This window comes from Mycobacterium kyorinense (assembly GCF_002101735.1).
Lineage (GTDB): Bacteria > Actinomycetota > Actinomycetes > Mycobacteriales > Mycobacteriaceae > Mycobacterium > Mycobacterium kyorinense.
The window spans coordinates 1-57,507 of record NZ_LQPE01000007.1; the positions used below are offsets into that span (position 1 = coordinate 1).

51 protein-coding genes, 1 pseudogene and 2 riboswitches (1 of these 54 only partly in view) are annotated in these 57,507 nt (G+C 67.9%); of the genes and pseudogenes, 35 read left to right on the forward strand and 17 right to left on the reverse strand.

Annotated features, from left to right (window positions below; translation table 11 throughout):
• A pseudogene (locus AWC14_RS29340) lies at positions 1–126 on the forward strand (thioredoxin family protein); the annotation flags it as partial.
• A gap of 26 nt (positions 127–152) precedes the next feature.
• Here AWC14_RS29340 and AWC14_RS01175 read toward each other — a convergent pair.
• Positions 153–1,556, reverse strand: a complete 1,404-nt coding sequence (locus tag AWC14_RS01175; protein ID WP_045383187.1) for a nitrate/nitrite transporter — start codon at positions 1,554–1,556, stop codon at positions 153–155.
• Between the two features lie 363 nt (positions 1,557–1,919).
• Complete coding sequence (locus AWC14_RS01180) at positions 1,920–2,750, reverse strand: class I SAM-dependent methyltransferase (protein ID WP_045383184.1); 831 nt, start codon at positions 2,748–2,750, stop codon at positions 1,920–1,922.
• 219 nt (positions 2,751–2,969) lie between these two features.
• Between AWC14_RS01180 and AWC14_RS01185 the strand changes: the two genes are divergently transcribed.
• The 8 genes from AWC14_RS01185 (at position 2,970) to AWC14_RS01220 (ending at position 9,638) form a co-directional block, all read left to right on the forward strand.
• Positions 2,970–3,452, forward strand: a complete 483-nt coding sequence (locus AWC14_RS01185; protein ID WP_045383182.1) for a MarR family transcriptional regulator — start codon at positions 2,970–2,972, stop codon at positions 3,450–3,452.
• A 221-nt stretch (positions 3,453–3,673) separates the two neighbouring features.
• The gene (locus AWC14_RS01190) at positions 3,674–4,402 is read left to right on the forward strand and encodes an MgtC/SapB family protein (protein ID WP_045383180.1); all 729 of its coding nucleotides are present in this window, start codon (positions 3,674–3,676) and stop codon (positions 4,400–4,402) included.
• Between the two features lie 64 nt (positions 4,403–4,466).
• Positions 4,467–5,315, forward strand: coding sequence for a sterol desaturase family protein (locus AWC14_RS01195; RefSeq protein WP_142281504.1), 849 nt, complete (start codon positions 4,467–4,469; stop codon positions 5,313–5,315).
• Positions 5,316–5,459: 144 nt separating this feature from the next.
• The gene (locus AWC14_RS01200; RefSeq protein ID WP_045383176.1) at positions 5,460–6,053 is read left to right on the forward strand and encodes a LysM peptidoglycan-binding domain-containing protein; all 594 of its coding nucleotides are present in this window, start codon (positions 5,460–5,462) and stop codon (positions 6,051–6,053) included.
• A 139-nt stretch (positions 6,054–6,192) separates the two neighbouring features.
• A complete protein-coding gene (locus AWC14_RS01205) occupies positions 6,193–6,849 on the forward strand; it encodes an Rv1815 family serine proteinase (RefSeq protein WP_045383174.1) in 657 nt (218 codons plus the stop codon).
• 64 nt (positions 6,850–6,913) lie between these two features.
• The gene (locus tag AWC14_RS01210; RefSeq protein WP_045383172.1) at positions 6,914–7,579 is read left to right on the forward strand and encodes a TetR/AcrR family transcriptional regulator; all 666 of its coding nucleotides are present in this window, start codon (positions 6,914–6,916) and stop codon (positions 7,577–7,579) included.
• 107 nt (positions 7,580–7,686) lie between these two features.
• On the forward strand, positions 7,687–8,187 hold the full coding sequence (locus AWC14_RS01215) for a VOC family protein (RefSeq protein ID WP_045383192.1): 501 nt from the start codon (positions 7,687–7,689) through the stop codon (positions 8,185–8,187).
• Positions 8,184–9,638, forward strand: coding sequence for an FAD-binding protein (locus tag AWC14_RS01220; RefSeq protein ID WP_142281500.1), 1,455 nt, complete (start codon positions 8,184–8,186; stop codon positions 9,636–9,638). Before AWC14_RS01215 ends, AWC14_RS01220 begins: the two co-directional genes overlap by 4 nt.
• A gap of 80 nt (positions 9,639–9,718) precedes the next feature.
• Here AWC14_RS01220 and AWC14_RS01225 read toward each other — a convergent pair whose 3' ends face one another.
• Complete coding sequence (locus AWC14_RS01225; protein ID WP_045383170.1) at positions 9,719–11,632, reverse strand: ABC transporter ATP-binding protein/permease; 1,914 nt, start codon at positions 11,630–11,632, stop codon at positions 9,719–9,721.
• Between the two features lie 154 nt (positions 11,633–11,786).
• Between AWC14_RS01225 and AWC14_RS01230 the strand changes: the two genes are divergently transcribed.
• The 13 genes from AWC14_RS01230 to AWC14_RS01290 all read left to right on the forward strand — a co-directional run bounded on the left by AWC14_RS01230 (position 11,787) and on the right by AWC14_RS01290 (position 25,430).
• Positions 11,787–13,427 carry an acetolactate synthase gene (locus AWC14_RS01230; RefSeq protein WP_045383169.1) on the forward strand — a complete coding sequence of 547 codons (1,641 nt, stop codon included), beginning with the start codon at positions 11,787–11,789 and terminating at the stop codon, positions 13,425–13,427.
• Positions 13,428–13,536: 109 nt separating this feature from the next.
• Positions 13,537–15,861, forward strand: a complete 2,325-nt coding sequence (secA2, locus tag AWC14_RS01235) for an accessory Sec system translocase SecA2 (protein WP_045383166.1) — start codon at positions 13,537–13,539, stop codon at positions 15,859–15,861.
• 66 nt (positions 15,862–15,927) lie between these two features.
• The gene (locus AWC14_RS01240) at positions 15,928–16,521 is read left to right on the forward strand and encodes a CDP-alcohol phosphatidyltransferase family protein (RefSeq protein ID WP_045383164.1); all 594 of its coding nucleotides are present in this window, start codon (positions 15,928–15,930) and stop codon (positions 16,519–16,521) included.
• The gene (locus tag AWC14_RS01245; protein WP_045383162.1) at positions 16,514–17,425 is read left to right on the forward strand and encodes a DUF881 domain-containing protein; all 912 of its coding nucleotides are present in this window, start codon (positions 16,514–16,516) and stop codon (positions 17,423–17,425) included. Before AWC14_RS01240 ends, AWC14_RS01245 begins: the two co-directional genes overlap by 8 nt.
• 31 nt (positions 17,426–17,456) lie before the next feature.
• The gene (locus tag AWC14_RS01250) at positions 17,457–17,789 is read left to right on the forward strand and encodes a small basic family protein (RefSeq protein WP_045383160.1); all 333 of its coding nucleotides are present in this window, start codon (positions 17,457–17,459) and stop codon (positions 17,787–17,789) included.
• 12 nt (positions 17,790–17,801) lie between these two features.
• Positions 17,802–18,635: a DUF881 domain-containing protein gene (locus AWC14_RS01255; RefSeq protein WP_045383156.1), complete on the forward strand. Its 834-nt coding sequence runs from the start codon at positions 17,802–17,804 to the stop codon at positions 18,633–18,635.
• Between the two features lie 25 nt (positions 18,636–18,660).
• On the forward strand, positions 18,661–19,056 hold the full coding sequence (gene gcvH / locus AWC14_RS01260; RefSeq protein WP_045383153.1) for a glycine cleavage system protein GcvH: 396 nt from the start codon (positions 18,661–18,663) through the stop codon (positions 19,054–19,056).
• 213 nt (positions 19,057–19,269) lie between these two features.
• On the forward strand, positions 19,270–19,740 hold the full coding sequence (garA, locus tag AWC14_RS01265; protein WP_045383152.1) for a glycogen accumulation regulator GarA: 471 nt from the start codon (positions 19,270–19,272) through the stop codon (positions 19,738–19,740).
• The gene (ftsR, locus tag AWC14_RS01270) at positions 19,740–20,483 is read left to right on the forward strand and encodes a transcriptional regulator FtsR (RefSeq protein ID WP_045383149.1); all 744 of its coding nucleotides are present in this window, start codon (positions 19,740–19,742) and stop codon (positions 20,481–20,483) included. Before garA ends, ftsR begins: the two co-directional genes overlap by 1 nt.
• Positions 20,484–20,602: 119 nt before the next feature.
• Positions 20,603–21,097 (forward strand): bifunctional nuclease family protein, encoded by a 495-nt coding sequence (locus AWC14_RS01275; protein ID WP_045383147.1) that lies wholly within the window; start codon positions 20,603–20,605, stop codon positions 21,095–21,097.
• A gap of 212 nt (positions 21,098–21,309) precedes the next feature.
• A complete protein-coding gene (locus tag AWC14_RS01280) occupies positions 21,310–21,933 on the forward strand; it encodes a MerR family transcriptional regulator (RefSeq protein ID WP_045383145.1) in 624 nt (207 codons plus the stop codon).
• 31 nt (positions 21,934–21,964) lie between these two features.
• Positions 21,965–22,062: riboswitch (glycine riboswitch) on the forward strand.
• Positions 22,063–22,064: 2 nt separating this feature from the next.
• Positions 22,065–22,178: riboswitch (glycine riboswitch) on the forward strand.
• A gap of 32 nt (positions 22,179–22,210) precedes the next feature.
• Entirely contained in the window at positions 22,211–25,048 is a 2,838-nt protein-coding gene (gene gcvP / locus AWC14_RS01285) for an aminomethyl-transferring glycine dehydrogenase (protein WP_045383143.1), read from the forward strand.
• Positions 25,049–25,058: 10 nt separating this feature from the next.
• Positions 25,059–25,430 (forward strand): VOC family protein, encoded by a 372-nt coding sequence (locus AWC14_RS01290; RefSeq protein ID WP_057003349.1) that lies wholly within the window; start codon positions 25,059–25,061, stop codon positions 25,428–25,430.
• Positions 25,431–25,433: 3 nt separating this feature from the next.
• On the opposite strand, the gene AWC14_RS01295 is transcribed toward AWC14_RS01290, so the two are convergent.
• From AWC14_RS01295 to AWC14_RS01335, 9 genes are all read right to left on the reverse strand, one after another.
• Entirely contained in the window at positions 25,434–27,494 is a 2,061-nt protein-coding gene (locus AWC14_RS01295; RefSeq protein WP_057003350.1) for a vWA domain-containing protein, read from the reverse strand.
• Positions 27,494–29,683, reverse strand: a complete 2,190-nt coding sequence (locus tag AWC14_RS01300; protein ID WP_045381177.1) for a malate synthase G — start codon at positions 29,681–29,683, stop codon at positions 27,494–27,496. The genes AWC14_RS01295 and AWC14_RS01300 overlap by 1 nt, the downstream gene beginning before the upstream one ends.
• A gap of 62 nt (positions 29,684–29,745) precedes the next feature.
• On the reverse strand, positions 29,746–30,609 hold the full coding sequence (locus tag AWC14_RS01305) for a 3-methyladenine DNA glycosylase (protein WP_428838927.1): 864 nt from the start codon (positions 30,607–30,609) through the stop codon (positions 29,746–29,748).
• Positions 30,602–31,669, reverse strand: a complete 1,068-nt coding sequence (locus AWC14_RS01310; protein ID WP_428838928.1) for a hemolysin family protein — start codon at positions 31,667–31,669, stop codon at positions 30,602–30,604. Before AWC14_RS01310 ends, AWC14_RS01305 begins: the two co-directional genes overlap by 8 nt.
• Positions 31,669–33,006, reverse strand: coding sequence for a hemolysin family protein (locus AWC14_RS01315; protein WP_045381174.1), 1,338 nt, complete (start codon positions 33,004–33,006; stop codon positions 31,669–31,671). Before AWC14_RS01315 ends, AWC14_RS01310 begins: the two co-directional genes overlap by 1 nt.
• 173 nt (positions 33,007–33,179) lie before the next feature.
• The gene (locus AWC14_RS01320) at positions 33,180–34,616 is read right to left on the reverse strand and encodes a GuaB1 family IMP dehydrogenase-related protein (RefSeq protein WP_045381171.1); all 1,437 of its coding nucleotides are present in this window, start codon (positions 34,614–34,616) and stop codon (positions 33,180–33,182) included.
• A gap of 62 nt (positions 34,617–34,678) precedes the next feature.
• Positions 34,679–36,127: an NADP-dependent phosphogluconate dehydrogenase gene (gene gndA, locus AWC14_RS01325; protein ID WP_045381168.1), complete on the reverse strand. Its 1,449-nt coding sequence runs from the start codon at positions 36,125–36,127 to the stop codon at positions 34,679–34,681.
• Between the two features lie 72 nt (positions 36,128–36,199).
• Positions 36,200–37,150, reverse strand: a complete 951-nt coding sequence (locus AWC14_RS01330; protein ID WP_045381165.1) for a M56 family metallopeptidase — start codon at positions 37,148–37,150, stop codon at positions 36,200–36,202.
• A 14-nt stretch (positions 37,151–37,164) separates the two neighbouring features.
• A complete protein-coding gene (locus AWC14_RS01335) occupies positions 37,165–37,581 on the reverse strand; it encodes a BlaI/MecI/CopY family transcriptional regulator (protein ID WP_045381162.1) in 417 nt (138 codons plus the stop codon).
• A 236-nt stretch (positions 37,582–37,817) separates the two neighbouring features.
• On the opposite strand from AWC14_RS01335, the gene AWC14_RS01340 reads away from it, so the two are divergent.
• Together AWC14_RS01340 and AWC14_RS01345 are read left to right on the forward strand one after the other, a co-directional pair.
• Entirely contained in the window at positions 37,818–38,588 is a 771-nt protein-coding gene (locus AWC14_RS01340; RefSeq protein ID WP_142281502.1) for an iron reductase, read from the forward strand.
• 10 nt (positions 38,589–38,598) lie between these two features.
• A complete protein-coding gene (locus AWC14_RS01345) occupies positions 38,599–39,021 on the forward strand; it encodes a PaaI family thioesterase (RefSeq protein WP_045381157.1) in 423 nt (140 codons plus the stop codon).
• Here AWC14_RS01345 and AWC14_RS01350 read toward each other — a convergent pair.
• Positions 39,018–40,406 (reverse strand): NAD(P)/FAD-dependent oxidoreductase, encoded by a 1,389-nt coding sequence (locus AWC14_RS01350; RefSeq protein ID WP_045381154.1) that lies wholly within the window; start codon positions 40,404–40,406, stop codon positions 39,018–39,020. The genes AWC14_RS01345 and AWC14_RS01350 overlap by 4 nt on opposite strands.
• A gap of 166 nt (positions 40,407–40,572) precedes the next feature.
• Between AWC14_RS01350 and AWC14_RS01355 the strand changes: the two genes are divergently transcribed.
• Positions 40,573–40,806, forward strand: a complete 234-nt coding sequence (locus AWC14_RS01355; protein ID WP_045381189.1) for a DUF7218 family protein — start codon at positions 40,573–40,575, stop codon at positions 40,804–40,806.
• Here the strand turns inward: AWC14_RS01355 and AWC14_RS01360 are convergent.
• Together AWC14_RS01360 and AWC14_RS01365 are read right to left on the reverse strand one after the other, a co-directional pair.
• Positions 40,803–41,717 (reverse strand): LLM class F420-dependent oxidoreductase, encoded by a 915-nt coding sequence (locus AWC14_RS01360; RefSeq protein ID WP_045381151.1) that lies wholly within the window; start codon positions 41,715–41,717, stop codon positions 40,803–40,805. The genes AWC14_RS01355 and AWC14_RS01360 overlap by 4 nt on opposite strands.
• A 26-nt stretch (positions 41,718–41,743) precedes the next feature.
• Positions 41,744–42,421 (reverse strand): SDR family oxidoreductase, encoded by a 678-nt coding sequence (locus AWC14_RS01365; RefSeq protein WP_045381148.1) that lies wholly within the window; start codon positions 42,419–42,421, stop codon positions 41,744–41,746.
• A 179-nt stretch (positions 42,422–42,600) separates the two neighbouring features.
• Between AWC14_RS01365 and modA the strand changes: the two genes are divergently transcribed.
• The 7 genes from modA to AWC14_RS01400 all read left to right on the forward strand — a co-directional run bounded on the left by modA (position 42,601) and on the right by AWC14_RS01400 (position 48,359).
• Positions 42,601–43,395: a molybdate ABC transporter substrate-binding protein gene (gene modA / locus AWC14_RS01370; protein WP_045381146.1), complete on the forward strand. Its 795-nt coding sequence runs from the start codon at positions 42,601–42,603 to the stop codon at positions 43,393–43,395.
• A gap of 63 nt (positions 43,396–43,458) precedes the next feature.
• Entirely contained in the window at positions 43,459–44,199 is a 741-nt protein-coding gene (locus AWC14_RS01375) for an ABC transporter permease (protein ID WP_428838929.1), read from the forward strand.
• On the forward strand, positions 44,196–45,311 hold the full coding sequence (locus tag AWC14_RS01380) for a sulfate/molybdate ABC transporter ATP-binding protein (protein WP_045381140.1): 1,116 nt from the start codon (positions 44,196–44,198) through the stop codon (positions 45,309–45,311). Before AWC14_RS01375 ends, AWC14_RS01380 begins: the two co-directional genes overlap by 4 nt.
• 72 nt (positions 45,312–45,383) lie before the next feature.
• Positions 45,384–46,433: an alanine and proline-rich secreted protein Apa gene (locus AWC14_RS01385; RefSeq protein ID WP_045381137.1), complete on the forward strand. Its 1,050-nt coding sequence runs from the start codon at positions 45,384–45,386 to the stop codon at positions 46,431–46,433.
• 121 nt (positions 46,434–46,554) lie between these two features.
• On the forward strand, positions 46,555–46,833 hold the full coding sequence (locus AWC14_RS01390) for a GlsB/YeaQ/YmgE family stress response membrane protein (RefSeq protein ID WP_045381134.1): 279 nt from the start codon (positions 46,555–46,557) through the stop codon (positions 46,831–46,833).
• A gap of 128 nt (positions 46,834–46,961) precedes the next feature.
• Entirely contained in the window at positions 46,962–47,267 is a 306-nt protein-coding gene (locus AWC14_RS01395) for a GlsB/YeaQ/YmgE family stress response membrane protein (protein ID WP_045381131.1), read from the forward strand.
• A gap of 63 nt (positions 47,268–47,330) precedes the next feature.
• The gene (locus AWC14_RS01400) at positions 47,331–48,359 is read left to right on the forward strand and encodes a zinc-binding alcohol dehydrogenase family protein (protein ID WP_045381128.1); all 1,029 of its coding nucleotides are present in this window, start codon (positions 47,331–47,333) and stop codon (positions 48,357–48,359) included.
• Positions 48,360–48,399: 40 nt separating this feature from the next.
• Here the strand turns inward: AWC14_RS01400 and AWC14_RS01405 are convergent, their stop codons facing one another.
• Both AWC14_RS01405 and AWC14_RS01410 read right to left on the reverse strand, forming a co-directional pair.
• A complete protein-coding gene (locus AWC14_RS01405; RefSeq protein ID WP_045381125.1) occupies positions 48,400–49,146 on the reverse strand; it encodes a CPBP family intramembrane glutamic endopeptidase in 747 nt (248 codons plus the stop codon).
• Between the two features lie 4 nt (positions 49,147–49,150).
• Positions 49,151–51,520 (reverse strand): phosphoketolase family protein, encoded by a 2,370-nt coding sequence (locus AWC14_RS01410; protein ID WP_045381122.1) that lies wholly within the window; start codon positions 51,518–51,520, stop codon positions 49,151–49,153.
• A gap of 50 nt (positions 51,521–51,570) precedes the next feature.
• Between AWC14_RS01410 and AWC14_RS01415 the strand changes: the two genes are divergently transcribed.
• The 3 genes from AWC14_RS01415 to AWC14_RS01425 all read left to right on the forward strand — a co-directional run.
• Positions 51,571–53,877: a CaiB/BaiF CoA transferase family protein gene (locus AWC14_RS01415; RefSeq protein WP_057003352.1), complete on the forward strand. Its 2,307-nt coding sequence runs from the start codon at positions 51,571–51,573 to the stop codon at positions 53,875–53,877.
• A gap of 90 nt (positions 53,878–53,967) precedes the next feature.
• On the forward strand, positions 53,968–55,443 hold the full coding sequence (locus AWC14_RS01420; RefSeq protein WP_045381119.1) for an acetyl-CoA acetyltransferase: 1,476 nt from the start codon (positions 53,968–53,970) through the stop codon (positions 55,441–55,443).
• Positions 55,444–55,534: 91 nt separating this feature from the next.
• Positions 55,535–57,507 carry the 5' portion of an NAD-dependent epimerase/dehydratase family protein gene (locus AWC14_RS01425; RefSeq protein WP_045381116.1) on the forward strand. It continues 145 nt past the right edge of the window, so the window shows 1,973 of its 2,118 coding nt (coding positions 1–1,973); it begins with the start codon at positions 55,535–55,537; its stop codon lies beyond the right edge, outside the window.

Here is a 57,507-nt window from a genome sequence, read left to right on the forward strand (position 1 = left end):
GTGGAAGTCTCTGACGCGACTTTCGCAACCGAGGTGTTGTCCAGCAATACGCCTGTGCTGGTTGACTTTTGGGCCACATGGTGCGGACCGTGCCGGATGGTGACGCCGCTGTGTCTAGCCGCCGAAGATAGGTGTTCGATTATGGGGTCGGCTCACGGTCGCGACACCGCTTTCTGTGCAGCCGCATTCTGCTGTTCGGAACGAGTTGAGGCCGGCCGGCGCACGTATCTCGCCCAGGTCAGGAAGGCTGCCGCGACGTAGAAGGCGAGGAAAATCCAGTACGCGGGCGTGTCTGTGCCCGTGGTGAGGTACGACTGGCGCAGTGCCATGTTGATTGCCACGCCGCCAAGTGCGCCGAACGCCGCGACGAATCCGATCACCGCTCCCGAAGTGGCTTCCGACCAGTGGCGGCGTTCGGCTTCACTGGCGGTAAGCAGGTGGCTGCGTGCCTCGAAGACCGAGGGGATCATCTTGTACACCGCCCCATTGCCGAACCCGGACAGCACGAACAAGGCCATGAAGCCGCCGATATAGCCGACCATTGTGGGCGCAGTCGTCGGACCGGGGTTGTGATCATCGATGGTGCTGATGGCGACTAGGAGGCTGGTGGCCAGCCCCATGGCGACGAAGACCGCGAGGGCAACGCGGCTCCCGCCAATACGGTCGGCGAGTCTGCCGCCATAGATTCGGGCCAGCGACCCCAGTGCCGGCCCGATGAAAGCAAACTCGGCGGCATGCAGCGCCGCCTGGGCGTGGGTTTGCCCACCAGCGGCAAAGTTCACCTGTAACACTAGACCGAAGGCAAACGAGAACCCGATCCATGAGCCGAAGGTGCCTAGGTAAAGCAGCGCGAGAAGCCACGTGTCCCGCTCGGAGAGGATCGAGCGTAAGTGGCTCACCTCGGTGGGGTGCTCCAGGTTGTCCATGAAATGCGCCGCCCCGAACGCGACAACCGTCAGCAGCACGAGGTAGAGCCCGCATACCCAATATGGTTGGCGGTGGCCGGCGATCGCAATCACTATCAGGCCCACGAGTTGGATCACCGGCACGCCGAGATTGCCTGCTCCGGCGTTGAATCCGAGTGCGGAGCCCTTGAGCCGGTGCGGGTAAAAGGAATTCGTGTTCGTCATCGATGCGGCATAGTTGGCGCCGCCGCACCCGGTCAGTGCCGCGCACAGAAGGTATGGCCACAGTGGCAGCCCCGGGTGAGCCAATAACACTATCGTGCCGACAGTGGGAATCAGCAGTATCACAATCGAAAAGACGGTCCAGTTACGACCACCGAAGTGCGCGATACCCAACGAATATGGGATGCGCAGACAGGCCGCGACCAGTGTCGCGGTGGCACCGAGAAGGAACTTGTCGGCCGCTGAAAACTCGTACACTTTCTGCGGCATGAACAACACCATGACCGGCCATAAGGTCCAGACCCCGAACGCGATGTGGTCGCATGCGACGATCCAGAGCAGGTTTCGGCGGGCGATCGCTTTATTGCCGGCCTCCCAGGTCACCGAGTCTTCAGAATCCCAGTATGGGATGCGATGCGAGCGGACCATTTACTCTTCGCCCTTCCTGCGTGGTGTTCTTAACGAGTAGGTGCTGCCGACGATGAGACGCACCTCCATATCCGGATAGCAGGCAGTGTGATCGGCAGTCAGTTGCACACTGCATCGCGAACAACAGCAATGCGGTCACGGATCGGAATACCTTCGCGCCGTGCTGGTTTCAGTTGCTTGTGCGTTAAAGCTCACTACTGCCTCTCCGCCTGTCACATTGCTCGGGAGCTTTACGGATCACTCACACGCAAATCGAGCCAGGGCCGCATCCCGATCCACGGCCGAAGTAGCTTGTGCCGGAACGAAAGACATGGCTCTTTGTACCGGGCAATGTTCATGCCCATCTGCCGCCGATGTAGGTAGCTAGTTCATCGCTTTTCGTGCGGTGACGAGCAGGTACTCCCACTCCATCGCGCCATCCACCAAATGTTGCTGGGCGAGCTCGGTGAGTTGGTCGTCGAGCGTGGCGGCCAGCACTGGATTGTTGCCGATATTGCGGTAGGCGTTGATCGTCGGACCGTAATGGTTCTTGAAGTACGAGTGCACCGCCTCGGCACTGTCGAACCGGTCAACCCTCAAAGTGCCCCGTTCCATGCTGATATCGCTAACTCGGTCACCCAACAGCCCGGCGATATAGTCCTCGCGTCCCCACAGTGCCGCCGGCGGTACACCCGGCAACATAACCGGCCGATAGGGTCTGATGGTGGCCAGCATCTGACCGAAGAATCCTTCATATGTCCAGCTGATCAGACCGATCGTCCCCCCGGGTCGACAGACCCGGACCAGCTCATCCGCTGCTAGCTGATGGTGCGGTGCGAACATGACGCCAATCGCGGATATCACCGCGTCGAACTCGCCATCGGCGAACGGCAGGGCTTCGGCGTTGGCTTCCCGCCACTCCATCGTGACGCCCTGTTCGGCAGCTCTTTTCTGAGAACGCTGGAGCAGCTCGGGCGTGAGGTCGCTGGAGACCACGGTGGCACCCGCCTCGGCTGCCGGGATCGAGATATTCCCGGATCCGGCGGCGACATCGAGCACCCGAGTGCCCGGGCCGATGCCCGCGGCACTGACTAATACCGGGCCGAGAGGAGCCATCACCTCCTCGGCCATGCGCGCGTAGTCGCCCAGCGCCCATACCGACCGGTGGTCGCTCGCCAGTGTGTGGTCTTCGCCTGTCGTGGTGTCGATGCTCATTGGGCCTCCTGAGGGGAAAGCGGTGTCTACTACTGCGACGTCGTTGTCGTCGGCGCGGCAACCGAATTCTCACACCGCACCCGATCCTGCTCCCCGGCTATAGTAGTGCTAAGAAATAGTTTACGTCCACCACACTAGATGCCTGCTAGTCTGTGAGTAATCTGTGTAATGCGACAGCCGACTGGCGGCTGGGAAACGGGGACGGACTAGGGAGCCACAATGCCCACCAAAAATGCGACCGCACTCGAGGAGTCACTAGATACGATCACCGACGCCTTGCTTACGGCGTCGCGGCTCCTAGTGGCAATCTCGGCACACTCGATCGCATTGGTCGACGAGACCATCACGATTCCCCAATTCCGAACACTGGTGATCTTGTCCAATCGAGGTCCGATCAACCTCGCCACGCTGGCTGGTCTATTGGATGTACAACCGTCAGCCGCCGGGCGGATGGTGGATCGACTCGTCGGTGCTGGGCTGATCGACCGCTTACCGCATCCCAACTCTCGCCGCGAACTGCTGGCCACGCTGACCACACACGGACGAAAAGTCGTGCAAGAGGTCACTGCCCATCGGCGCGCCGAGATCGCCCGGATCGTGGAAAAAATGCCGCAGGCCGAACGTCAGGGACTGGTGCGTGCACTCACGGCGTTTACCGCCGCGGGAGGCGAGCCCGCCGCGTACCTCGACATTGACTCGTAGAGGGGCTCGCAAATCGTTCGCCGACTGACGGCAGGCAGACGCCGCAGCGGCGGAAGGCTACATTGCCCGAAGCAGGGCCGCCAGGCCGACGCTCCGGGAGAACATATTGGCATGCATGACCGGCAACGGGCGCGCCGAGTTCTCGCCGTCGCCAACGCGCCGTCGTCGTCGAAGTCGTCCACACTAGAGCAGGACGGTCGACACGACAGGAGAGCGGGGTAATGCAGACGCTGAGCATCGCCGATTTCGCGCTGCGGCTGGCCGTGGGCGTGGGCTGCGGCGCGCTGATCGGGCTCGAACGCCAGTGGCGGGCCCGGATGGCCGGGCTGCGCACCAATGCACTGGTGGCCACCGGATCAACCTTGTTCGTGCTCTACGCCGTCGCCACCAACGACACCAGCCCCACCCGGGTCGCCTCCTACGTGGTATCCGGCGTCGGCTTCCTCGGCGGCGGCGTCATCCTGCGCCACGGATTCAACGTGCAGGGACTCAATACCGCTGCGACACTGTGGTGTTCGGCGGCAGTGGGTGTACTGGCCGCCGCCGGGCACCTGGTGTTCGCGCTGATCGCCACCGGCACCGTCGTCGGCATCCACCTGCTCGGACGTCCGCTCGGTCACCTGATCGACCGCGACAACGTCGTCGAACAAGACGAAGACCAGCAGCCGTATCAGCTTCAGCTGGTTTGCCGCCGCAAGTCGGAGAAGTATGCGCGCGCCCAGATCGTGCAGCGAACCAGCAGCAACGATCTCACCCTGCGCGGGATTCACACCGGGCGTGCCGCCGACGACAACATCACGCTCACCGCCTACCTGTTGGCCGACGGCCACGCGCCGGCCCGCCTCGAGCAGCTTGTCGCCGAATTGTCACTGCAGCCGGGGGTCTACGCGGTGCACTGGTATGCAGGTGACCAGAGCGAGCCCATGCCGCCTGCGGCGCAATCGAATTAGTGGCGGGCATACAGTGTGGGCTGTGAATGCGATCGCGGATTTCCTGGCGGTGCTGCCGGAGCAGATGCGCGACCCGGTGCTGTTCGCAATTCCGTTTTTCCTGTTGCTGCTGATCCTCGAATGGACCGCGGCGCGCAAACTCGAACAGCTCGAGCGGGCCGATAGGCCTGCCTGCGGCGCCTATCTGACGCGCGACTCCTGGGCGAGCATCTCGATGGGGCTGGTCTCGGTGGCCACGACCGCCGGCTGGAAGTTCGTGGCCCTGCTCGGCTATGCCGCCATCTATGCCTATGTGGCGCCCTGGCACTTGTCGGCGACCCGCTGGTACACCTGGGTGATCGCGATCCTCGGGGTCGACCTGCTCTACTACTGCTATCACCGCATCGCCCACCGGGTCCGGCTGATCTGGGCCACCCACCAGGCGCACCATTCCAGCCAATACTTCAACTTCGCCACCGCGCTACGCCAGAAGTGGAACAACAGCGGCGAGATCCTGATGTGGATTCCGTTGCCGCTGTTGGGAATTCCGCCCTGGATGGTGTTCGTCAGCTTTTCGGTCAACCTGATCTACCAGTTCTGGGTACACACCGAACGGATCGACCGGTTGTGGCGGCCTTTCGAATTCGTGTTCAACACCCCGTCGCACCATCGGGTGCATCACGGAATGGATCCGGAATACCTGGACAAGAACTACGGCGGGATCCTGATCATCTGGGACCGGCTCTTCGGCAGCTTCCAGGCGGAGACGTTCCGCCCGCACTACGGGCTGACCAAGCAAGTCGACACGTTCAACATCTGGAAACTGCAAACCCACGAATATTTGGCGATAGCCCGCGATTTCCGGGCAGCGACCGGGCTGCGTGATCGGCTGGGCTATGTGTTCGGCCCACCGGGTTGGCAGCCGGCGCGTTAACCCGGCGTTAGACGAATGGTTCCGATTGCGGCGAGCCGAAACCGCCCGTAGCAAAAGCAAGATCAGTAAGCTCTGGCACGTCGTGCACACGCGACGAGGCCCGGTCGAACCTCGGCCGGACCGCGACGACGAGAAGGGAATGCCGTGGGAGACACGCTCACCGAAGGACAAAAGCTCGTTAAGGGAGAATCGCTCACTTCGAACAACGGTGCCTACACGCTGACCTTGCAGGACGACGGCAACCTGGTGCTGGCGTCGCGCGGCAAGGCGATCTGGTCGACCGGTACCAACGGCCAGGACGTGGTGCGCGCCGAGGTGCAGCGCGATGGCAACTTCGTTGTGTACACCGCCGACAAGCCGGTGTGGGCCAGCAACACCAAGGGCAAGAAGAACGTCAAGCTCGTTCTGCAGGACGACCGCAACCTGGTGCTGTACTCCGGCGACCAAGCGGCCTGGTCGACCAAGACCGAGACCGACGCGCCGCCGCCACCGGAACCCGAAGCAGCCCAGGTGACACCCGCCGCCGAAGAACCCACACCCGCCCCGGCGCCGGAACCCGAGCCCGCCCCGGAGCCCGAGCCGGCCGCGCGGACCTACACCGTCGAATCCGGCGACACGCTGTGGGCCATCGCCGAGCGATTCTACGGCGACGGGAGCAAATACCAGGCGATCGCCGACGCCAGCGGGATCTCCAACCCCGACCTGATCCAGCCCGGACAGGTGCTGACCATTCCCTGACCGCAGCCGACGGCGGGCGCGGCGGTTTTCCCGACCGGATGGGCCGCCGCGCCGCCCGTCGCTAACGTTTGACAGCGTTGCGTCGATAACCTCACCAGCCGGCCGGCACCATGCCGGCCCCGACGGATCGGAGTCGACGGTGCGCCGCCATGCGTTTGCCGCGATACTCACCGCCGCTTTGCTGGCGGCCGGATTGCCGCCGACAGTGGCCAGAGCCGAGCCGGTGCCGGTGTTCCCGGGCATGGAGATCCACCAGGGCAATCATCTGTGCACGATGGGCTATGTCGACGCGGCGTACCACATCGCATTCACCGCCGGACATTGCCGCGGTGACGGTCCGGTGGTGACCGACAAGGACAACCACGTCATCGGTAACCTCGCGACGTTTCGGGACAACACCCCGAACGGCTCGACGGTGGCCACCGACCAGCAAATCACCGATTACGAGTCGATCGTGCTGGCCGGCGACGTCACGGCGAACAATGTGCTGCCCGGCGGGCGGCCCTTGCAATCCGATCCGGGTCTGACGGTCAAGCCCGGCGACCCGGTCTGCCATTTCGGCGTCGTCACCGGCGAAAGCTGCGGAACGGTCGAGAGCGTCAACAACGGCTGGTTCACCATGGGCAACGGCGTGGTGACCGAGAGGGGCGATTCGGGCGGACCCGTCTACATCAACGGGCCCGGCCCGGCCCGGATCGTCGGAATATTCAACAGCACCTGGGGTGACCTGCCCGCGGCGGTGTCCTGGCGGGTGACCTCGCAGCAGGTGCTGGAGGACGTCGGGGGCGCCGCGTAAGGGTCTGGTACCGGGTTGCCGAGAACACAAGAGCACTGATCTCTTCCGTGTCAGACTTGGCCCGATGAGCACACGGCGCGAGTCGCGGGAGCGGATCGAGACGCAGATCATCGAGCTCGGCCGTCGCCACCTGGTGGACCGGGGTGCGGCCGGGTTGTCGCTGCGTGCGATCGCCCGCGAGCTGGGCATGGTGTCCTCGGCGGTGTACCGATACGTCTCGAGCCGCGACCAGTTGCTGGCGATGCTGCTGGCCGACGCACGGTCCGATCTCGCCGACGCCGTGGACCGGGCCCGCGAGGCGATGCCCGAGCTGTGGAGCGACGACGTCATCGCGATTGCGCATGCGGCCCGCAGCTGGGCCATCGCCCATCCCGCCGGCTGGGCGCTGCTGTACGGCAGCCCCGCGCCGGCCGAGGACAGCGCACCGAGCAGCCGGGTGGTCGGCGCGTTGCTCGACGCGGTCGCGGCCGGAATCACCACCGGCGACATCGTGTTGACGAATAACCTTGCGCCGCAGCCGATGTCGACTGACTTCGAAAGGCTGCGCCACCAGTTCGGTTTTCCCGGCGACGATTCCGTCGTCGCCAAGTGTCTGGTGATCTGGGCCGGTGTGGTGGGCGCCATCAGCCTCGAGGTGTTCGGACAGTACGGCGCGACGAGGCTGACCGACCCGCGGGCGGTGTTCGACGCGCAGGTGCGACTGCTGGTCGGGATGCTCACCCAGCATTGATGCGGATCTGAATTAGAACGTGTTCAGTGTGCCTGGACAGGGCCGTGGGCGCCCGCCCGTGGCAACATCTTTCTGCCGGGGGCGGCACTGGGCTATTCTGCGAGGCGATGAGCCTTTCCGCCGAGTCGCCGGTGCAGATCGCCTGGGTGACGCATGACCTGGACGCCACCGAAACGGCTCTCACCGGCCTGTTAGGCGTCAAGAAGTGGGTTCGGATGCCCGACGTGCACTTTGCGCCCGACTCTTGCAGCTACTACGGGAAGCCCGCCGACTTCGTCGCCAGCATCTCTCTTAGCTATCTCGGCGACATGCAGTTGGAGCTGATCCAGCCCGTCCGCGGCCCTAACATCTATAGTGACTTTCTGCGGGACAGCGGGCCCGGTCTGCACCACGTCTGCTTCGAGGCGGACAACGCTGAGCACTTTGCCGCGATGGTGGCCGCGGCAACCGAGCACGGCGCGACTGTGGCGCAGCAGGGTGTGATGCCGGGCGATATGCGCTTCGCCTACGTGTCTGCCCGGCACGCCGGTGTGCCGTTCATCGAGATCGCTCACACCAGTCCGGAGATCCGGCAGTTTTTCGACTACATCAAACAGGAGCAGCAGTGAGCGGTACCGAGATCCCGGCAACGGTCAGCGCGGACGAGGTGTCGTCGTGGTCGGATGACGTCGACGTGGTGGTGATCGGCTTCGGCATCGCCGGCGGCTGCGCGGCGGTCAGTGCGGCCGCCGCCGGCGCCCGGGTGTTGGTGCTGGAGCGGGCCGCCGCGGCGGGCGGCACCACGGCGATGGCCGGCGGGCACTTTTATCTGGGCGGCGGAACCGCGGTCCAACAGGCGACAGGTCACCCCGACTCTCCCGAGGAGATGTACAAGTATCTGGTCGCGGTGTCGCGCCAGCCCGACCACGAGAAGATCCGCACCTACTGCGACGGCAGCGTCGAGCACTTCAACTGGTTGGAGGACTTGGGTTTTCAGTTCGAGCGAAGCTATTACCCCGAGAAGGCGGTGATCCAGCCCAACACCGAGGGGCTGATGTACACCGGCAACGAGAAGGTTTGGCCGTTCAAGGACCAGGCGGTGCCCGCGCCGCGCGGTCACAAGGTGCCGGTGCCCGGCGACACCGAAGGGGCCAAGCTGGTGATCGACCTGCTGCTCAAGCGCGCCGAAAACCTCGGTGTGCAGATCCGCTACCAAACCGGTGCGACGGCGTTGGTGGTGGACAAGGCGGGCGCGGTGACCGGCGTGACGTGGAAGCAGTTCGCCGAAACCGGTGCAGTGCGGGCCAAGTCCGTGATCATCGCCGCGGGCGGGTTCGTGATGAACCCGGATATGGTGGCGGCCTACACGCCCAAGTTGGCCGAAAAGCCGTTCGTGCTGGGCAATACCTACGATGACGGGCTCGGTATCCGGTTGGGGGTATCGGCCGGCGGCGCCACCCAGCACATGGATCAGATCTTCATCACCGCGCCGGCCTACCCGCCGTCGATCCTGTTGACCGGGATCATCGTCAACAAGCTGGGCAAGCGGTTCGTCGCCGAGGATTCTTATCATTCGCGCACTTCGGGTTTCGTGATGGACCAGCCCGACAGCGCGGCGTTCCTGATCGTCGACGAGGCCCACCTGGATCGGCCCCAGGTGCCGCTGGTGCCGTTGATCGACGGCTGGGAGACGGTACCGGAAATGGAAGCAGCGCTTGGCATTCCGTCTGGTAACCTGGCGGCGACGCTGGATCGCTACAACGAGTTCGCGGCCCGCGGCGAGGATCCCGACTTCCACAAGCAACCGGAATTCCTTGCGCCGCAAGACAAAGGACCGTGGGGGGCGTTCGATCTGTCGCTGGGCAAAGCCATGTACGCGGGGTTCACTATCGGCGGGCTCGCGACATCGGTGGACGGCCAGGTGCTGCGCGAGGACGGCAGCGTCGTACCCGGGCTGTACGCGGTCGGGGCGTGCGCGTCCAACATCGCGCAGGACGGCAAAGGATACGCCAGCGGCACACAATTGGGCGAAGGCTCGTTCTTCGGCCGCCGCGCCGGCGCCCACGCCGCGGCGAGGTAGCGCCCTCGGCGCGAGCGTGCGTGTCCCAGGTTCAAATACGGACGATTGCCGGGAACACGCACGCTCGCGGCAGATGGGGACTACACCCGAGCCGGCTCTTCCTCGACCCGGCTGAGCCGCCAGCGGCCTTCGCCGAGCAGCTGCAGACGATGGTCGTGATGCGGCTCGACCGTGCTGCGGTGGCTGACGCTGACCACGATCGTGTCGGGTAATTCGTTGCGCAGCAACTGGTACATCGCCAACTCGAGGCCCTCGTCCATCGCCGAGGTCGCCTCGTCGAGGAACACCGCCTTGGGTTTGGTCAACAACACCCGGGCGAACGCGACACGCTGCTGCTCGCCGGGAGAGAGCACCTTCACCCAGTCCTGCTCCTCGTCGAGGCGGTTGACCAGATGCGGCAGAACGACTTTGACCAAAATCTCGCGCAGCTGGCTGTCGGGAATCTCGCCGGACGACGCCGGGTAGGACACGACGGCACGCAAATCACCCAGCGGCACATAGGGCAACTGCGACAAAAACATCGTCTCGTTCTCGGCAGCCGGGCGCCGCAACGTGCCCGACGCGTACGGCCACAGCTCGGCGAGACTGCGCAACAGCGTGGTCTTGCCGCTGCCCGACGGCCCGGTGATCACCAACGCGTCGCCCACCGACAGGTGCACGTCGAGAGACTCGATCAGCTGGTCCCCATCCGGGGTGCGCACCTCGACACCTTCGATGTCGACGTCGCCGTCGGCGCTTGCGGTGGTGAAGATCTCGGGCAGCTGGCGGGCCTTCTCGTCGGCCTCGACCAGCCCGTGCAACCGGATGATCGCGGCGCGGTAGCTGGCGAACTGGTCATAGGCGTTGCGGAAGAACGACAGGCCGTCGTGAATGCTGCCGAACGCGGTCGCGGTCTGGGTGACGTCGCCGAACTTGATCTGCCCGGAGAACAGCCGCGGGGCTTGCAGTACCCACGGCAGCGGCACGATCGCCTGGCTCACCGACAGGTTCCAGCCGGAGAACCCGATGGTCCGGTTCACGAATCGCAGGTAGTTGTCGATGATCGGCCGGAACCGCTCGGAGAGCTGCACCCGTTCGGCCCGCTCGCCGCGGTAGAAGCCCACGGCCTCGGCGGCGTCGCGCACCCGCACCAGCGCGTAGCGGAAGGCGGCGTTGGTGAGCTCGTTGCGGAAACTGAGCCAGATCAGCGGCCGGCCGATCCAGAACGCGATGACCGTCACCACCAAGACGTAGAGGATGACGATCCAGAACATCGCCCGGGGCATGCTGACGCCGAACACCGTCAGCGTTCCGGACAGGTTCCACAGGATGGCCGTGAACGAGATCACCGACAGCACCGACTGGACTGCGCCGAACAGCAAAGTGGTGGCAGTTCCGTTGGACGGCACGTTCGGCGTGGCACCAACCCCGGCGGTGAACACGTCGATGTCTTGCTGGATGCGCTGGTCCGGGTTGTCGATGGTGGAGTCGATGAAGCGGCCGCGGTAGTAGGACCGCCCGCCCAGCCAGTCGCCGGTGAGCCGGTCGGTCAGCCACACCCGCCACGCCACGATGAACCGCTGAGTCAGGTAGATGTCGAGCATGACCCGGATCACGTGCAACACCGCCATCAGGCTGAAGATCAGGATCGACATCCAAAAGCCATGCATCCCAGAGCGTTTCACGGCATTGTCGCCAGTGGCCATGCCCTGCACGGCGGTCTGTATCGACGAGTTCAGGTCGTTGGCCTGGTAGCTGAACAACACGTTGAGGCGCACCGCCACGATCACCGACAACAGCAGCACGCCAAGCATGAGCCACACGGAGATGCTGTGCCGGCCGGTGAAATAGCCGCCGGTGATTCGCCAGAACTGGTGGCCCCACGGCGTGACGAACCGCAGCACCGCCAGCACTGCGACCACGCACGCAGCGGTGATCAGCCACGCCAGTGCCACCCAGGACAACGAGTCCACCAGGGCATGGCCCCAATCGATGGACGGCTTGAACAACTCCACGGTGCGCCTACCTCTTCGGTCCTCACAGCCCACGTCCTTCGACGGGGCCCGGCGAAACTTTTCCGCGAAGCTACCGCAACGGTGGCTGGATCGGACGGCGGCGACCCGCTGCACTCGGCTACGCCGAGTTTGCGATCGCCGCTACGCTCGCCGGATGAGCACCGAGGCCCCGAGTACTACGCTGCACGCCGGGCAGCTGATCGCGCGCCGACTGAAAGCCAGCGGCATCGACACGGTCTTCACGCTGTCCGGAGGCCACCTGTTCTCTATCTACGACGGCTGCCGCAGCGAGGGCATCCGGCTGATCGACACCCGCCACGAACAGACCGCCACCTTTGCCGCCGAAGGCTGGTCGAAGGTGACGCGGCTGCCCGGCGTGGTGGCGCTGACCGCCGGCCCCGGGGTCACCAACGGCATGAGCGCGATGGCCGCCGCGCAGCAGAACTCCTCGCCGCTGCTGGTGCTCGGCGGCCGCGCGCCGGCGCTGCGGTGGGGTATGGGATCGCTGCAGGAGATCGACCACGTGCCGTTCGTGGCGCCGCTGGCCCGATTCGCGGCCACCGCGCAGTCGGCCGACGCGGTGAGCGGGCTGGTCGACGAGGCGCTGCGCGCCACGGTGACCGCGCCGTCGGGCATGGCATTCGTCGATTTCCCGATGGACCACGTGTTTTCGGTCGCCGAGGACGACGGCGCCCCGGGTGCGCTGACCGACCTGCCATCGGCGCCTAAGCCCGACGGCGATGCCCTCGACCGGGCCGCGAGCCTGCTGGCCGGCGCCCAACGGCCGGTGATCATGGCAGGCACCAACGTGTGGTGGGGCCACGCGGAAGCCGCGCTGCTGAGTCTGGCCGAGCAGCGGCGGATACCGGTGCTGATGAACGGGATGGCGCGCGGCACGGTGCCCGCCGATCACCCGATGGCGTTTTCGAGGGCCCGCTCAAAAGCGTTGCGGGAGGCCGACGTTGCGGTGGTACTCGGGGTTCCGATGGATTTCCGGCTGGGGTTCGGCGGGGTCTTCGGGTCGGACACCCAGCTCATCGTGGCGGACCGCGTCGAGCCGGAGCGCGGCCATCCGCGGCCGATCGCGGCGGGGCTGTACGGCGACCTGTCGGCGATCCTGTCGGCGTTGAGCGACACGGCGCAGCCGCATCACGACGACTGGGTCGCGGATTTGTGGTCGGCTGAGACGGCGGCGCGCGACACCGAAAAGGCCGAGCTGGCCGACGACCGGGCGCCGCTGCACCCGATGCGGGTGTATGCCGAGCTGGCGCCGCTGCTGGACCGCGACGCGATCGTCGTCGTCGACGCCGGCGACTTCGGCTCCTACGCCGGCCGGGTGATCGACAGCTACGTCCCCGGCGCCTGGCTGGACAGCGGCCCGTTCGGCTGCCTGGGCTCCGGGCCCGGATACGCGCTGGCTGCCAAGCTGGCCCGGCCGGACCGGCAAGTCGTGCTCCTGCAGGGCGACGGCGCGTTCGGGTTTTCCGGCATGGAGTGGGACACGCTGGTCCGGCATGGCGTGCAGGTGGTCTCGGTGATCGGCAACAACGGCATCTGGGCGCTGGAAAAGCACCCGATGGAGGCGCTGTACGGCTATTCGGTGGTGGCCGAGCTGCGGCCCGGCACCCGCTACGACGAGGTGGTGCGCGCGCTGGGCGGCCACGGCGAGCTGGTTTCCGCGCCTGCCGAGCTTCGGCCCGCGCTTGAGCGGGCGTTCGGCAGCGGGCTGCCCGCCGTCGTCAACGTGCTGACCGACCCGGCCGTGGCCTACCCCCGGCGCTCCAACTTGGCTTGAGCGCCGCCCTTCGCCGCGAACGTGAGCGCAAACCCGGCGATTCGCCCGGCGTGTCGACCGGCGACACGCACGCTCGCGGCAGGTGGGGGACACCGCGTACCGTTGTGCTGTGCCGAAGACCACCAGCGCTAACACCGGTCGGCTGAGCAGCAAATTCTGGCAACTGCTCGGCGCCAGCACGGAGAAGAACCAAACCCGTTCGCTCGCCGAGGTCAAAGCGTCGGCCGAGTACGACGAGAAGGCCGCCGCCCTCGACGACGAGCAGCTGCGCAAGGCCGCCGGCCTGCTCAAGCTGGACGACCTCTCCGAATCCAAGGACATCCCGCAGTTCCTCGCCATCGCCCGCGAAGCGGCCGAACGGGCCACCGGGCTGCGGCCGTTCGACGTGCAGCTGCTCGGCGCGCTGCGCATGCTGGCCGGCGACGTGATCGAAATGGCCACCGGCGAAGGGAAAACGCTGTCCGGGGCGATTGCGGCCGCCGGGTACGCGCTGGCCGGCCGGCACGTGCACGTCGTCACCATCAACGACTACTTGGCCCGCCGCGACGCCGAGTGGATGGGCCCCCTGATTGAGGCACTGGGTTTGACGGTCGGCTGGATCACCGCGGAATCGGCCGCCGACGAGCGTCGCAAAGCCTACAAGTGCGACGTCACCTACGCCTCGGTCAACGAGATCGGCTTCGACGTGCTGCGCGACCAGCTGGTCACCGACGTCGAGGACCTCGTCTCGCCGAACCCGGACGTGGCGCTGATCGACGAGGCCGACTCGGTGCTGGTCGACGAGGCGCTGGTGCCGCTGGTGCTGGCCGGCACCACTCACCGGGAGACGCCGCGGCTGGAGATCATCCGGCTGGTCGGCGAGCTGCACCCGGGCAAGCACTACGAGACCGACGCCGAGGGCCGCAACGTGCACCTGACCGAGGACGGCGCCCGCTACGTCGAGGCCAAGCTCGGCGGCATCGACCTGTACTCCGAAGAGCACGTCGGCACCACGCTCACCGAGGTCAACGTGGCGCTGCACGCGCACGTGCTGCTGCAGCGCGATGTGCACTACATCGTGCGCGACGACGCCGTCCACCTGATCAACGCGTCCCGCGGGCGTATCGCCCAGCTGCAGCGCTGGCCGGACGGTCTGCAGGCCGCGGTCGAGGCCAAGGAGGGTATCGAGACCACCGAGACCGGCGAGGTGCTCGACACCATCACCGTGCAGGCCCTGATCAACCGGTACGAGACGGTGTGCGGCATGACCGGCACCGCGCTGGCGGCCGGGGAACAGCTGCGCCAGTTCTACAAGCTCGGTGTCTCGCCGATCCCGCCGAACACCCCCAACATCCGCGAGGACGAGGCCGACCGGGTGTACATCACCGCGGCAGCCAAGAACGACGCGGTCGTCGCGCACATCATCGAGGTGCACGAGACCGGCCAGCCCGTGCTGGTCGGCACCCGTGACGTCGCCGAATCCGAGGAGTTACACGAGCGGCTGCTGCGCCGCGGCGTCCCGGCGGTGGTGCTCAACGCGAAAAACGACGCCGAGGAAGCCCGCATCATCGCCGAGGCCGGCAAGCTCGGCGCGGTGACGGTGTCGACCCAGATGGCCGGGCGCGGCACCGACATCCGGCTGGGCGGTTCCGACGAGGCCGATCACGACAAGGTCGCCGAATTGGGCGGGCTGCATGTGATCGGCACCGGGCGGCACAACACCGAACGGCTGGACAACCAGCTGCGTGGCCGCGCCGGGCGCCAGGGCGACCCAGGCTCGACGGTGTTCTTCTCCAGCTGGGAGGACGACGTTGTCGTCGCCAACCTCGAGTCGAGCAAGCTGCCGACGCAAACCGATGAGGACGGCCGCATCACCAGCCCCAAGGCGGCCGGGCTGCTGGACCACGCGCAGCGCGTCGCCGAGGGCCGGATGCTCGACGTGCACGCCAACACCTGGCGCTACAACCAGCTGATCGCCCAGCAGCGCGCCATCATCGTCGAGCGGCGAAACACGTTGCTGTCCACGGCAACTGCGCGTGAAGAGCTCGCCGAGCTGGCGCCCAAACGCTACGAAGAGCTGTCGAAAACGCTGTCCGAAGAACAGCTGGAGAAGATCTGCCGGCTGATCATGCTCTATCACCTCGACCGCGGCTGGGCCGACCATCTGGCCTATCTGGCCGACATCCGGGAGAGCATCCACCTGCGGGCGCTGGGCCGGCAGAACCCACTGGACGAGTTTCACCGGATGGCGGTCGACGCGTTCGCGTCGCTGGCCGCCGACGCGATCGAGGCCGCCCAGCAGACTTTCGAGACCTCACCGGCGGTCGAGGAGGAGCCCGGCGTGGACCTGTCCAAGCTGGCGCGGCCCACGTCGACGTGGACCTACATGGTGCATGACAACCCGCTGGCCGACGACACGCTTTCGGCGCTGAGCCTGCCCGGGGTGTTCCGCTAGCGGCGATCGCAAGCGCGGCGGAGCCGGGCGCACAGGGTCGCCGCCGCCCAGCTAGGGTCTCGGCTCATGGAGCGCGCCGATCGGGTCCTCACGGTGCCCAACGCGCTGAGCGTGATCCGGCTGGCGCTGATCCCGGTCTTCTACTATCTGCTGCTGGTGGCGCACGCCGACGCCTGGGCGGTGGCGATCCTGGTGTTCAGCGGCGCGTCCGACTGGGCCGACGGCAAGATCGCCCGGCTGCTGGACCAGTCGTCGCGGCTGGGGGAGTTGCTCGATCCGGCGGTCGACCGGCTTTACATGGTGACCATTCCAATCGCGTTCGGGCTGCGCGGCATCGTGCCCTGGTGGATCATCGCGGTGTTGTTCGCGCGCGACGCGCTGCTGGCCGCCGAGCTGCCGGTGCTGCGCACCCGCGGGTTCACGGCGCTGCCCGTGTTGTACATCGGCAAGGCCGCGACGTTCGCGTTGATGTCGGCCTTCCCGCTGATTCTGCTGGGCCAGTGGGACGCACAATGGAGCCGGGTCATACTCGCCTGCGGCTGGGCGTTTTTGATCTGGGGTCTCTACATGTACCTGTGGTCGTTCGTCTTGTACGTGGCCCAGATGGTGTTGGTGGTACGCCGGCTGCCCCGGGTGCAAGCCGGGGGCGCCCATGGGTAACCCGTCGCTGGGCGGCTACGACCCCGATGCCGGCCGCAACGTGCACGAGGCGGGGCGCCCGCAGCTCATCCCGGTGCCGTCGCTGCTGCGCGCGCTGCTGTCCGAGCACTTGGATCCCGGCTATGCGGCGGCTGCCGCCCGTCGCGAGCGCTCCGATGCGCCGCGAACCCGGGTGACCGGCTGGGTTTGGCAGGCGCTGGCGGCGTTGCTGGTGGCGGCGGTGTTCGCCGCGGCCGTCGCCCAGGCCCGGCTGGTGGCCCCCGGCGTGAGCTCTGCCCAGCAGGTGCTGTTGCGCAGTGTGCGCGCCGAGGAGACATCCACGGGTGAGCTGAGCGCGCGCCGCAACGCGCTGGCGGCACAGGTCGACGACGTTCAGCGGCGCACCCTCGTCGATGACGCCGAGGGCCAGCGGCTCCTGGCCAGCCTCGACGCGCTCAGCCTGGCCGCCGCCAGCGGGCCGGTGATCGGGCCGGGGCTCGCCGTGACGGTCACCGACCCCGGCGCCGGGCCCAACCTCTCCGACGTCTCCAAGCAGCGGGTCGCCGGAAGCCGGCAGATCATCCTGGACCGCGACCTGCAGCTCGTCGTCAATTCGTTGTGGGCCAGCGGCGCCGAGGCGGTCGCCGTCGGCAATGTGCGGATCGGGCCCAACGTGACCATCCGCCAGGCGGGCGGCGCGATCTTGGTCGACAATAACCCGGTCGGCAGCCCGTACACGATCCTCGCGGTGGGGCCGCCGCACGCCATGCAGGACGCCTTCGACCGCAGCCCGGGGCTGCACCGCCTGCGGCTGCTGGAGGCCTCCTATGGTGTGGGTGTGAATGTGAGCGCCCGCGACGGACTCACATTGCCCGCCGGCACGGTCCGAGATGTCAAGTTCGCCAAACAGATTGGGTCTTCGTGAAGAAAACGTCAACGGCAGGAGACAGTCGTCGATGATCGGTGTCTCGGCGCTGGTCGTAGGCATCGTGCTGGGGCTGGTCTTTCACCCCAGCGTGCCGGAGGCCATCCAACCGTATTTGCCCATCGCCGTCGTCGCCGCGCTCGACGCGGTATTCGGCGGACTCCGGGCCTATCTGGAACGCATCTTCGACCCGAAGGTCTTCGTGGTGTCGTTCGTGTTCAACGTGCTGGTGGCCGCGCTGATCGTCTACGTCGGCGACCAATTGGGCGTCGGCACACAGCTATCCACGGCGATCATCGTCGTGCTGGGCATCCGCATCTTCGGTAACGCGGCCGCGCTGCGGCGTCGGCTGTTCGGGGCCTGACATTAGGACGCAATGAGCGACTCCGACGCCAAAGACGCAGCGCCCCAGCCGGATACGGGCGAGGGTGAGCACCATGGCCGGCACGAGTTGCCGCCGCACCACCCGCGCCCCGAGATCGGTCAGCTTCAGCCGCGCGGGTTTTCGGGGCTGCTGCGACGTGGCCGCACGCTGTTCGGCGCGCTGGCCGCCCTGTTGTGTCTGCTGCTGGGCGTCGCGATCGTCACCCAGGTGCGCCAGAACGAATCCGGGGATGCACTGGACACCGCCAGGCCGGCCGATCTGCTGGTGCTGCTGGATTCGCTGCGGCAACGCGAGGCCACGCTCAACACCGAGGTGGCCGAGCTGCAACGGACGCTGACGGCGTTACAGGCTTCGGGCAGCAGCGACCAGGCCGCCATCGAAAACGCCCAGGCCAGGCTCGCGGCGTTGTCGATCCTGATCGGCACCGTCGGTGCGACCGGTCCCGGCGTCACCGTGACGATCGAGGACCCGGGTCCGGGGGTTGCGCCCGAGGCGATGCTCGACGTAATCAACGAACTACGGGCCGCGGGCGCCGAAGCCCTGGAAATCCGGGACCGGCAGCAGGCGGTGCGGGTCGGTGTCGACACCTGGGTGATCGGTGCACCCGGCGCGCTGACCATCGACGGCAAAACCCTGTCGCCGCCGTATTCGATTCTGGCCATTGGTGATGCGCCGACGTTGGCCGCCGCGATGAACATTCCCGGCGGCGCCGTCGACAGCGTCAAACGCGTTGGCGGCACGATGTCGGTGCAACAAGCCGACCGCGTGGACGTCACCGCCTTGCGACAACCAAAACCACGCCAATACGCTCAGCCCGTCAAGTGAGCCGCCAGCGAAGCAAAGGAACACCGTGAGCGATATCCCGCCGGACCTGCATTACACCGCCGAGCACGAGTGGGTTCGCCGCACCGGCGACGACACTGTGCGGGTGGGGATCACCGACTTCGCGCAGTCGGCGCTCGGCGACGTGGTGTTTGTGCAGCTGCCCGACGTGGGCACCGACCTCACCGCGGGCGAATCCTTCGGCGAAGTGGAATCGACCAAGTCGGTGTCGGATCTCTACGCGCCAGTCTCGGCGAAAGTCATTGGCGTCAACGGCGATCTGGAAGGCAGCCCGCAGTTGGTGAACTCCGACCCGTATGGCGCGGGTTGGTTGTTGGATCTCCAGCTCGACGGCGCGGCCATCGACGCGGGCTTCGCCGAGCTGCTGGATGCCGAGGCCTACCGCGGCACGCTGACCGAATGAGAATTGTTAGGGTGCCATGCGCCCGGCGACGATGCGCGCCGTGATGCGGCGCGAGGAGGAGCCGGGCAATCAGACGCCGCCGCCGATCCGGCGGTGGTGGGCACATTGCGGACCTGTGCGCGGTACGGTCGACACATCGACGGTGATGCAGGTGGGAAACCGGCCGGCCGGGCCCGATCAGACAGCGCCACAGCGGCCAGTGAGGAGCAGCGGGTGACGGAGAAGGACAACGACCAGACCTCTGATGAAGTGACGGTGGAGACGACATCCGTCTTCCGGGCCGACTTCCTCAATGAGCTGGATGCTCCCGCGCAAGCGGGCGCCGAGAGCGCGGTTTCCGGCGTCGAAGGGCTGCCGGCCGGTTCGGCGTTGCTGGTCGTCAAACGCGGACCCAACGCGGGGTCGCGCTTCCTGCTCGACCAGCCGGTCACCTCGGCCGGCCGCCATCCCGACAGCGACATCTTCCTCGACGACGTCACCGTGAGCCGTCGGCACGCCGAATTCCGGCTGGAGAGCGACGAGTTCCACGTCGTCGACGTCGGCAGCCTCAACGGCACCTATGTCAACCGGGAGCCGGTCGATTCGGCGGTACTGGCCAACGGCGACGAAGTTCAGATCGGCAAGTTCCGCTTGGTGTTCTTGACCGGCCCGAAGCCCGGTGACGACGGGGGACCGGGAAGCTAGTGACGGCGCCGGATACCCCCGGGCCGGCCGGGATGTCGATCGGAGCGGTTCTCGAAGCGCTGCGACCCGACTTCCCGGATGTGACGATCTCTAAGATCCGCTTCCTGGAGGCCGAGGGCCTGGTGACGCCGCAACGCGCCGCGTCGGGGTATCGCCGGTTCACCGCCTACGACTGCGCGCGGTTGCGGTTCATTCTGACCGCGCAGCGGGATCAGTACCTGCCGCTGAAGGTGATCAAGGCACAGCTGGACGCACAGCCCGACGGCGAACTGCCGCCAACCGGATCGCCTTACGGCGTACCGCGATTGGTGTCGGTCAACGACGGCGCGCCCGGCCCCGACCCGGCCGCGGTTGGGCCCACCCGGGTAAGGCTGAGCCGCGAGGACCTGCTGGAGCGCTCCGGGGTGGACGAGGCGTTGCTGACCGCGCTGCTCAAGGCCGGAGTGATCACCACCGGGCCGGGCGGCTTTTTCGACGAGCACTCGGTGGTCATCCTGCAATGCGCGCGAGCGTTGTCGGAGTACGGTGTCGAGCCGCGTCATCTGCGGGCCTTCCGCTCGGCGGCTGACCGGCAATCCGACCTCATCGCGCAAATCGCCGCGCCACTGCTCGGGGCGGGCAAGGCCGGCAAGGCGGGGGCCCGCGACCGCGCCGACGATCTGGCGCGTGAGGTTGCCGCGCTGGCGATCACGTTGCACACGTCGTTGGTCAAGTCGGCCGTGCGCGACGTTCTTCACCGTTAAAGGACTAGACTTTTCTCGACAGCTTGGTGTGCGGCGGCACGGCCACGACAGAGGGGTTTCACCGCGACGCCGGACCAGGTCTGTGGGACACGCCAGCATGTTGCGGAGGGCAGACACAGATGGGTGAAGTTCGCGTGGTCGGCATTCGCGTCGAGCAGCCGCAGAACCAGCCGGTGTTGCTGCTGCGCGAGGCCAACGGTGACCGCTATCTGCCGATCTGGATCGGCCAGTCCGAGGCCGCGGCGATCGCCCTGGAGCAGCAGGGCGTCGAGCCGCCGCGGCCGCTGACCCACGATCTGATCCGGGATCTCATAGCCGCGCTTGGGCATTCACTCAAAGAGGTGCGGATCGTCGACCTGCAGGAAGGCACCTTCTACGCCGACCTGATCTTCGACCGCAACATCACCGTGTCGGCGCGCCCCTCGGACTCGGTGGCCATCGCGCTGCGGGTCGGTGTGCCGATTTACGTGGAAGAGGCGGTGCTCGCCGAGGCGGGTCTGCTGATTCCCGACGAGAGCGACGAGGAGCCCAGCAGCGCGGTCCGCGAGGACGAGGTGGAGAAGTTCAAGGAATTTCTGGACAGCGTGTCGCCCGACGACTTCAAGGCCACCTGACCCGTAATCTGAGATCACGGAAGCGTCTCATCTGGGAGTTCGGCCTCGACACGCCCGCCGGATCGCATGGAGTGATCGCCGCGACGGCCATACTTTGATGTTGACGGCCAACACGACAGCGAGTCGAAAAGCGTATGCTCACAAGCACTCGGCCTGAGCAAACGCGGCTGCCGGGCAGCCATGAACGAGCGCGATCGGCGAGAGGAAGTACTGTGGGCGACCAACCACGTCAGGATCAGTTGGACCTCGAGACCGGCTCCGCCACCCCGGACGATTCGGCCGGTGCACCGGCCGAACCCGTGCAGGCCGGACTGTTCCCTGACGACTCGGTGCCCGACGAGTTGGTCGGCTACCGCGGACCCAGCGCCTGCCAGATCGCCGGAATCACCTACCGCCAACTGGACTACTGGGCCCGCACCTCGCTGGTGGTCCCGTCGATCCGCAGCGCCGCCGGATCCGGCAGCCAGCGGCTGTACTCGTTCAAGGACATCCTGGTTCTCAAGATCGTCAAACGACTGCTCGACACCGGTATCTCGCTGCACAACATTCGCGTCGCCGTCGACCACCTGCGCCAGCGCGGCGTGCAGGATCTGGCCAACATCACGCTGTTCTCCGACGGCACCACGGTTTACGAGTGCACCTCGGCCGAGGAGGTCGTCGACCTGCTGCAGGGCGGGCAGGGCGTGTTCGGCATCGCCGTCTCCGGCGCGATGCGTGAGCTGACCGGAGCCATCGCAGACTTCCCCGGCGAACGCGCCGACGGTGGCGAGTCGATCGCCGCCCCGGAGGACGAGTTGGCCTCCCGTCGCAAGCACCGCGACCGCAAGATCGGCTGACACCCTTTTCCCGGTAGACTGGGCCCCGCATCGCGCTCGAGCGGGAGAGTTCCGTGGCGGCCAGCCACGGACGCCGAAGGAGCAACACCTCTCCGTCAACCTCTCAGGCACCCGGACCGCGCGAGATAACGATGCCTCTGGAAAGCGGTGACACTGTCACCCGCCGACGGGGAAAGGCGCCCGCCGACAACAGCGGCGCCGAATCTCTCAGGCGCCCGGCGCGGGGTAGCGACAGAGGGAGAGGGCACGCAAGCCTCTACCCATGTCAGGAGACCCAGTGTCCGATCACACGACTTTCGCCGACCGGCACATCGGCCCCGACGACCAAGCGGTCGCGAGCATGCTCGAGGTTATCGGCGTCGACTCGCTCGACGACCTCGCACGCCGCGCGGTGCCCAACGACATCCTCGATGCGCTGACCGAGTCCGGCGCCGCGCCCGGCCTGGATCGGCTGCCGCCGCCGGCCACCGAGACCGAAGCGCTGGCCGAGCTGCGGCAGATGGCCGACGCCAACACCGTCGCGGTGTCGATGATCGGCCAGGGCTACTACGACACGCTCACGCCACCGGTGCTGCTGCGCAACATCATGGAAAACCCGGCCTGGTACACCGCCTACACGCCGTACCAGCCGGAGATCAGCCAGGGCCGGCTGGAGGCCCTGCTGAACTTCCAGACGATGGTGGCCGATTTGACCGGCCTGGAGATCGCCAACGCGTCGATGCTCGACGAGGGCACCGCGGCCGCCGAGGCGATGACGCTGATGCACCGCGCCGTCAAGGGCAGCTCGAACCGGTTGGCAGTCGACGTCGACCTTTTCACGCAGACCGCGGCGGTGCTGGCGACCCGCGCCGAGCCGCTGGGCATCGAGATCGTCACCGCCGACCTGCGCGACGGGCTGCCCGACGGCGAGTTCTTCGGCGTGATCACCCAATTACCCGGTGCCAGCGGCCGGATCACCGACTGGACCGCGCTGATCAGCCAGGCCCACGAGCGCGGCGCGCTGGTGGCCGTGGGCGCCGACCTGTTGGCGCTGACCCTGATCACCCCGCCCGGTGACATCGGCGCCGACGTCGCGTTCGGCAGCAGTCAAAGATTCGGTGTGCCAATGGGTTTCGGCGGCCCTCACGCGGGATACCTGGCGGTGCACGCCAAGCATGCCCGGCAGTTGCCGGGCCGGCTGGTGGGGGTGTCGGTCGATGCCGACGGGACGCCGGCCTACCGGCTGGCGTTGCAGACCCGCGAGCAGCACATCCGCCGCGACAAGGCGACGTCGAACATCTGCACCGCGCAGGTGCTGCTGGCGGTGATGGCCGCGATGTACGCCAGCTACCACGGCGCGGACGGGCTGGCGGGCATCGCCCGCCGGGTGCATGCACACGCCGAAAAGATCGCCGCCGCACTGGGTGACGCGCTGGTGCACGAGGAGTTCTTCGACACCGTGCTGGCGCGGGTGCCGGGCCGTGCCGACGGTGTGATCGCCGCCGCCAAAGCGAACAACGTCAACCTGTGGCGGGTCGACGACGATCACGTGTCGGTGTCCTGCGACGAGGCCACCACCGACGACCACGTCGCCGCGGTGCTCGAGGCCTTCGGCGTGCGGGCCGCCGAGCCGAAGTTCGCCACGATCGAGACGCGCTCGTCGGAATTCCTGACCCATCCCGCGTTCACCAACTACCGCACCGAGACGTCGATGATGCGGTACCTGCGCGCGCTGGCCGACAAGGATCTGGCGTTGGACCGCAGCATGATTCCGCTTGGGTCGTGCACGATGAAGCTCAACGCCGCCGCCGAGATGGAGCCGATCACCTGGCCGGAGTTCGCCCGGCTGCACCCGTTCGCGCCGGCTTCCGACACCGCGGGACTGCGCCGGCTGATCGCGCAACTGGAGACCTGGTTGGTGCAGCTGACCGGCTACGACGCGGTCTCGCTGCAACCCAACGCCGGTTCGCAGGGCGAGTACGCGGGCCTGCTGGCGATCCATGCCTACCACGCCAGCCGCGGCGAACCGCACCGCGACGTCTGCCTGATCCCGTCCAGCGCGCACGGCACCAACGCGGCGTCCGCGGCGCTGGCCGGTCTGCGGGTGGTAATCGTCGACTGCCGCGACGATCCTGGTCACGCTGGCGACGTCGACCTCGACGACCTGCGCGCCAAGGTCGCCGAGCACGCCGACCGGCTGTCGACGCTGATGATCACCTACCCGTCCACGCACGGGGTGTACGAGCACGACATCGCCGAGATCTGTGCGGCCGTGCACGACGCCGGTGGCCAGGTCTACGTCGACGGCGCCAACCTCAACGCGCTGGTCGGGTTGGCGCGGCCCGGCAAGTTTGGCGGCGACGTCAGCCACCTGAACCTGCACAAGACGTTCTGCATCCCACACGGCGGCGGCGGCCCCGGGGTAGGGCCCGTAGTGGCGCGGTCGCATCTGGCCCCGTTCCTGCCCGGACATCCCTTCGTGCCGGAGTTGCCGGCTGGCCGGCCGGTGTCGTCGGCGCCGTACGGGTCGGCGTCGATCCTGCCGATCACCTGGGCCTACCTGCGGATGATGGGCGCCGGCGGTCTTCGCAAAGCGTCGCTGAGCGCCATCACCTCCGCCAACTACATCGCCCGCCGGCTCGACGAGTACTACCCGGTGCTCTACACCGGCGAGAACGGCATGGTCGCCCACGAATGCATCCTGGATCTGCGGCCTATCACCAAGGCCACCGGCGTGACCGTCGACGACGTCGCAAAACGCTTGGCGGACTACGGTTTTCACGCCCCGACGATGAGCTTCCCGGTGTCCGGCACGCTGATGGTGGAGCCCACCGAAAGCGAGAGCCTGGCCGAGGTGGACGCCTTCTGCGAGGCGATGATCGCGATTCGCGCCGAGATCGACAAGGTGGGCGCGGGGGACTGGTCGGTCGAGGACAACCCCTTGCGCGGCGCGCCGCACACCGCCGAATGCCTGCTTGTCGACAGGTGGGAGCACTCCTATACCCGGGAACAGGCCGCCTATCCGCTCGGCAAGGCCTTCCGGCCCAAGGTGTGGCCGCCGGTTCGTCGCATCGACGGCGCCTACGGCGACCGCAACCTGGTGTGCTCGTGCCCGCCGGTGGAGGCCTACGCCTAGCGTGTAGAGCATGCGCGTCGACTACGTCATCCACTACGTCGAGTCGCTGCAGCGGTCGGTGGCGTTCTACCGCGACGTGATCGGTCTGCGGGTGCGCATCGAAGGTGACGGCTACGTCGAATTCGCCACCGACAACACGAAGTTCGCGCTTTTCGAGCGGTCGAAGCTGCCGATGCTCATCGACCGCGAGGGCGGCACCCCGCCGTGCAGCGAGATCGGCTTCTTGGTCGACGACGTCGACAGCGAAGCGCAGCGGCTGCGCGGGCTGGGTGCCGAGATCCTCACGGGACCGGTCGACCGGCCATGGCACGAACGGACGCTGCACATCGCCGACCCCGACGGCAACGTCATCGAATTCGCCCAGAAGCTGCCGCCCGGCTGAGGCTCAGCTCAGGAAGGTGCTCACCGCCGTCGCCAAGTCGGGGGAGGCCGACGTGGCCAGGTTCTGGTAGCTGCCACCGGACAGCTGCGCGACGGCCTCCCAGGTCGACCGGTCGGAATCGTTGCCGAAGTCGATGATGTTGACGGCCACCGGCTTGGCCGGGTCGGCGCTTCGCCGGATGAAGTCCTGAAGACCCGGGCCGTCGAGCGTCTGATCGGTGTGCGGGCCGGCCGTGATCACCAGCACCGAATTCGTTTGCCCGTCACGGAAATTGGCCTGCGCAGCCTGGTACACCATCCGCAGCGTGGTGAACGAGACGGCCCCGCCGGCCGAGGAGTACTGCTTGTCCAGCGCGGCGATCAGCGCGGCGGAGCGCGGCCGGCCGTCGAGCTGATCGTCCAGCGGGCCGGCCGACACCTCCGTGCGGCCCTCCTTGCCGTCGAACGTCCACAGCCCGACGACCGAGCCCGGCGGCAGCGCGCGAATCCGGTTGTCAAGTGCCGCAACCACATTGGCCAGCCGCGACTTGCCGCCCTCGTCGGTGGTCATCGACTGGTCGAGCATGATGGTGGCGGCCGGGCCGTTCGACGGCGCGCTCAGTGTGCTGGCCAGGGTGCCGCGCATTGCGTCGTCGCCCACCGACAGCGTCGACGGCAGCGCCGCGAAACTTGTGACGTCGCTGCTGGGCGGCTTGACGCCCTCGGCGCGGAAACCGGCCTTGGCCAGCTCGCTGAGCTGGTCGGACTTGTGCATGAATCGGGCGAACGCGCTGGCCGCGGTCACCTGCTCCTCCGACAGCCACGAACCGCTGAGCAGCACCGTCGGATAGTCGGCGACGGCGGCCGGCCCGGGGGGCAGCCACGAGGCCAGCGTGCTGGATGCGTCGGGAACCGACTGGCCGCGCGCGAACAGCTGCTGTTCTGTGGTGACGACGGCGTGCACCGGCGCGCCGGCCGGGTCGCCGGATGTGAGGAGGGCCTTCATCGCCTCGTCCAGCGAGCTGTCGGGCAGCTTCGGTTGGGCGCCAACCAGTGTGCGCACGGCGCCGGTGCCCGCAGTGGGAGGTGCACCGCGCGGCGCCGACGCCGCGGCCACCGCCTCGGCCGCCAGGTAGGCCGCGTCGCCGTTGCCGGTCGTCGGCAACGCCAGCCGCAGCGATCCCCACGCCGGTAGCTTCAGCGCGGCCAGGCTGTCGGGTTTTGTCTGCAGCTCGGGCAGCGTCGACCAGTTCTGGCTGCCAAGCGCGCGTTGCAGTTCGGGTCGCACCGCCAGCAGCACAGGCGATTTGACCAGCGAGCGGCTGTCGGTGACCGTTTTCTGCCCCGCGGTGGCCGTCAGCCGGGCCGCCGACACCGAGCTGCCCGGGATCCACAGGCCCGGTCGCGGACCGAGGTCGTCCGGCCAGTTCCCGACGAACCCGTTGACGACGGCGTCCGAACCCGCGGATTTGACGCTGACCGCGACACAGCGATCGCCCACCGGCGTCGCCGTGGCGTTGTAGCGTTCGGCGAGCTTGGCCACCGGCTCGGCAATGGACGGATCGGCGATGACGGCGACCGTGTCCTTGCCGGCGATGCACCGCCCGGCGGCGGTGTGGGAGCGGTGCGACAACGCATCCCCGAAGAACCGCCACAGAATGACCGCGGCGACCACCACGACGACGGTCACCAGCGCAGCGATCACACCGATGCTGACGCCGCGCCGTCCGCCGTCGCTGCGGTGGCGGCGCACCCAGTCGGCGGCGCCACGATGGCCGCCGCGCCGCGGCGGCGGGGTCGGCGGCTGCGCGGCCAGCCGCGCGAAATCCGGGTAGTCGTCGGATTCGTCGGCGGCATCCGCGTAGCGATGATCCACCGGCTCCTCGAGGTACTCGTCAAAGTCGGCGTAGCCCGGGTCGTCGGGAAGCTCGTCGGGGTACTCGTCGGCCGCCTGATCGGCGTAGCGTCGCCGGGTGCCCCCGGAATCGACAGGGGGCCAACCGGTGTCGTGATCGCCGGGCTCGACGTAGTCGTCGGCCGGTCCGCCCTCGGACTCGTCGGGGTCCGGAATGCTGTGCCTACCCATCAGGCACTCGAGCGGGCCTTAAATTCGCGGCGGCGCCGGTGCAGGATCGGCTCGGTGTAGCCGTTGGGCTGCTGGGCGCCGGACAGGATCAGCTCCTCTGCGGCGAGGAAGGCGATGCTGTCGTCGAAGTTGGGCGCCATCGGCAGATACGCCGGGTCGCCGGCGTTCTGCTGGTCCACCATCGGCGCCATTCGCTCCAGACCGGCGCGCACATCCTCGGCGGTGATCACGCCGTGCTTGAGCCAGTTGGCCAGCAGCTGGCTCGAAATCCGAAGTGTCGCACGGTCTTCCATCAACGCGACGTTGTGGATGTCGGGCACCTTGGACGAGCCGACGCCCTGGTCGATCCAGCGCACCACATAGCCCAGGATCGACTGGCAGTTGTTGTCGATCTCCTCGCGGATTTCCTCGGGCGCCCAGGCCAATTCCTTGGTGGCCAGCGGGATGGTCAGCAGCTGATCGATCGTGGCGCGCTTCTTGCCGGCCAGTTCCTTTTGCACCGCAACCACATCCACGTAGTGGTAGTGCATGGCGTGCAGGGTGGCGGCTGTCGGCGACGGCACCCATGCGGTGCTGGCACCGGCCTTCGGCTGGGCGATCTTCTGCTCGACCATGTCGGCCATCAGCTCGGTCATGGTCCACATGCCCTTGCCGATCTGGGCGTGCGCGGCGAATCCGGTGGCCAGACCGGTGTCGACGTTGTTGTCCTCGTAGGCCAGGATCCACGGCTGCGTCTTCATGGCACCCTTGCGCACCATCGGCCCGGCCTCCATCGAGGTGTGGATCTCGTCGCCGGTGCGGTCCAGAAAACCGGTGTTGATGAAGACGATTCGGTCCGCGGCGGCCTTGATGCAGGCCTTGAGGTTGACGGTGGTGCGCCGCTCCTCGTCCATGACGCCGACCTTGAGGGTCTTCTGCGGCAGCCCGAGCACGTCTTCGACCCGGCTGAACAGCTCGGTGGTGAACGCCACCTCGTCGGGCCCGTGCATCTTGGGCTTGACGATGTAGATCGAGCCGGTGCGGCTGTTCCTCAGCGGGCCGTTGCCATCGGAGGCCTTCAGCCCGTGGATCGCGCACAGCCCGGTGAACAGCGCGTCCTGGATGCCCTCGAACACCTCGTTGCCGTCGGCATCGACGATCGCGTCGTTGGTCATCAGGTGACCCACGTTGCGCACGAACAGCAGCGCCCGCCCGGGCAGGGTGAACTCGCTGCCATCGGACGCGGTGTAGGTGCGGTCCTGGCTGAGCACGCGGGTGAACGTCTTACCGTCCTTGTCCACCTCGGCGGACAGGTCGCCCTTGTTCAGGCCCAGCCAGTTGCGGTAGGCGCGGGTTTTGTCGTCGGCGTCGACGGCGGCCACCGCGTCCTCGAAGTCGATGATAGTGGTGACCGCCGACTCCAAAACCACGTCCTTGATCCCGGCGCGGTCGGTCTTGCCGATCGGCGACTCGGGGTCGATCAGGATCTCGATGTGCAGGCCGTTGTTGACCAGCAGCACCGACCAGTCGGGGTCACCGAGCTGCCCGGTGTAGCCGGCGAACTTCTCCGGGCTGGCCAGCCCGACCGAGCCGTCGTCGGTGGCGACTTTGAGCTGGCCGTCGTCGACGGACAGCCCCGTCGCGTCGGCCCACGACCCGGATTCCAGCGGCACCGCCTCGTCGAGGAACTTGCGGGCGTAGGCGATCACCTTGTCGCCGCGCACCTTGTTGTAGCCGCTGCCCTGCTCGGCGCCGTCGGTTTCCGGGATGACGTCGGTGCCGTACAGCGCGTCGTACAGGGAGCCCCAGCGGGCGTTGGCGGCGTTCAGCGCGAACCGCGCGTTGGTCACCGGCACCACCAGCTGCGGCCCGGCCGTGGTGGTGATCTCGGGGTCGACGTCGGCGGTGGTGATCGTGAAGTCGTCGGGTTCTGGTAGCAGATAGCCGATTTCGGTGAGGAACTGGCGGTAGGCGTCGGCGTCGTGCGGTTCGATGACGCGGTGGCGGTGCCATTTGTCGATCTGGGCCTGCAGCTCGTCGCGGCGCGCCAGCAGGTCGCGGTTCTGCGGGGTCAGGTCGGTGACCACCTTGTCGACGCCGGCCCAAAAGCTGTCGGGGTCGATGTCGGTGCCGGGCAGAGCTTCGGTGTTGATGAAGTCGTAGAGCACCTTGGCGACGCGCAGGTTCCCCACCGGCACGCGATCTGTCATCTTTTTTCTCCTCGGTTCCTCTGCACTCGGCAATGAAGTCAGCCTACCGGCCAGTAGCCTGATTACCCGCACCCGGCGGCCCGCAGCAGCAGGTCACACCGGGCCGACAGCGCCGCCCGCAGGGGAGCGGCGCGCAGCATGATGACGCGCTGGCAACGCACGTACTCGGCGCGGCCGGCGCTGTGCTCGACGGCGATCGGGGTGTACCCGTAGCTGCGAAGGTCATACGGGCTGGCCCGCATGTCGACTTCGCGCGCCGCCGCGGCCAGTTCCAGGCAGTCCAGCAGCAGCTCAGAGTCGATCAACGGGCTCAGCTTGTAACACCATTTATACAAATCCATGTTCGAGTGCAGACACCCGGGCTGCTCCCAGTCCGGCTGGGTGGGGCGGCTGGGTGCGCCGGCGTTGCGCGCCGCCGCCTCGGCCGTGAAGAAGCGAAACGCGTCGAAGTGGGTGCAGCGCAAGGTCTCGGAGTCGACGACGGCGTCGGTGCCCGCGGCGCCCAGCCGCAGCGGCACCCGGTCGTGGCGTACGGCGCCGGAGCGGTACACCATCGCCCACTCGTGCAGGCCGAAGCAGTTCAGCCGGGCCGGTCGCTGCGCGGTCGCGCGCTGCAGCCGGGCCACAAACCGGAGCGTGTCCAGTCGGCTGCGCAGGAAGGCGTCGCTGACCGTGATCCCGCGGGTGCAGAGGGTGTAGCCGCGGCGGCCGCGATACCGGCGGACCGCCCGGTCGCCCGCCAACACCACGCCATAGCCGGGATGCCAGCAGCGCAGCTGGCCGGGCCGCAGGCTGTAGTAGCTGAACAAGAAGTCCCACACCGGATGCGGCTCGCCAGGACGATGCGAACTCAGGAAGGTCTCGATGCGCTCGCGATAGGCCTGCGCCCGGGGCATCCATTGATCGGGTTCGAGCAGCTCAGACACGATGCGTCCCGTCGCGCACGGTGCCGACCAGATCCTCGACCAGGTCTTCCAGGGCCACCATCGCGACGACGGCCCCGTCGTCGCCGGTGACCAGCGCCAAATGGCTTTTGCTGCGCCGCATCCGCGACAGCGCCTCGGGCAGCGGCATCGTCTCGGGAACCTCGGGCAGTGGTCGCACGATCGCCGGGTCGATCGCGCCACGCGAGTCCGCGAGATCCAGCGACAGCAGGTCCTTGATGTGCAGATAGCCGATGAAGCCGCCGTCGACGTCGGTCACCGGAAACCGGGAGTAGCCGGTATCGGTCAACGCCTGCTCGACGGCCTCGACCGTCGGCCCGCGCCCGGCGGCGGCCACCGGCACCGCCCGGATATCGGTGACCGGCACCGCGACGTCGGAGACTACCCGGTGGCGGATCTGCAGAGCGCGAGTGAGTCGGGTGTGCTCCTCGGGGTCGAGCAGACCCTCCGACACCGATTCGGCGATCATCTCGGACAGCTCCACGGTGGACACCGTGACGTCGAGCTCGTCGCGCAGCGGGATCCCCAGCGCCCGCAGTATCGCGCTGGCGCACCAGTTGTAGAACGCGATGAAGGGCCGGGCGGCCCGCACGTAGACCAGGTAGGCCGGGATCAACAGCATCGCCGCCTTCTCCGGGCCGGCGATCGCGATGTTCTTCGGGACCATTTCGCCGAGCAGCACGTGCAGGGTCACCACGATCGCGAGGGCGATCACGAACGACGCGGTGTGCAGCAGGGCATCCGAAAGACCGAGCAGGCCGACCGAGTCCTGCAGCAGGTCGGCGACGGCGGGCTCGCCGATCCGGCCGAGCAGGATCGACGCCACCGTGATGCCCAGCTGGGCACCGGCGAACATCAGCGGCAGCTGTTCGCCGGCGCGGATCACGGTGACCGCGCTGGACCTGCCCTGCTCGGCCAGTGCCACGAGCCGGTCGCGGCGCACCGAGATCAGCGAGAATTCGGCACCGACGAAAAACGCGTTGGCGGCGACCAGCAGGATGGTCGCCAGGATGGCGAGCACGTCGCCCAGATCTCCCGCCATCAACGGCCAACCTCGGTGAGTTCCAACAGGTCGATGCGCCGGCCGTCCATCCGCACCACCTTGGCGCGCCAGCGGGCCGATCGCTCCGAGGGCCCCTCCGGGTCGAACGCCGTCAACTCCACCGCTTCCCCGGCCACCGGGATGTGGCCGAGTTCTCGCAGCACCAGCCCGCCGATCGTGTCGTATTCACCCTCGGGGGCCCGGTAGCCGGTGGCGGCGGCCACCTCGTCGATGCGCAGCAGCCCCGACACCCGCCACCCGTTGCCGGCGGCCACGACGTGCGGGGTGGTGTCGTCGTGCTCGTCGCGCACGTCGCCGACGATCTCCTCGATCAGGTCTTCGACGGTGAGCATGCCTGCGGTGCCGCCGTATTCGTCGACGACGAGCGCCGTCTGCAGGCCGTTGGCCCGGATCTGTGACATCAGCGCGTCGCCGTCCAGCGTGGACGGCACCACCGCGACCGGCTGCGCGACGGCGGTGAGCGGTGTGCGCGCCCGCTCTGCGGCCGGCACCTCGAAGACCTGCTTGACATGCACGATGCCGACGGTCTCGTCCAGGTCGCCGTCGATGATCGGGAAGCGCGAAAACCCTGTCTCGGTGGCGGTGGCCACCAGGTCGGCGACGGTGTTGTCTTTTTGCAGCGCAACGATTTTCGACCGCGGCGTCATCAACTCCTCAGCGGTCAGCGTGCCGAACTGCAGCGACCGGTGCACCAGCGCCGCGGTGACCGGGTCCAGGGCGCCGCTGCGCGCCGAGCTGCGCACCAGCGACACCAGTTCGGCCGGCGAACGGGCCGAGCGCAGCTCCTGCGCGGGCTCGATGCCCAGCCGGCGCAGGATCCAGTTCGCCGTGCCGTTGGTCAGCCGGATCGCCGGGGTCATCACCAGCGAGAACAAGAGTTGTGCGCCCGCAACGAAACGGGCGGTCGGCAGCGGCCGGCCGATCGCGATGTATTTGGGCACCAGCTCGCCGAACACCATCGACAGCGACGTGACGACCACCAACGCCACGAACGCGATCACCGCGTCGGCGATCCGGTCCGGCACACCCAGCGCATCCATCGCCGGGTGCGGCAGCTCGGCCACCAGCGGCTCGGTCAGGTACCCGGTGACCAGCGTGGTGATCGAGATGCCCAGCTGCGCGCCGGACAGCTGAAACGACAGCGTGTGGTGCGCGCGCCGCAGGTAGCGGTCGCGCCGGGAGCCGTGGCGTGCGTTCGCCTCAACGGTGCTGCGCTCCAGCGTGGTCAACGAGAATTCGGCGGCCACGAACATCGCTGTGCCCGCCGTGAGCACCACGATCGCCAGCAGGCTGAGCAGGGTGACGACGAGGTTCATCGGCAGTCGAATCCGCCGGGCCGCCGGCCCGGCCGTCTAGAAACGGGCTCGTCGGATTCCGCACACGGCCGCTCGGCCCGGAAGCCAACGGCCTCGACGGGTGCCTGCGGCACGTGATCCCTTTCCCTCGCTGCGGCTGAGCGTGAAGTTCACATCCTAGCGAAAAGCCTTGCTCACCAGCCGAACGGCAGCGGATGTCCCTCGGCGAAACCCGCCGCCGACTGCACCCCGACCACCGCCCGCTCGTGCAGCTCGGCCAGCGTCGACGCGCCGACGTAGGTGCAGGTGCTGCGAACCCCGGAGGTGATGTGGTCGATCAGGTCCTCAACACCGCCCCGGTCGGGGTCCAGGCCCATCCGCGAGGTGGAAATCCCCTCCTCGAACAGCGCCTTGCGGGCGCGCTCGAACGCGCTGTCGGCCGCGGTGCGGGCCACCACCGCGCGTTTGGACGCCATCCCGTAGCTCTCCTTGTACGGCTGGTCGTCGCGGTCGCGCATCAGGTCGCCCGGCGACTCGTAGGTGCCGGCGAACCACGAGCCGATCATCACGTTGGACGCGCCGGCCGCCAGCGCCAGCGCCACGTCGCGCGGATGGCGCACCCCGCCGTCGGCCCACACGTGACCACCGAGTTGCCTTGCCGCCGAGGCGCATTCGAGCACAGCGGAAAATTGCGGACGACCGACGCCGGTCATCATCCGCGTGGTGCACATTGCGCCGGGCCCCACACCGACCTTGACGATGGCCGCGCCTGCGCTCAGCAGGTCCCGGGTGCCTTCCGCCGACACCACGTTGCCGGCCACCAGAGGCACGCCCAGATCGAGCGACGACACCGCCTTGATCGCGTCGAGCGCCTTGACCTGGTGTCCGTGCGCCGTGTCGATGACCAGGAGGTCGACGCCGGCCTCGACCAGCCCCTGCGCCTTGGCGGCCACGTCACCGGTGATGCCGACGGCGGCGGCGACCCGCAGTCGGCCCGCGGAATCCACCGCCGGCGTGTAGATCCCGGCCCGGATCGCCCCGGTGCGGGTCAGGACGCCGGCCAGGGTGCCGTCGTCGGCGGTCAGCACGGCGACGTCGACGGGGGCGTGCTCGAGCAGGTCGAAAACCGTTCGCGGCTCGGTGCCCACCGGCGCGCTGACGAAGTCGGTGGTGGCGACGTCGCGCACCCGGGTGAAGCGATCCACGCCCGCGCAGGCCGCCTCGGTGACCAGGCCGATCGGGCGGCCCTCGAACACCACCACCGCCGCGCCGTGTGCGCGCTTGTGGATCAGCGCCATGGCATCGGACACCGAATCGTCGGGCGCCAGCATCACCGGGGTGTCCACGACGAGGTCGCGGCTTTTGACGAAGTCGACCATCTGCTGCACCGCGGTGATCGGAAGGTCTTGCGGCAGAACGACAATCCCGCCGCGACGGGCCACCGTCTCGGCCATTCGCCGGCCCGCGACCGCGGTCATGTTGGCCACCACCACCGGGATCGTGGTGCCCGAGCCGTCGCCGGTGGACAGATCGACGTCGAACCGCGACGCCACGTCCGAACGGTTCGGGACGATGAAGACGTCGTCGTAGGTCAGGTCATAGCCGGGCCGGTGCCCGTCCAGAAACCTCATCGGTGCTTCCCTTGATTGTCCGGCTTCTCCTCATCGCTCCGCTCTGCATCGTCGCCGGTGGCTTAAGCCGTTACCTCGCTGCGGTTTCCGCTCCACAGCGTGTGGAACTTGCCCGGCGCGTCGATCCGCCCGTAGGTGTGCGCGCCGAAGAAGTCGCGCTGCGCCTGGGTGAGCGCGGCGGGCAACCGTTCGGTGCGCAGTGCGTCGTAATACGACAGCGCCGAGGAGAATCCCGGGATCGGGATACCCAGCTGGGTGGCGGTGCACACCACGCGGCGCCAGCTGTCGATCGCCGATTCGACGGCGCTGCGGAAGTAGGGCGCGACGAGCAGGCTCGCCAGATTCGGGTCGGCGTCGAAGGCTTCCTTGATGCGGTTGAGGAACTTCGCCCGGATGATGCAGCCGCCGCGCCAGATGGTCGCCAGGTCCCCGGGGGTGATGTTCCAGCCGTATTCGGTGCTGCCGGCCTGAATCTGGTTGAAGCCCTGCGAATACGCGACGATCTTCGAGGCGTACAGCGCCTGCCGGACGTCCTCGGTGAAGGTGTCGGGGTCGCTGGGCTGCTCACCGAGCCGGCCGGAGGCCAGCCCGACGGCGGCCTTGCGCTGCTCGACCGACCCGGACAGCGCGCGGGCGAACACCGCCTCGGCGATGCCGGTCACCGGCACCCCGAGATCCAGCGCCGATTTGACCGTCCAGCGGCCGGTGCCCTTCTGCTCGGCCTCGTCGAGGATCACGTCGACCAGCGGCTTGCCGGTCTTGGCGTCCGTCTGGCGCAGCACCTCGGCGGTGATCTCGACCAGGTAGCTGTCCAGGTCGCCGCCGTTCCACTCGGTGAAGACATCGGCGATCTGCGGCGCGGTCAGGCCCAGCCCGTCGCGCAGCAGCTGGTAGGCCTCGCCGATGAGCTGCATGTCGGAGTACTCGATGCCGTTGTGCACCATCTTGACGAAGTGCCCGGAGCCGTCGGGGCCGATGTGCGTGCAGCACGGCACGCCGTCGACGTGCGCGGAGATCTCCTCGAGCAGCGGCCCCAGCGACTTGTAGGACTCGGCGGGGCCGCCCGGCATGATCGACGGCCCGTTCAGCGCGCCCTCCTCGCCGCCGGAGATGCCCGCCCCGACGAAGTGCAGCCCTCGCTCGGCCATCGCCTTTTCCCGGCGGATGGTGTCGGTGTAGAGCGCGTTGCCGCCGTCGATGATGATGTCGCCTTCTTCCATCGCGTCGGCGAGTTCGTTGATAACGGCGTCGGTGGCCTCGCCCGCCTTGACCATGATCAGCACCCGTCGCGGCTTTTCCAGCGCGGCCAGGAATTCTGGGATGGTTTCGCTGCGCACGAATTTCCCTTCGGCGCCATGCTCTTTCAGCAGCGCGTCGGTCTTGGCGACCGAGCGGTTGTGCAGCGCCACGGTGTAGCCGTGCCGGGCGAAGTTGCGGGCGATGTTAGAACCCATCACCGCCAGCCCGGTCACCCCGATTTGCGCGCTACCGTTCGACTGCGACGAGCTCATGTATCCGCCTCTCAGATTCGGGGGCCATGCCCAAGCCTTGCACCGAACACTGTGGCACACGCCCGGCCGTCGCTAGCCGATGAACAGCCGCTCCAGCTCGGTCAGCCACGGCACGGCCAGCGCGATCGTCGGCACCACCAGCACGGCGGCCGCCGCAAGGTAGGCGCCGATCGACAGCATCAGGCTGTTGCCGCGCCCGGACAGCCGGCGCACCCGCACCACCGTGGTCGGCCCGCCGGCCGCCAGCGCTCCCGACGGCGCGTGCCCAGACGCGCAGGCCACGAGTGCGCGGGCCAGGGGAGTGCGGCCGACCACCCGCACCGCGGCGTCGTCGGCCAGCAGCTCGACGAGCAGCTGCACCGAGTTCAGCGCGCTGGTGCTGCGGACAAACCGGGGGAAGGCGGCCCGGACGGCGGTGAATGCTTCCAGCACTAGATCGTGGCGGGCCCGCAGGTGCGCCCGCTCGTGGCTGAGGATGGCCGCGACCTCGGCGTCGGTAAGGCTGGTCAGCGCTCCCTCGCTGAGCACCACGCGGCTGCGCACGCCGGGCAGACAGTAGGCCAGTGGTTGCGCCACCTCGAGGATCCGCAGGTCGCGGGGGCGGGCACCGGCCCGGGCGGGCATCGTGTCGTGGCCGACGCCGAGCAGATCGACCAGCATCCGGTGGTGGGCCCTTCGGCGCCGGGTGGCGACGGCGACCCGCAGCACGGCAACCGCCAACCGCGCGCCAACCAGCACGGTAATCGCGAAAACGCTGACGTAGGCCACCCACAGCGGCCAGCCGAGCCGTCCGATGTCACCGAGAATGCTCGCGGTGGGCCGCCCGTCGGGTCCGGGCATCAACAGCCGACTGGCTATCGCGATGCCGGCGCTGAACGCAGAGAGCACCGCGGCCACGGCGATCGCCTGCCACAACACCATCGCCGCCCGGGGTGCGCGCAACGGCCAGGTCGCTCGTGCCAGGAGGGCCGGCGCCGGGCCGACCAGCAGCACCGCGAGGATGGTGAAGGCCAGCGCGGACACGCTGCCAGTCTCCCTCACTCCTCGGCTTGATCGCCAGCGGTTGGGGCGTTGGGATGCCCGGATTCCAATTCGTCGAGGGCACGGCGCAGCGCCTCCGCCTCGTCGGCGCCGACCCGCTCGACGAAATGCACCAGCGCCGCCTGCCGGCTGCCGGAGTCCGCGGCCTGATCCAGCGCGTCGACCATCAGCCCGGCGACCAGCTCGTCGCGACCATGCACCGGTGTATACCGGTGCGCACGGTCGTCGCGGATTTGGGAGACCAGGTTCTTTTTGGCCAACCGCTGCAAGACGGTCATCACGGTCGTGTAGGCCAGGTCGCGCTGCACAGACAACGCCTCGTGCACCTGGCGAACAGTTTGCGGTTCCGGCGCAGACCAGAGATGGTCCATCACCGCCCGTTCGAGATCCCCCAGACGCGTCAGCTTAGCCATATCCGTTCATCTCCTGAGCAATGACGCCAGCGTACTCCGGCTTACTACCGACCGTCGTACCGAGCGCTCTGCCGTCGACCGTCAATCCATCGTGACACGATCTATCGGCCTGCGGGAACCAGCCATAACCCACGCTATTGCAGGCCGACGTGAAAGTCGTCACACAGCGCTCCTTCGGTCGTCCCGGGCGAACTATGGTTAGCCTAACCAAACCTAACGGACAGGGAGGTAGTGCCGTGCTGGCCGAGGTGGACGACCCGCTGATCGCGGCAATGACCATCAGGCGGACGCTGCCGCTGCACGAATCCAGCCGGCGGCTCCGCGAGATCTATCCCCACAGCCCTCGCGCGTACGGCGTCGCGGTGCTCTCTGACGTCTCGCTGCGCCGCTGGTGGCCGCTGGCGTCGGCCTGCACCACCGACCGGTTACAGGTGATGTTCGACGGTGCCGCCACCGACATGGACGTGCGCTCGGCCGCCCGGGACCTGGCGACCATGCTGGTCCATACCGTGATCGGGCGCGTCGTGGCGCTGGTGGTGCTGGAGGGTCGGGCGTGGGACACCGGGATCGAGAACCTGTGGGTCCATGCCGACGCCGACGGAGCCATCGACTGGGCGGCAGTGGTCGACCCGACGCTGCGGGCGCTGCCGGGCGACCCCTGCTTGGCCGGCGAGCCTGCCGACGCAATCGTGCAACTGCCGAGCGAGGCCGCGTTGACGACGTGGGTCGCGCACCGCTGCCACCGGACGTTGGCAGCGCTGTTCGCCCGGCTGCACACGATCAGCTTCGGGGCGCTTTCGGTGGCGGCGATGTGGCAGATCGTCGGGTCCACCGTGGTGGCGACCGCAACGCAGCTGCCGCAGCTGACCGCCGTCGACGAACTGAGCGCCATGCGGCGAGGCCAAGCCGTGCTCGACGCGCTGGTCGGCTTCGGGCTGCCGGTGCGCGGCCCTTTCGCGCGACGACCCCCCGTGCCTGGTGCGTGGGACACGCCGGTGTTGGTGTAGACACAAGGGCGTGCAACCGCTGCCAGGATCCGTGGTGCCGCCCGAATTCGGCGCACCGTTCGACAACCACCTCGGGTTGGTCTTCACCGAGCTCACTGCAGACGGCGCGCGTGCGCAGCTCGAGGTTCAACCAAAACTGTTGCAGCCCTTCGGGATTGTGCATGGTGGTGTGTACTGCTCGATGGTCGAGAGCATGGCCAGTGTGGCCGCCTATACCTGGCTGAGCCAACACGGCGGCGGCGCCGTCGTCGGCGTCAACAACAACACCGACTTCCTGCGCGCCATCGGCAGCGGCATGGTGTACGGCCGGGCCGAACCGGTGCACCGCGGCCGGCTGCAGCAACTGTGGCTGGTCACGATCACCGGAGCCGACGAGCGGCTGGTCGCCCGCGGGCAGGTCCGGCTGCAAAACCTGGCAACGCCGCCGGGCTAGCTCGCCGCTTTGGTCGTCTCGCCCTGGTGCGCCTCGGCGGCCAACACCGCCAGCTGCTCGAGCCGGGTGCGGGCGAACGCCTGCTGCTCGGTGATCGTCAGTTGGCCGCGGCGGCCGCTCAAGAACGTCACCATCCACGACAACACCGTGGTGACCTTGTTCTTGAAGCCGATCAGGTAGACCAAGTGCAGCATCAACCACGCCAGCCAGGCGATGAGGCCACCGAATTCCAGCGGGCCGATTTTGGCCACCGCGGAATACCGCGACACGGTGGCCATCGAGCCCTTGTCGAAGTACTGGAACGGCTCGCGCTCGGCCGGATTGGCCCCGGCGAGCTCGGCCTTGATCGTGGTGGCGGCGTACTTGGCGCCCTGGATGGCGCCCTGCGCGACGCCCGGCACGCCGTCGACGGCCGCCATGTCGCCGACCACGAACACGTTCGGATGGCCCGGGATGGTCAGGTCGGGCAGCACCTTCACCCGGCCGGCGCGGTCGAGTTCGACACCCGATTGGCGGGCCAGATCCCGGCCCAGCGGGCTGGCGGACACCCCGGCCGACCACACCTTGCACGCCGACTCGATGCGCCGGATGGTTCCGTCGGAGTCCTTGACCGTGATGCCGTTGCGGTCGACGTCGGTGACCATCGCGCCCAATTGGATTTCGACGCCCATTTTCTCCAGCCGCGCGGCGGCCTTCTTGCCGAGCTTCTCACCCATCGGCGGCAGGACCGCGGGGGCGGCGTCGAGCAGGATCACTCGTGCCTTGGTCGGATCAATGTGGCGGAACGTGCCTTTCAGCGTGTACTCGGCAAGCTCGGCAATTTGACCGGCCATCTCCACACCGGTCGGACCGGCACCGACCACGGTGAAAGTCAGTAGCTTCTTTCGCCGCTCGGGATCGTTGGACCGTTCCGCTTGCTCGAACGCGCTCAAGATGCGACCGCGCAGCTCCAGCGCGTCGTCGATCGACTTCATTCCCGGAGCGAACTCGGCGAAATGGTCGTTGCCGAAGTACGACTGGCCCGCGCCGGCGGCGATGATCAGGCTGTCGTACGGGGTTTCGTAGGTGTGGCCGAGCAACTCCGAGACGACGAACTTGCCGGCCAGGTCGATGTGGGTGACGTCGCCGAGCAGCACCTGGACGTTGCGCTGTTTGCGCAGGATGACGCGGGTCGGTGGCGCGATGGCGCCTTCGGCCACGATGCCGGTCGCGACCTGGTACAGCATCGGCTGGAACAGGTGATGGGTGGTGCGGGCGATCAGCTTGATGTCGACGTCGGCGCGCTTGAGCTTTTTGACCGCGTTCAGCCCGCCGAATCCGGATCCAATGACGACGACACGATGGCGGCGATTGGGTGCAGCAGTGTCTTCGGGTTGGGCACTCATGGTGGGGGTTGCTCCTCGACGGCGACTGCGTTCATTAATACGGTAGTCGCCCGCGTTGGCCGCAATCGACGCCGACGCTGTGTGATCAGCCACACCAGTGCCCTGGATCGTGACGTGGCTCGCGGCGCCATAGCGGGTATCCGAAGCAATGTCAAAGGAGGCGCAAATGGCAAAAGATCACGGTCCAAGCGTCAAAAACGACAAGCAATATGAGGGCTTGCGCAAGAAAGGAATGAGCAAGTCTCGGGCAGCGGCGATTTCGAATTCGCCCGGCTCATCCAGTCGAGGCGGCAAGAGCTCAGGCAGCAGCCAAAGCAAACGCAGCAGCGGTTCAGGCAGCGGCGGGAACACCTCCCAGAAAAAGGCCGCCGGCCGCAAGGGTGGCAAGAAGTCGAGCTAGGCGACCAGCGGCAGTAGGGCCTCGCCGGCCGCGGCGATAACGCCGGGTGTGTAGAACGGCATGTTGATGATGACGGTGTCGATTCCGGCGTCCAGCACCTTGGCTTGTACCTGTTCGCCGATGTAGTCCGGGCTGCCCGCCAGCATCCGCCCGCTCATCTCGGCCGGGATCTGGTCCGGTTTGGCGTTCTCGTCGACCAGCACGGTGAGCAGCATGCTGGTCTGCAGCGTCGACCGGTCACGGCCGGCCTCGTCACAGCGTTTGGCCAGCGCGTCGAGCTTGCCCCGTAGCTCGTCGAAGCCGCCGATGATGTTGAGGTGGTCGGCGTAGCGCGCGGCGATGGAAAACGTCTTCTTCTCGCCGCTGCCCCCGATCAGGATCGGGATGCGGTCGCGGTAACGGGGATTCGCGATGGCCGATTCGGTCGTGTACCAGTCGCCGGAGAACGTCGACGGCTCGCCCTTGATCATCGGGTCCAGAATCTTCAATGCCTCCTCCAGCCGGTTGAACCGGTCGGTGAAGGAACCGAATTCGAAGCCCAGCTGACGATGTTCGAGCTCGAACCAGCCGGTACCTACGCTGAGGATCGCCCGGCCGGCGCTGACCACATCCAACGTTGTGATGATCTTTGCCAGCAACGTCGGGTTCCGGTAGGTGTTGCCAGTTATCAAGGCGCCCAATTGAACTCGCTCGGTGGCTGTCGCCAAGGCGCCCAATGCCGTGTAAGCCTCCAGCATCGGCTGGTCAGGAGAGCCCAGCATGGGCAGCTGGTAGAAGTGGTCCATCACGAAAACCGCGTCGAATCCAGCGGATTCGGCCTCGCGAGCTTGCGCGATCACAGTGGGGAAGAGCTGCTCGACGCCGGTGCCGTAGCTGAAGTTCGGGATCTGTAATCCCAGCCGAATAGTCACGCTACGTACCGTAGCGTCAACAACAGCTACGCGAAATGCGCCAGCGCGCCGTGGCTGACGTGCAGCAGCTGGCCGGTGATGTGGCGAGCCGCCGGAGTGGTGAGGAACAGCGCCATCCGGGCGACCTCGGCGGCGGCCGGTGGCGGCGTGCTACTCAGGCCCTCGTAGCCGGGCTGCGCGCTGCGGCCCGCCGCGACGGCGTTGATCGTGATGCCGCGGGTGCCGAACACCGTTGACTGGCCGGCGACCCAGTTGGCGAGCGCGGCCTTGACCGCGGCGTCGGCGCTGCCGGGGTGCGGGTTTTCCGGCACGACGCTGACGATCGAACCGCCCGACCGCAGATGGTCGCCGACGGCCTGCACGGTCAGCACCGCCGAGAGCACGGTGGCGTCCAGCGCGCTGCGCCACGCGCCGGCCAGGTCGGCCAGCGTGTAGGCCCGCGGGTCACCGGCGTCCCACCGCGGCGCCGGCACGTTGACGATCGTGTCCAGGTGATGCGGGAACAGGCCGCGGACCTCGGTCAGGCTTTCCGGGTCGGTGACGTCGCAGACGATGGCGTCGGCGTCGAGCTCCTTGGCGGCCACCTCCAGGTCGTCGCGGCGCGCGCCGACCAGCGTCACCTTGTGGCCGGCATCGCGAAAGCCTTCGGCAACGACGCGCCCCTGTTCGGTGTCGCCCCCGGTGACCAGCACCTCCACCGCCATGACCTCCTCGTGTTAGCGCTGAATCCAGCTAGAGCTCAGCGCATGATGGCGTCGATCCCGGTCAATGTTACTGGACAGTAGCTACCCGCGGAACTCCGGACGCGCCACCGAAGCGGACAACATTGGATAACGGTTCGACCGTCGCGCGACGGCCTCCGCGACCAGCTAGGTTTGACGGCATGCGTCGGTCCTGGCTGCTCGCCGGCTTTGCGTCGTTGCTCGTGGTCGCGAATCTGGCCGGGTGTGGTTCGAAATCCTCGTCCCCGTCGGCGTCGACGTCGTCGTCAGCGCCGCCGCCCGGGCAGTCGATCCTGGTGTTTGCCGCCGCCTCGCTGAAGCCGTCGTTCACCCAGATCGGTGAGCACTTCAAGACCGACAACCCCGGCGCCAGCGTCGATTTCAATTTCGCGGGCTCCTCGGAGCTGGCGACGCAGCTGACGCAGGGCGCCGCCGCGGACGTCTTCGCATCGGCGGACACCGCGCAAATGGACACCGTCGCCAGCGCCGGACTGCTCAACGGAACTCCGGTCAATTTCGCGTCGAACACCTTGGTCATCGTGACGGCGCCGGGTAATCCGAAGAAGGTCGAGTCGTTCGCCGACCTCGCCAAACCGGGGCTCAGCGTGGTGGTGTGCCAGCAGCCGGTTCCCTGCGGAGCCGCCGCGCAGCGCATCGAGGACAAGACGGGCGTGCATCTCAGCCCGGTCAGCGAGGAACCGAATGTGACCGACGTCCTGGGCAAGGTGACCAGCGGGCAGGCCGACGCCGGGCTGGTCTACATCACCGACGCGGTCAACGCCGGCGACAAGGTCGCGACGGTGAAGTTTCCCGAGTCCGCCGACGCGGTCAACGTCTATCCGATCGCGGTGCTCAAGAAGGCACCCCACGCCGCGCTGGCGCAGAAGTTCGTCGACCTGGTGACCGGCGAAACCGGGCAGAAGATCCTGGACCAGGCCGGATTCGCCAAGCCCTGACGAGCAGCGTTGAACGCGCCATCGGGACTGCCGCGCTGGGTGTATCTCCCCGCCGCCGCGGGGATGGTGTTCGTCGTGCTGCCGCTGCTGGCCGTCGCGGTCAAGGTCGACTGGCCGCATTTCTGGTCGCTGATCACGAGCCCGTCGTCGCGCACGGCGCTGCTGCTGAGCATCAAGACGGCGGCCGCCAGCACCGCCCTGTGCGTGCTGCTCGGCGTACCGATGGCGTTGGTGCTGGCACGCAGCCGCGCGCGGCTGGTGCGGTGGCTGCGACCGGCCATCCTGCTGCCGCTGGTGTTGCCGCCCGTGGTCGGTGGCATCGCGCTGCTGTACGCGTTCGGGCGGCTCGGGCTGATCGGACGGTACCTGGACGCGGCGGGCATCAGCATCGCGTTCACCACCACCGCGGTGGTGCTGGCGCAGACGTTCGTCTCGCTGCCGTTTCTGGTCATCGCGCTGGAGGGCGCGGCCCGCACGGCGGGCGCCGACTACGAGGTGGTGGCGGCGACGCTGGGTGCCCGGCCGGGGACGGTGTGGTGGCGGGTGACGCTGCCGCTGCTGTTGCCCGGTCTGGTTTCGGGTGCGGTGCTGGCGTTCGCCCGTTCGCTCGGGGAATTCGGTGCGACGCTGACGTTCGCCGGCTCGCGCCAAGGCGTGACGCGGACGCTGCCGCTGGAGATCTATCTGCAGCGGGTCAGTGACGCCGACGCGGCGGTCGCCTTGTCGATTCTGTTGGTGGTGGTCGCGGCGGTCGTGGTGCTCGGGGTGGGCAGCCGCCGCCTGACCGGAGTCGGTGCCGGATGACCGCATTGCAGCTTCGTGCCGTGGTCGCCGAACGCCAGCTGGACGTGGAGTTCTCGGTATCCCCGGGCGAAGTGCTGGCCATGCTGGGACCGAATGGGGCCGGCAAGTCGACGGCGTTGCATGTGATCGCGGGGCTGGTTCGGCCCGATGCGGGGCATGTCCGGCTGGGCGATCGCACGCTCACCGACACCGCTATCGGGTTGCACATGGCGACCCATCGGCGCCGTGTCGGGCTGCTGCTGCAGGATCCGCTGCTGTTTCCGCACATGAGCGTGGCGGCCAATGTGGCGTTCGGACCGCACAGCCGTCGCCGCGGATGGCGGGGGATGCGCGGCGCGGGGCGAGCCTCGGCGATGCATTGGCTGCGCGAGGTGGACGCCGAGCAACTGGCCGATCGCCGGCCGCGTCAACTTTCCGGCGGCCAGGCTCAGCGGGTGGCGATCGCGCGGGCATTGGCCGCCGAACCCGACGTGCTGCTACTCGACGAGCCGCTGTCGGGTCTCGACGTCGCGGCGGCCGCGGGCATCCGCGGGCTGCTCCGCAAGATCGTCACCCGGGACGCACGCGCCACCATCCTGGTGACGCACGACCTGCTGGACGTCGTCACGCTGGCCGATCGGGTGCTGGTGCTCGAGTCGGGGAAGATCGCCGAAATCGGCTCGGCGGCTGAGGTTTTGGCAGCGCCGCGCAGCCATTTCGGCGCGCGGATCGCCGGTGTCAATCTGGTCAACGGAACGATCGGCGACGACGGCAGTCTGCGGGACTGCGCGGGGAACCACTGGCACGGAACCGCGGTCGACGAACTGGCCGGAGGACAGCATGCGGTGGCGGTATTCACTCCGGCGGCGGTGGCCGTATACCGGGATCCGCCGCAGGGCAGCCCCCGCAATACCGTCGAGCAGACCGTCGCCGAGCTGGACACCCGTGGACCTGCCGTTCGCGTGCGCGGCGCGGACCAACCGGATGGCGCGCCGGGCCTGGCCGCCGATGTCACGGCCGAGGCCGCCGCCGAGCTGCGGCTGACCCCCGGCCAGGCCGTCTGGTTCTCGGTCAAGGCTCAAGAGGTGGCGTTTTACACCGCACCGGCGCATCGCCGCGCCGCGCCTGCATAACAGCTGGCAAACAAATCACAATGTCAGCAATCCACACTTGCGTCACGGCTGTAACACGGTAGGTTCGTCGCCATGAAGCAGGTGGACTCAACCTCGACACGTCCTAGGGCCTTCTGGGCAATGCTGGCAACCGCCGCGATAACCGGCGCCAGCGCCGCCACGATCGCATTGCCGGCAACGACAGCGAGCGCCGATCCGGTACCGCCGCCCGGCACCACTACACCGGCGCCCCCGCCGCCAGGGGGTGCCAACGCGGCGCCCGACACCGCGCCCGGGCCGGGCGGCCCGAGCGCTGCGCCGCCGACCGCCGACCCCGTCGCCGCTCCGCCGGCAACGGACCCCAACGCGACGCCGCCGGTGGCCGAACCCAACGCACCCGAACCCGGCCGCGTCGACAACCCGCCGGGCGGGTTCAGCTACGTCATTCCGGCCGGCTGGGTGGAATCGGATGCCACCCACCTCGACTACGGGTCGGCGCTGTTGAGCAAGGAGACCGGCCCGCCGCCCGCGCCCGGGCAGCCGCCCGCCGTCGCCAACGACACCCGCATCGTGCTCGGCAAGCTGGACCAAAAGCTTTATGCCAGCGCCGAAGCCGACAACGCCAAGGCCGCCACCCGGCTGGCCTCGGACATGGGTGAGTTCTTCATGCCCTACCCAGGCACCCGGATCAACCAGGCGAATGTCCCGCTGGCCGGTAACGGCGTCTCGGGCAGCGCGTCGTACTACGAGGTGAAGTTCAGCGACGCCAGCAAGCCGAACGGCCAGATCTGGACGGGCGTAATCGGTCCGAGCAACCCGACCGCGGCGCAAAGCGCACAAAAGCAGCGCTGGTTCGTGGTGTGGCTGGGTACGTCCAATGACCCGGTGGACCAAAACGCGGCCAAGGTGTTGGCCGAGTCGGTCCGCCCGATCGGCGCGCCACCGGCCGCAGCGCCGGGCACAGCCCCGGCTCCGGGAGCACCGGCAGCGCCGCCGGCAGCCCCGCCTGCCGCGCCGGGAGCACCAGCACCGGCGCCCAACGCTCCGGCGCCCAACGCTCCGCAACAGCAGCCGGCTCCGGCTCCCGCCGGGGAACAAGGTCCGGTCACGACCTCGGCGACGGGAACCACGCGCACAGCGTGATCGACCGCGTCCACTGTTGCCGACAAATGGTTACGCTGACGCGGTGTATCGAATAGCAGTCCAGCAGCGGGCTCAACGTCTCGCCGTCCTGCTTGCAGGCCAATAGTCAAAGGAGCTGGCCGTGGTCTTGCACATCATTTGGATGATCATCCTGGGTCTCATCGTCGGTGCCGTCGCGCGGCTTATCGTGCCCGGCAGGCAGTCCATGGGTTTGATCGCAACGGCAGTGCTCGGGATCGTGGGAGCCTACGTCGGCGGCACGCTGGGCAGCGTGGTGTTCCCGCCGCACCAATTCGACATTCACCCGCCGATAAAACACTCCTTCTTGGGTGCGTTGGTCGGCGCGGTGATCTTGCTGCTGATCTACAAGTTCGTCACCTCGCGCACACGAACCCTTTAGCTACGCGGCTGGCTTCAGTTAAGTCGACCCGTGTCCAATATGGCTGCCGAATCGTTACGCTGACGCGGTATACCGAGTGACAGGCCAGCGGAAGCGCTGGACTTGCCTCCGACAGCAAGGAGATCCGGATGTACGTCACGGCAGCAACCGAGTTCCTCGCCCTGAATCTCAACGGAAAGACCGGTATCGGTTGGATCGGGTACATCATCATCGGAGGCATCGCCGGTTGGCTCGCGAGCAAGTTCGTCAAGGGCGGCGGCTCCGGGATCCTGATGGACATCGTGATTGGTGTCGTCGGCGCATTCATTGCCGGCCTCGTACTCAACCTGCTCGGCGTTGACGTCAACAGCGGCGGATATTGGTTCACCTTCTTCGTTGCATTGGGCGGGGCCATCGTGCTGCTCTGGCTGGTGCGTCTGGTGCGACGGACCTGACGCGTAACCCGTTGCGGCTGTTGGCCGGCCGCCAGCCTCTCGCCGCCGCGGCATGATGGAGTGATGGCGTCCGAGCCGGTTACCCCCACGATGAGTGCGTGGCGGGTGCGCAAACCCGGCCCAATGAACACCGGGCCGCTGGAACGGGTCACCGCCGAGGTGCCGCGTCCCGAGCCGTCCGAGTTGCTGGTGGCCGTGCGTGCCTGCGGGGTGTGTCGCACCGACCTGCACGTCACCGAGGGCGACCTGCCGGTGCACCGTGAGCAGGTGACGCCGGGGCACGAGGTGGTCGGGGAGGTCGTCGAGGTCGGAGCCGACGCCGGCGACGAGTTCGCCGTCGGTGACCGGGTCGGGATCGCGTGGCTGCGCCACACCTGCGGGACGTGCAAATACTGTCGCCGCGGCGACGAGAATTTGTGCCCGCAATCCCGCTACACGGGCTGGGATGCCGACGGCGGGTATGCCGAATTCGCCACGGTGCCTGCGGCTTTCGCCCACCACTTGCCGAGCGGCTACCGCGACAGCGAACTGGCGCCGCTGCTGTGCGCCGGCATCATCGGCTACCGTTCGCTGTTGCGCGCCGAGTTGCCGCCGGGTGGCCGGCTGGGTCTCTACGGATTCGGCGGCAGCGCCCACATCACCGCACAGGTCGCGGTGGCGCAAGGCGCGGAGTTACATGTGATGACCCGCGGCGCCAAAGCACGAGAGCTCGCGCTGGAACTGGGCGCCGCCTCCGCGCAAGGCGCCGCCGACCCGCCGCCGGTACCACTCGACGCGGCGATCCTGTTCGCCCCGGTCGGCGACCTGGTGCTGCCCGCGCTGGAAGCGCTGGACCGCGGCGGCACGCTGGCGATCGCCGGCATCCACCTCAGCGACATCCCGACCCTCAACTACCAGCGACACCTGTTCCAGGAGCGCCAGATTCGCTCCGTGACGTCGAACACCCGCGCCGACGCCCGGGCCTTCCTCGAGTTCGCCGGCCAGCATCACATCAACGTGACCACACCGGAATACCCTCTGGGCCAAGCAGATCGGGCGCTCACCGATCTCAGCGAGGGCCGCATCGCCGGGGCGGCGGTTCTGCTGGTTTAGGCGCGATAATCGTCGCTCAGCGCACAAAACCGCGCCGAAATCACGTGGACAGGTGCCACACCAGCGCGGCGGCCAAGGCGCCCAACCCGTTGCACGACCAGTGCAATGCGATCGGCGCGATCAGGCTTCCGCTGCGCCGCCGCAGCCAGCTGAACACGAAGCCCGCCACGGCCGTAGCGCACACCGCCAACGTCACTCCGGCCAGCATGCCGACAATCCCGCCGCCGAACAGCCGGGTGAAGCCGACGTTGCTGCTGGTCAGTCCCAACGACGTTGCGACGTGCCACAGTCCGAACAGCAGCGACCCCGCCACCGCGACACCGCGAAATCCCCACGCCCGGTTCAACGCTCCGTGCAGCACCCCGCGGAACGCCAGCTCCTCCGGGATCACCGTCTGCAGCGGAATGATGATCATCGACGCGATCAGTGCGCCCGAGATCGTCGCGTAGTGGTTGTTCATGAACATCGGCCGAGTGATCGGCAGCGCCACACCGACCGCGATCACCGACATCACGACGGTCACGGCGGCCAGCGCATAACCCAACCCCGCCCGCCAGTGTTCGCGACCGAGGCCGAGCTCGGCCCAGCCTAAACCGTTGCAGCGCAGCAGGATTACCAAGCCGACGGCGGCGGCCGGCACGGTGACCAGACCCGCCCACGGCGTGGTGAAGTGCGCTATCAGGTTGGTCAGCGCCAACACCACGACGACGACGGCAACGTCGACGTACACCCGAAAGCGGTGCAGCGCCGAAAGCTGCACCGCCAGCGGGTGTGGTTCGGTGGCCATTTCCTTAGGTTACCCACCTCCACCCGGCAATAGCCGGGTCGTCCTCCCCGTGCTCACGCGTGTAACGCCGCGCGGCCAGTCGGGCGTCGGCCATCCGCTGACGCAGCACGGCGGCGCGGTTGCCCAGCCCGTCGACCCGGTCGATCACATCCATCACCAGGTGGAACCGGTCGAGATCGTTGAGCATCACCATGTCGAACGGCGTCGTGGTGGTGCCGCGCTCGCTGTACCCGCGCACATGCATGTGGTCGTGGTTGGCGCGGCGATACGTCAGCCGGTGGATCAGCCACGGGTAGCCGTGGTAGGCGAAGATCACCGGCGTGTCGGCGCCGAACAGTGCGTCGAATTCGCTGTCTGGCAGCCCGTGCGGATGCTCGGATTCCGGCTGCAGCCGCATGATGTCGACGACGTTGATCACCCGCACAGCCAGGTCGGGCAGTTCGCGTCGCAGGATGTCGGCGGCGGCCAGCGTCTCCAGCGTCGGAATGTCTCCGGCGCAAGCCAATACGACGTCGGGCTCGGCAGTCGCCGTGCTGGCCCACTGCCAGATGCCCAGGCCACGGGTGCAGTGCGCGATCGCCTCCTCGATGCTCAGGTAGGCCAGCGCGGGCTGCTTGCCGGCGACGATCACGTTGACGTAGTCGCGGCTGCGCAGGCAGTGGTCGGCCACCGACAGCAGCGTGTTGCCGTCCGGCGGCAGGTAGACGCGCACGATCTCCGCACGCTTGTTGGCCACCAGGTCGATGAATCCCGGGTCCTGGTGGGAAGCGCCGTTGTGGTCCTGCCGCCACACGTGCGAGGTCAGCAGGTAGTTCAGCGACGCGATCGGCCGCCGCCACGACAGCTCGCGGCAGGTGGCCAGCCATTTGGCGTGCTGGTTGAACATCGAGTCGACGATGTGCACGAACGCCTCGTAGCAGTTGAACAGCCCGTGCCGGCCGGTCAGCAGGTAGCCCTCCAACCAGCCTTGGCACAGATGCTCGGAGAGCACCTCCATCACCCGGCCGTCGGGCGCCAGGTGCTCGTCGTCGGGCAGCGTCTCGGACAGCCACACCTTGTCGGTCGACCCGTACACCGCGTCCAGTCGGTTGGAGGCCGTTTCGTCGGGGCCCATCAGCCGGAACCGGTCGGGGTTGCGGGCGATCACGTCGCGCAGGAAGGCGCCCAGTACCCGGGTGGCTTCATGGGTCTGCGTGCCCGGCTTCGAGACGTCCACCGCGTAGTCGCGAAAGTCCGGCAGGTCCAGGTCGTGTAGCAGCAGACCGCCGTTGGCGTGGGGGTTGGCGCTCATCCGGCGCTCCCCGCTGGGCGCCAGCGCGCGCAGCTCCGGACGCAGCCGGCCGTCGTCGTCGAACAGCTCCCCGGGCCGGTAGCTGCGCAGCCACTCCTCGAGTTGCGCGCGGTGGGCGGGGTTGTCGTGGGTCTCGGCCAGCGGAACCTGGTGCGAGCGCCAGGTGCCCTCGACCTGCTTGCCGTCGACCACCTTCGGCCCGGTCCAGCCCTTGGGGGTGCGCAGCACGATCATCGGCCACACCGGCCGCTCGGTGGTCGCGCCGCTGCGGGCGTCGCGCTGAATGGTCGCGATGTCATCGAACGCGTCATCGAGCGCGGCGGCCAGCTGCTGGTGCACATTGGCCGGGTCGTCACCCGCTACGGTGATCGGCCGATAGCCGTAGCCGCGCAGCAGCGACTCGAGCTCGTCGTGCGGGATGCGGGCCAGCACTGTCGGGTTGGCGATCTTGTAGCCGTTGAGATGCAGGATCGGCAACACCGCGCCGTCGCGGGCCGGGTTGAGGAACTTGTTGGAATGCCAGCTGGCGGCCAACGGCCCGGTTTCGGCTTCCCCGTCGCCGACCACGCAGGCCACCACCAGATCGGGGTTGTCGAACGCCGCGCCGTACGCATGCACCAGGGCATAGCCCAGCTCGCCGCCCTCGTGGATGGAACCCGGCGTCTGGGCTGCCACGTGACTGGGCACGCCGCCGGGAAAAGAGAACTGGCGGAACAGCTTTCGCATCCCCTCGGCGTCCTCTTCGATCCCGGTGTACACCTCGCTGTAGGTGCCTTCCAGGTACGCGTTGGCGACGAGTGCGGGGCCGCCGTGCCCGGGTCCGGTGATGAAGATTGCGTTGGCGTCGCGGGTGCGAATGACCCGGTTCAGGTGCGCATAGATCAGGTTCAGCCCCGGGGTGGTGCCCCAGTGGCCGAGCAGCCGCGGCTTGACGTGCTCGGGCGTCAGCGGTTCGCGCAGCAGCGGATTGTCCAGCAGATAGATCTGGCCGACCGACAGGTAGTTGGCGGCGCGCCAGTAGGCGTCGATGAGGGCGAGTTCGTAGTCGGAGAGGGTGGCCGGTGTCGCGGTTGGCAGACTCATCCGTCCGATTGTCCCGACGGTCACGAAAACCCGCCAACTACGCTGAAGCCATGGTCGAGGGTCTGCTGGCATCGCTGCGGGTGCTCGACCTGGCCGGCGACGACGCCGACGCGGTGGGCCGGATATTCGCCGACCTGGGCGCCGACGTGCTCAAAGTGGAGCCGCCGGGCGGCAGTCCGTCACGCACCCGGCTGCCGTCGCTGAATGGGCACAGCCTGCCGTTCGCGCTGCACAACGCCAACAAACGCAGCACCGTGCTCGACCCGTCCGACGCAGCGGACCGCGCTCGCTTCCTCGAGCTGGCGGCCGGCGCCGACGTCGTCGTCGACAGCGGTCAGGCCATCGCCTACGGCGCGTCGTCCGCCGAACTGGCCGACCGGTATCCGCATCTGGTCGCGTTGTCGGTCACCGATTTCGGTGCGACGGGCCCGCGGTCGTCATGGCAGGCCACCGACCCCGTCTTCTACGCGTTGTCCGGCTCGCTGTCGCGCTCGGGTCCCACCACCGGCACACCGGTGCTGCCGCCGGACGGGATCGCGTCGGCCACCGCCGCCGTGCAGGCCACCTGGGCCGCTCTGGTCGCCTATTACAACCGGTTACGTTGCGGCACAGGCGATTACATCGACTTCTCTCGCTTCGACGCCGTCGTCATGGCGCTCGACCCGGCGTTCGGCACGCACGGGCAGGCCGCCGCCGGCGTCCGTCGCCCGAATCGGTGGCGGGGGCGGCCGCGGAACCAGGACGCCTACCCGATCTACCCCTGCAAGGACGGCTACGTCCGGATCTGTGTGATGTCGCCGCGGCAGTGGCGCGGCCTGCGGCGGTGGCTGGGGGAGCCCGAGGAATTCCAGGATCCTCGCTACGACGTGATCGCCGCGCGGTTCGCCGCCTGGCCGCAGATCAGCGTGCTGATCGCGAAGCTGTTCGCCGGCCGGACGATGAAGGAGCTGGTGTCGGCCGGGCAGGCCAACGGTGTGCCGATCGCGGCGGTGCTCTCACCGGCGCAAATCCTTGCCTCCGACCACTTTCGATCGGTCGGGGCCGTCACCGAAACCGAACTCGTCCCCGGCGTGCGCACCACGATCCCGGTCGGCTACTTCTCGATAGACGGCCGGCACAGCGGTTTTCGTGCACCCGCTCCCGCGCCCGGCAGTGACGAAGCGTCCTGGCGGGCCGATTCGCCGCCCGGCACGACGCGCCAGAAGACTGCCCTCCCGTTCGACGGGCTGCGGATCGTCGACCTCGGCATCATCGTGGCCGGCGGCGAATGCAGCCGGCTGTTCGGTGATCTGGGCGCCGAGGTCATCAAGGTCGAAAGCGCCGCCTACCCGGACGGATTGCGTCAGGCCCGCGCCGGCGAGGCGATGAGCGAGTCGTTCGCCTGGGCGCACCGCAACAACCTCGGGCTCGGACTGGACCTGCGCAGCACAGCGGGTAAAAGAGTCTTCGGCCGCCTGGTCGCGAACGCCGACGCGGTGTTCGCCAACTTCAAGCCGGGAACTCTTGCCGCACTTGGTTTCCCGTACCAGGCGCTGCGTGACCTCAACCCACGGATCGTGCTCGCCGAGAGCAGCGCGTTCGGCGATGCCGGCCCCTGGAGCACCCGGATGGGCTACGGCCCGCTGGTGCGGGCGACCACCGGGGTCACCAAGCTGTGGACGTCCGAGGAGGCCGCCGCCGACACCACGCGGCACCCGTTTTACGACGCGACGACGATCTTTCCCGACCACGTGGTCGGACGGATCACCGCGATCGGGGCGCTGGCCGCGCTGATTCATCGCGACCGCACCGGTTCCGGTAGCCGCGTTCATGTTTCGCAGGCCGCGGCCGTCGTGAACCAGCTCGACACCCTGTATGTCGCCGAGGCGGCGCGCGCGGCCGGCCGGGCTGAGGTACGCGACGACGTCAGCGTGCACGCCGTCTACCCCTGCGCCGGCGACGACGAGTGGTGCGTCATCTCCATCCGCAACGACACCGATTGGCGCGCTGCCGCAAGGGTTTTCGGCGAATGCGCGACGATCTCGGACTGGACCCGCACGCGCACCCCGGCGCAGGTCGCCGAAGCGCTGCAGTCGGTCGGAGTTCCCGCCGGGCCGATGAACCGCCCACCTGACGTTCTGGAAGACCCGCAGCTGTTGCACCGAAAGTTGTTCAGCCCCATGAGCCATCCGCTGTTCGACCACCCGCTGCCGGCCGAAACCGGCCCGGCGCCGTTTCGCCACATCCCCCCGGCGCCGCAGCGGCCCGCGCCGCTGCCCGGTCAGGACACCCGCGAGATCTGCCGCAAGGTGCTGCAGATGAGCAGCGAGGAAACCGAGCAGCTGATCAACGACGGCGTATTGTTTGCAGCCATTTAGACTCCTCTGCGAGCGTGCACAAAGGTACGGCAGTTACGGCGTGTCGCCGTACAAACACGCACGCTCGCGCTCGTGAAAGGTTCTCAACGCATGCCCGTCGACCCGCGGACACCGGTGCTGATCGGCTACGGCCAGGTCAACCAGCTCGAGGACAACCCGGACATCGAACCCGTCGACCTGATGGTCGCCGCCGCCCGCGAGGCCGCCGACCAGCGGGTGCTCGCCGCGGTGGACTCGATTCGGGTGGTGAACCTGTTGTCGGCACGCTACCGCGACCCCGGCCTGCTGCTCGGGCAGCGCGTCGGCGCCGACAACCCGGCCACCCGCTACAGCGGCGTGGGCGGCAACGTCCCACAGACGCTGGTGAACCAGGCCTGCCTGGACATTCAGCACGGGCGCACCGACGTGACGCTGGTGGCAGGCGCCGAAGCCTGGCGCACCAGGATGCAGTTGAAGGCGCAGGGCCGCCGGCTGACCTGGACCGAGCAAGACGAATCGGTTCCGATCGCGCCGGGCGGTGACGACAACGTCCCGATGGCCGGGCCCGCCGAGGAACGCATCGAACTCGCCCGCCCGGCCCACGTCTACCCGCTGTTCGAACAGGCACTGCGGATCAGCACCGGCGAGCCGATCGAGGACCACCGCAGGCGCATCGGCGAGCTGTGGGCACGGTTCAACGCCGTCGCCGTAGCTAATCCGCATGCCTGGATCCGCAAACCCCTTGCCGCCGAGGAGATTTGGCAGGCCGGTCCGACCAACCGGATGATCAGCTGGCCCTACACCAAGCTGATGAACTCCAACAACATGGTCGACCAGGGCGCCGTGCTGGTGCTGGCCTCGGCGGAGGCCGCGACCCGCCTGCAGATCCCTGCCGACCGCTGGGTCTACCCGTATGCCGGCACCGACGCACACGACACCTACGCGATCAGCGAGCGGGCCGAACTGCACCGCTGCCCGGCGATCCGGATCGGTGGCGCCCGCGCGCTGGAACTAGCCGGACTCGGTGTCGACGACGTCGACTACGTCGACCTGTATTCGTGCTTCCCGTCCGCGGTCCAGATCGCGGCAGCCGAACTCGGGCTGCCGGTCGACGACCCGAGCCGGCCGCTGACCGTAACCGGTGGGCTGACGTTCGCGGGTGGGCCGTGGAGCAACTACGTCACGCACTCGATTGCGACGATGGCCGAATTGCTGATCGCCAACCCCGGCCGTCGCGGCCTGATCACCGCCAACGGCGGCTATCTGACCAAGCACAGCTTCGGTGTGTACGGCACCGAGCCGCCGGCATCGCAATTCCGTTGGGAGGACGTGCAATCCGTCGTCGATCGGGAACCGACCCGACCGGCGCTGGTCGAATGGGACGGCGTGGGGACCGTCGAATCGTGGACCACGCCGTTCGACCGGGACGGCCGCCCGGAGAAGGCGTATGTGGCGGTTCGCACCCCCGACGAGTCGCGCACGCTGGCGGTGATCGCCGATGCGGCGGCGGCCGAGGCGACGGCGCACGACGACATCGCCGGCGCCAAGGTCACCGTCCGCCCCGATGGCACGGCCACTTTGCGCTAGGTAGGTCACGAAATCGACGTCAGGGTGTCCAAAGCTTGCTGGGAACCCTCACCGCGCGCCTATTGTCGGGGTAGACGGGGAGGTGAGCAGTATGCGGATCCTGGTCACCGGCGCCACCGGGATGATGGGTCGCACACTGGCCCGGCAGTTGATCGCCGCCGGACACGCAGTCAATGGCATCGCACGACATCCGCACGACAACCTGGATCCCGAGGTCGATTTTGTTTGCGCGCGGCTGGGCGGGCCGGTTCTGCAACAGCTCTGCGACGAGTCGCACGTGGTAGTGCACCTCGCCCCGGTCGATCCGACCGCGCCCGGCACCGCCGGCATCAACGGGTTGGTGCACGTCGCACACGCCGCCGCGCGTGCCGGTGCCCGGTTGATCTTCGTATCGCAGGCTGCCGGAGAACCGGAGCTGTACCAGCAGGCCGAGAAGCTGGTGTCCACCGGCTGGGCGCCGAGCTTGATCGTCCGGGTGGCGCCGCTGGTGGGCCGCCAACTCGACTGGGCGGTATGCCGCACCGTGGCCACCGTGATGCGCGGCAAGGAGTCGCTGCGGCCGGTGCGGCTGCTGCACGTCGACGACCTGGTCCGCTTCCTGGTGATCGCGGCGACCGCCACCACCACCGGTGTCGTGGATGTCGCCACCACGGACACCACCAACATGGTTGTCGCGCGACACCTGCTGCGCGCCGCAGACCAGCGGCCCCGACCGCACCGGCTTCCCACCTGGGCAGAGCTCACGCCGGACATGGATCTTGCTGCGCTGCAAGAGGATTGGCAGTTCGAGCTCGGTTGGTCAGCCGCTGACGCCCTCGCCGACACCGCGCGCGGCCTGTGCGGCCGCAAACTCGACGCCGGCGGCGCCGTCGACCTTCCGGGCCATCTGCCGCTGCCGTCTGAGCCGGTGCCGCGCTCCGGCCCGCCCGACGGAACACCGCTGCAGTGTGCGGCGCCGGACGGGCTGGAGGGCGAATTCGACGACCGGATCGATCCCCGGTTCCCGGTCTTCGCCGCCTCGACACTGGCCGAGGCGCTGCCGGGCCCGTTGACGCCGATGACGCTCGACGTCCAGTTGTCCGGCTTGCGGATGGCCAACCGGGTGATGGGTCAGGTGATGGCGCTGGGCGGCGTGATGGCCGCCGAGTGGGGCAGCCGCGCCATCGCGGTGTTCGGCCATCGGCCCTACGTCGGGGTATCGGCCGGCGTGATCGCGGCCGGTCAGCTGCCCGGCTGGGACGAGAGTGCGGTCCTGCAGCATTCGCTGGGCGACACCCCGGTCGGAGAACTGTTGCCGCTGGGCCGTCCACCGCTGGCCGGTGGGCTGCTGGGATCGGCGGCCAAGGCCGTCGTCGTCACCCGGGCAGTGGCGATGCTGCGTCATCTGAAAGCCGACACGCAGGCCTACAGCGCGGCGGCGACGGCCGAGCATCTCGACGCGGCGCAGCTGTCCTCGTTGTCCGAAGCTGCCCTGCAGGCACGCATTTGCCTGCTGCGCGACCGGATTCACCAGGGGTGGCGGCTGACCGCGCTGTGGCTGATCGACAGCGGCGTCACCGCGGCGGCGCTGGAGCGCACCGACTCTCACGCGCCGGTGCCGGGCGTCGAGGCGCTGATGGACAGCGGACGCATCGCGACCGAGACCGCAGCCCTGGAGGCGGTGCTGCGGCGCGACCCGCGGGTGTGCGCGCTGGCGGCCGAGGGCGATATCGACAGCGTTCGCGCGCTGTCGCTGAGTGCTTCCGCCGAAATCAAGGCGGTGATGGCCCGGATTTCCCACCGGGGGCCGGGCGACGCCGAACTGGCAAACCCCGTCTTCGGCGATGATCCGGCCAGGTTGCTCATTGCCACCGCACGTGCGGCGGCGGCACCGATCGATGCCGCGTCGCCCCCGGACGTATTCGCAGAAACACTCCCGGAGCGGATGGCGGCCAACGCCCGGTCATCCCGAGAGCTGGCGCACGACACCACCATGCGGTTCACCCACGAATTGCGAATGACCTTGCGTGAGTTCGGGTCTCGACGACTGGCGGCTGACCTGATCGACGCGGTGGACGACGTGTA

What these genes read in the sequence shown, in the direction of transcription:
- AWC14_RS01320 (WP_045381171.1), bottom strand. Translation starts at nt 34,616, where the DNA reads ATGAGGTTTCTGGACGGGCACCGGCCCGGCTATGACCTGACCTACGAC.
- AWC14_RS01420 (WP_045381119.1), top strand. Translation starts at nt 53,968, where the DNA reads ATGCCCGTCGACCCGCGGACACCGGTGCTGATCGGCTACGGCCAGGTC.
- AWC14_RS01210 (WP_045383172.1), top strand. Translation starts at nt 6,914, where the DNA reads ATGAGCACACGGCGCGAGTCGCGGGAGCGGATCGAGACGCAGATCATC.
- AWC14_RS01275 (WP_045383147.1), top strand. Translation starts at nt 20,603, where the DNA reads ATGGGTGAAGTTCGCGTGGTCGGCATTCGCGTCGAGCAGCCGCAGAAC.
- AWC14_RS01300 (WP_045381177.1), bottom strand. Translation starts at nt 29,683, where the DNA reads ATGACAGATCGCGTGCCGGTGGGGAACCTGCGCGTCGCCAAGGTGCTC.
- AWC14_RS01185 (WP_045383182.1), top strand. Translation starts at nt 2,970, where the DNA reads ATGCCCACCAAAAATGCGACCGCACTCGAGGAGTCACTAGATACGATC.
- AWC14_RS01245 (WP_045383162.1), top strand. Translation starts at nt 16,514, where the DNA reads ATGGGTAACCCGTCGCTGGGCGGCTACGACCCCGATGCCGGCCGCAAC.
- AWC14_RS01190 (WP_045383180.1), top strand. Translation starts at nt 3,674, where the DNA reads ATGCAGACGCTGAGCATCGCCGATTTCGCGCTGCGGCTGGCCGTGGGC.
- AWC14_RS01230 (WP_045383169.1), top strand. Translation starts at nt 11,787, where the DNA reads ATGAGCACCGAGGCCCCGAGTACTACGCTGCACGCCGGGCAGCTGATC.
- AWC14_RS01335 (WP_045381162.1), bottom strand. Translation starts at nt 37,581, where the DNA reads ATGGCTAAGCTGACGCGTCTGGGGGATCTCGAACGGGCGGTGATGGAC.
- AWC14_RS01405 (WP_045381125.1), bottom strand. Translation starts at nt 49,146, where the DNA reads ATGGCCACCGAACCACACCCGCTGGCGGTGCAGCTTTCGGCGCTGCAC.
- AWC14_RS01180 (WP_045383184.1), bottom strand. Translation starts at nt 2,750, where the DNA reads ATGAGCATCGACACCACGACAGGCGAAGACCACACACTGGCGAGCGAC.
- gndA (WP_045381168.1), bottom strand. Translation starts at nt 36,127, where the DNA reads ATGAGCTCGTCGCAGTCGAACGGTAGCGCGCAAATCGGGGTGACCGGG.
- AWC14_RS01355 (WP_045381189.1), top strand. Translation starts at nt 40,573, where the DNA reads ATGGCAAAAGATCACGGTCCAAGCGTCAAAAACGACAAGCAATATGAG.
- AWC14_RS01250 (WP_045383160.1), top strand. Translation starts at nt 17,457, where the DNA reads ATGATCGGTGTCTCGGCGCTGGTCGTAGGCATCGTGCTGGGGCTGGTC.
- AWC14_RS01175 (WP_045383187.1), bottom strand. Translation starts at nt 1,556, where the DNA reads ATGGTCCGCTCGCATCGCATCCCATACTGGGATTCTGAAGACTCGGTG.
- AWC14_RS01410 (WP_045381122.1), bottom strand. Translation starts at nt 51,520, where the DNA reads ATGAGTCTGCCAACCGCGACACCGGCCACCCTCTCCGACTACGAACTC.
- AWC14_RS01310 (WP_428838928.1), bottom strand. Translation starts at nt 31,669, where the DNA reads ATGGCGGGAGATCTGGGCGACGTGCTCGCCATCCTGGCGACCATCCTG.
- modA (WP_045381146.1), top strand. Translation starts at nt 42,601, where the DNA reads ATGCGTCGGTCCTGGCTGCTCGCCGGCTTTGCGTCGTTGCTCGTGGTC.
- AWC14_RS01295 (WP_057003350.1), bottom strand. Translation starts at nt 27,494, where the DNA reads ATGGGTAGGCACAGCATTCCGGACCCCGACGAGTCCGAGGGCGGACCG.
- AWC14_RS01290 (WP_057003349.1), top strand. Translation starts at nt 25,059, where the DNA reads ATGCGCGTCGACTACGTCATCCACTACGTCGAGTCGCTGCAGCGGTCG.
- AWC14_RS01350 (WP_045381154.1), bottom strand. Translation starts at nt 40,406, where the DNA reads ATGAGTGCCCAACCCGAAGACACTGCTGCACCCAATCGCCGCCATCGT.
- AWC14_RS01255 (WP_045383156.1), top strand. Translation starts at nt 17,802, where the DNA reads ATGAGCGACTCCGACGCCAAAGACGCAGCGCCCCAGCCGGATACGGGC.
- AWC14_RS01315 (WP_045381174.1), bottom strand. Translation starts at nt 33,006, where the DNA reads ATGAACCTCGTCGTCACCCTGCTCAGCCTGCTGGCGATCGTGGTGCTC.
- AWC14_RS01385 (WP_045381137.1), top strand. Translation starts at nt 45,384, where the DNA reads ATGAAGCAGGTGGACTCAACCTCGACACGTCCTAGGGCCTTCTGGGCA.
- AWC14_RS01195 (WP_142281504.1), top strand. Translation starts at nt 4,467, where the DNA reads ATGCGCGACCCGGTGCTGTTCGCAATTCCGTTTTTCCTGTTGCTGCTG.
- AWC14_RS01365 (WP_045381148.1), bottom strand. Translation starts at nt 42,421, where the DNA reads ATGGCGGTGGAGGTGCTGGTCACCGGGGGCGACACCGAACAGGGGCGC.
- AWC14_RS01415 (WP_057003352.1), top strand. Translation starts at nt 51,571, where the DNA reads ATGGTCGAGGGTCTGCTGGCATCGCTGCGGGTGCTCGACCTGGCCGGC.
- AWC14_RS01380 (WP_045381140.1), top strand. Translation starts at nt 44,196, where the DNA reads ATGACCGCATTGCAGCTTCGTGCCGTGGTCGCCGAACGCCAGCTGGAC.
- AWC14_RS01215 (WP_045383192.1), top strand. Translation starts at nt 7,687, where the DNA reads ATGAGCCTTTCCGCCGAGTCGCCGGTGCAGATCGCCTGGGTGACGCAT.
- AWC14_RS01400 (WP_045381128.1), top strand. Translation starts at nt 47,331, where the DNA reads ATGGCGTCCGAGCCGGTTACCCCCACGATGAGTGCGTGGCGGGTGCGC.
- AWC14_RS01240 (WP_045383164.1), top strand. Translation starts at nt 15,928, where the DNA reads ATGGAGCGCGCCGATCGGGTCCTCACGGTGCCCAACGCGCTGAGCGTG.
- AWC14_RS01395 (WP_045381131.1), top strand. Translation starts at nt 46,962, where the DNA reads ATGTACGTCACGGCAGCAACCGAGTTCCTCGCCCTGAATCTCAACGGA.
- AWC14_RS01375 (WP_428838929.1), top strand. Translation starts at nt 43,459, where the DNA reads ATGGTGTTCGTCGTGCTGCCGCTGCTGGCCGTCGCGGTCAAGGTCGAC.